This window comes from Amycolatopsis sp. NPDC049688 (assembly GCF_040674975.1).
Taxonomy (GTDB): domain Bacteria; phylum Actinomycetota; class Actinomycetes; order Mycobacteriales; family Pseudonocardiaceae; genus Amycolatopsis.
This window is the reverse complement of record NZ_JBFANY010000002.1, coordinates 996527-1054197: the sequence shown is the minus strand read 5'-3', so window position 1 is coordinate 1054197 and position 57671 is coordinate 996527. Positions and strand designations below refer to the sequence as shown.

At 70.5% G+C, this 57671-nt stretch carries 48 protein-coding genes and 3 tRNA genes (2 of these 51 running past the window's edge); 25 read left to right on the top strand and 26 right to left on the bottom strand.

Annotated elements, in window-relative coordinates; translation table 11 throughout:
• The 4 genes from rpmG to AB0J55_RS11120 all read right to left on the bottom strand — a co-directional run.
• Positions 1-21, bottom strand: partial view of a 50S ribosomal protein L33 gene (rpmG, locus tag AB0J55_RS11135; RefSeq protein ID WP_005152047.1) — the start only. 144 nt of this gene lie to the left of the window's left edge; the window shows 21 of its 165 coding nt (coding positions 1-21); it begins with the start codon at positions 19-21; its stop codon lies off the left edge, out of view.
• A 50-nt stretch (positions 22-71) separates the two neighbouring features.
• A tRNA-Met gene (locus AB0J55_RS11130) sits at positions 72-144 on the bottom strand.
• A gap of 50 nt (positions 145-194) precedes the next feature.
• Positions 195-267 (bottom strand) — tRNA-Thr (locus tag AB0J55_RS11125).
• 80 nt (positions 268-347) lie between these two features.
• Entirely contained in the window at positions 348-2987 is a 2640-nt protein-coding gene (locus AB0J55_RS11120; protein WP_364245892.1) for an EAL domain-containing protein, read from the bottom strand.
• Between the two features lie 295 nt (positions 2988-3282).
• On the opposite strand from AB0J55_RS11120, the gene AB0J55_RS11115 reads away from it, so the two are divergent.
• The 4 genes from AB0J55_RS11115 (at position 3283) to lon (ending at position 8498) form a co-directional block, all read left to right on the top strand.
• Positions 3283-4221 (top strand): GNAT family N-acetyltransferase, encoded by a 939-nt coding sequence (locus tag AB0J55_RS11115; RefSeq protein ID WP_364245889.1) that lies wholly within the window; start codon positions 3283-3285, stop codon positions 4219-4221.
• A 71-nt stretch (positions 4222-4292) separates the two neighbouring features.
• Positions 4293-5147 (top strand): SAM-dependent methyltransferase, encoded by an 855-nt coding sequence (locus AB0J55_RS11110; RefSeq protein WP_364245886.1) that lies wholly within the window; start codon positions 4293-4295, stop codon positions 5145-5147.
• Positions 5144-5995: an SAM-dependent methyltransferase gene (locus AB0J55_RS11105; RefSeq protein ID WP_364245884.1), complete on the top strand. Its 852-nt coding sequence runs from the start codon at positions 5144-5146 to the stop codon at positions 5993-5995. The genes AB0J55_RS11110 and AB0J55_RS11105 overlap by 4 nt, the downstream gene beginning before the upstream one ends.
• Before the next feature lie 100 nt (positions 5996-6095).
• A complete protein-coding gene (gene lon / locus AB0J55_RS11100) occupies positions 6096-8498 on the top strand; it encodes an endopeptidase La (RefSeq protein ID WP_364245881.1) in 2403 nt (800 codons plus the stop codon).
• A 64-nt stretch (positions 8499-8562) separates the two neighbouring features.
• On the opposite strand, the gene AB0J55_RS11095 is transcribed toward lon, so the two are convergent.
• The 3 genes from AB0J55_RS11095 to AB0J55_RS11085 all read right to left on the bottom strand — a co-directional run bounded on the left by AB0J55_RS11095 (position 8563) and on the right by AB0J55_RS11085 (position 12199).
• A complete protein-coding gene (locus AB0J55_RS11095; RefSeq protein ID WP_364245879.1) occupies positions 8563-9393 on the bottom strand; it encodes a class I SAM-dependent methyltransferase in 831 nt (276 codons plus the stop codon).
• A 516-nt stretch (positions 9394-9909) separates the two neighbouring features.
• Positions 9910-11658 (bottom strand): hypothetical protein, encoded by a 1749-nt coding sequence (locus AB0J55_RS11090; RefSeq protein ID WP_364245876.1) that lies wholly within the window; start codon positions 11656-11658, stop codon positions 9910-9912.
• Positions 11659-12117: 459 nt separating this feature from the next.
• Positions 12118-12199, bottom strand: a tRNA-Tyr gene (locus AB0J55_RS11085).
• A gap of 129 nt (positions 12200-12328) precedes the next feature.
• Here AB0J55_RS11085 and AB0J55_RS11080 point away from each other — a divergent pair.
• Positions 12329-12820, top strand: coding sequence for a YajQ family cyclic di-GMP-binding protein (locus AB0J55_RS11080; protein WP_364245873.1), 492 nt, complete (start codon positions 12329-12331; stop codon positions 12818-12820).
• Between the two features lie 313 nt (positions 12821-13133).
• On the opposite strand, the gene AB0J55_RS11075 is transcribed toward AB0J55_RS11080, so the two are convergent.
• The gene (locus AB0J55_RS11075; protein ID WP_364245870.1) at positions 13134-13796 is read right to left on the bottom strand and encodes a hypothetical protein; all 663 of its coding nucleotides are present in this window, start codon (positions 13794-13796) and stop codon (positions 13134-13136) included.
• A gap of 146 nt (positions 13797-13942) precedes the next feature.
• Between AB0J55_RS11075 and AB0J55_RS11070 the strand changes: the two genes are divergently transcribed.
• Both AB0J55_RS11070 and rfbA read left to right on the top strand, forming a co-directional pair.
• The gene (locus tag AB0J55_RS11070) at positions 13943-15067 is read left to right on the top strand and encodes a sialidase family protein (protein ID WP_364245867.1); all 1125 of its coding nucleotides are present in this window, start codon (positions 13943-13945) and stop codon (positions 15065-15067) included.
• Positions 15068-15118: 51 nt separating this feature from the next.
• Complete coding sequence (gene rfbA / locus AB0J55_RS11065; protein ID WP_364245865.1) at positions 15119-16000, top strand: glucose-1-phosphate thymidylyltransferase RfbA; 882 nt, start codon at positions 15119-15121, stop codon at positions 15998-16000.
• Here the strand turns inward: rfbA and htpX are convergent.
• Entirely contained in the window at positions 15997-16848 is an 852-nt protein-coding gene (htpX, locus tag AB0J55_RS11060; protein WP_364245862.1) for a zinc metalloprotease HtpX, read from the bottom strand. The two genes, rfbA and htpX, sit on opposite strands and share 4 nt — an antisense overlap.
• A 133-nt stretch (positions 16849-16981) precedes the next feature.
• On the opposite strand from htpX, the gene AB0J55_RS11055 reads away from it, so the two are divergent.
• Together AB0J55_RS11055 and AB0J55_RS11050 are read left to right on the top strand one after the other, a co-directional pair.
• Positions 16982-17950, top strand: a complete 969-nt coding sequence (locus AB0J55_RS11055) for a hypothetical protein (RefSeq protein WP_364245859.1) — start codon at positions 16982-16984, stop codon at positions 17948-17950.
• Between the two features lie 40 nt (positions 17951-17990).
• Positions 17991-18863, top strand: a complete 873-nt coding sequence (locus tag AB0J55_RS11050) for an LLM class F420-dependent oxidoreductase (RefSeq protein WP_364245857.1) — start codon at positions 17991-17993, stop codon at positions 18861-18863.
• Between the two features lie 36 nt (positions 18864-18899).
• On the opposite strand, the gene AB0J55_RS11045 is transcribed toward AB0J55_RS11050, so the two are convergent.
• A complete protein-coding gene (locus AB0J55_RS11045) occupies positions 18900-19268 on the bottom strand; it encodes a YrdB family protein (RefSeq protein WP_364245854.1) in 369 nt (122 codons plus the stop codon).
• A 198-nt stretch (positions 19269-19466) separates the two neighbouring features.
• Between AB0J55_RS11045 and AB0J55_RS11040 the strand changes: the two genes are divergently transcribed.
• The 11 genes from AB0J55_RS11040 (at position 19467) to AB0J55_RS10990 (ending at position 31350) form a co-directional block, all read left to right on the top strand.
• The gene (locus tag AB0J55_RS11040; protein ID WP_364245851.1) at positions 19467-20699 is read left to right on the top strand and encodes a class I SAM-dependent methyltransferase; all 1233 of its coding nucleotides are present in this window, start codon (positions 19467-19469) and stop codon (positions 20697-20699) included.
• A 1-nt stretch (position 20700) separates the two neighbouring features.
• On the top strand, positions 20701-21492 hold the full coding sequence (locus tag AB0J55_RS11035; protein ID WP_364245848.1) for a glucose-1-phosphate cytidylyltransferase: 792 nt from the start codon (positions 20701-20703) through the stop codon (positions 21490-21492).
• Positions 21489-22136: a PIG-L deacetylase family protein gene (locus tag AB0J55_RS11030; protein ID WP_364245846.1), complete on the top strand. Its 648-nt coding sequence runs from the start codon at positions 21489-21491 to the stop codon at positions 22134-22136. Before AB0J55_RS11035 ends, AB0J55_RS11030 begins: the two co-directional genes overlap by 4 nt.
• A 5-nt stretch (positions 22137-22141) precedes the next feature.
• Positions 22142-23161 (top strand): SDR family oxidoreductase, encoded by a 1020-nt coding sequence (locus tag AB0J55_RS11025; protein WP_364245844.1) that lies wholly within the window; start codon positions 22142-22144, stop codon positions 23159-23161.
• Positions 23161-24441 carry a DUF4910 domain-containing protein gene (locus AB0J55_RS11020; RefSeq protein WP_364245841.1) on the top strand — a complete coding sequence of 427 codons (1281 nt, stop codon included), beginning with the start codon at positions 23161-23163 and terminating at the stop codon, positions 24439-24441. The genes AB0J55_RS11025 and AB0J55_RS11020 overlap by 1 nt, the downstream gene beginning before the upstream one ends.
• A gap of 5 nt (positions 24442-24446) precedes the next feature.
• Positions 24447-25772 (top strand): hypothetical protein, encoded by a 1326-nt coding sequence (locus tag AB0J55_RS11015; RefSeq protein ID WP_364245838.1) that lies wholly within the window; start codon positions 24447-24449, stop codon positions 25770-25772.
• Between the two features lie 7 nt (positions 25773-25779).
• Entirely contained in the window at positions 25780-26724 is a 945-nt protein-coding gene (locus tag AB0J55_RS11010) for a glycosyltransferase family 2 protein (protein ID WP_364245835.1), read from the top strand.
• Positions 26721-27905, top strand: a complete 1185-nt coding sequence (locus AB0J55_RS11005; protein WP_364245832.1) for a polysaccharide pyruvyl transferase family protein — start codon at positions 26721-26723, stop codon at positions 27903-27905. The genes AB0J55_RS11010 and AB0J55_RS11005 overlap by 4 nt, the downstream gene beginning before the upstream one ends.
• Positions 27902-28450, top strand: coding sequence for a dTDP-4-dehydrorhamnose 3,5-epimerase (gene rfbC, locus AB0J55_RS11000; RefSeq protein WP_364245829.1), 549 nt, complete (start codon positions 27902-27904; stop codon positions 28448-28450). Before AB0J55_RS11005 ends, rfbC begins: the two co-directional genes overlap by 4 nt.
• Before the next feature lie 8 nt (positions 28451-28458).
• A complete protein-coding gene (locus tag AB0J55_RS10995) occupies positions 28459-29775 on the top strand; it encodes a glutamate-1-semialdehyde 2,1-aminomutase (protein ID WP_364245827.1) in 1317 nt (438 codons plus the stop codon).
• A gap of 93 nt (positions 29776-29868) precedes the next feature.
• Complete coding sequence (locus tag AB0J55_RS10990; protein ID WP_364245824.1) at positions 29869-31350, top strand: right-handed parallel beta-helix repeat-containing protein; 1482 nt, start codon at positions 29869-29871, stop codon at positions 31348-31350.
• 201 nt (positions 31351-31551) lie between these two features.
• Here the strand turns inward: AB0J55_RS10990 and AB0J55_RS10985 are convergent, their stop codons facing one another.
• From AB0J55_RS10985 to ddaH, 15 genes are all read right to left on the bottom strand, one after another.
• A complete protein-coding gene (locus AB0J55_RS10985; RefSeq protein ID WP_364245821.1) occupies positions 31552-32154 on the bottom strand; it encodes a maleylpyruvate isomerase family mycothiol-dependent enzyme in 603 nt (200 codons plus the stop codon).
• 445 nt (positions 32155-32599) lie between these two features.
• Positions 32600-33247, bottom strand: coding sequence for a phosphatase PAP2 family protein (locus AB0J55_RS10980; RefSeq protein WP_364245818.1), 648 nt, complete (start codon positions 33245-33247; stop codon positions 32600-32602).
• Entirely contained in the window at positions 33244-34413 is a 1170-nt protein-coding gene (locus AB0J55_RS10975) for a glycosyltransferase (RefSeq protein WP_364245815.1), read from the bottom strand. The genes AB0J55_RS10980 and AB0J55_RS10975 overlap by 4 nt, the downstream gene beginning before the upstream one ends.
• Complete coding sequence (locus AB0J55_RS10970) at positions 34410-35582, bottom strand: O-antigen ligase domain-containing protein (protein WP_364246032.1); 1173 nt, start codon at positions 35580-35582, stop codon at positions 34410-34412. The genes AB0J55_RS10975 and AB0J55_RS10970 overlap by 4 nt, the downstream gene beginning before the upstream one ends.
• A gap of 85 nt (positions 35583-35667) precedes the next feature.
• On the bottom strand, positions 35668-37194 hold the full coding sequence (locus tag AB0J55_RS10965; RefSeq protein WP_364245812.1) for a right-handed parallel beta-helix repeat-containing protein: 1527 nt from the start codon (positions 37192-37194) through the stop codon (positions 35668-35670).
• 9 nt (positions 37195-37203) lie between these two features.
• Positions 37204-39291 (bottom strand): alginate lyase family protein, encoded by a 2088-nt coding sequence (locus tag AB0J55_RS10960; RefSeq protein ID WP_364245809.1) that lies wholly within the window; start codon positions 39289-39291, stop codon positions 37204-37206.
• A gap of 100 nt (positions 39292-39391) precedes the next feature.
• Entirely contained in the window at positions 39392-41569 is a 2178-nt protein-coding gene (locus AB0J55_RS10955) for a bi-domain-containing oxidoreductase (protein ID WP_364245807.1), read from the bottom strand.
• The gene (gene asnB, locus AB0J55_RS10950) at positions 41566-43476 is read right to left on the bottom strand and encodes an asparagine synthase (glutamine-hydrolyzing) (protein WP_364245805.1); all 1911 of its coding nucleotides are present in this window, start codon (positions 43474-43476) and stop codon (positions 41566-41568) included. Before asnB ends, AB0J55_RS10955 begins: the two co-directional genes overlap by 4 nt.
• Before the next feature lie 33 nt (positions 43477-43509).
• Entirely contained in the window at positions 43510-45267 is a 1758-nt protein-coding gene (locus AB0J55_RS10945; RefSeq protein ID WP_364245803.1) for a Wzz/FepE/Etk N-terminal domain-containing protein, read from the bottom strand.
• A complete protein-coding gene (locus AB0J55_RS10940; protein ID WP_364245801.1) occupies positions 45264-46622 on the bottom strand; it encodes an exopolysaccharide biosynthesis protein in 1359 nt (452 codons plus the stop codon). The genes AB0J55_RS10945 and AB0J55_RS10940 overlap by 4 nt, the downstream gene beginning before the upstream one ends.
• A gap of 109 nt (positions 46623-46731) precedes the next feature.
• Positions 46732-47913, bottom strand: coding sequence for a glycosyltransferase family 4 protein (locus tag AB0J55_RS10935; protein ID WP_364245799.1), 1182 nt, complete (start codon positions 47911-47913; stop codon positions 46732-46734).
• On the bottom strand, positions 47903-49219 hold the full coding sequence (locus AB0J55_RS10930) for a nucleotide sugar dehydrogenase (RefSeq protein WP_364245796.1): 1317 nt from the start codon (positions 49217-49219) through the stop codon (positions 47903-47905). The genes AB0J55_RS10935 and AB0J55_RS10930 overlap by 11 nt, the downstream gene beginning before the upstream one ends.
• Positions 49220-49412: 193 nt before the next feature.
• Positions 49413-50108, bottom strand: a complete 696-nt coding sequence (locus tag AB0J55_RS10925; protein ID WP_364245793.1) for a glycoside hydrolase family 75 protein — start codon at positions 50106-50108, stop codon at positions 49413-49415.
• Positions 50109-50501: 393 nt separating this feature from the next.
• Positions 50502-51131, bottom strand: coding sequence for a polysaccharide deacetylase family protein (locus AB0J55_RS10920; RefSeq protein WP_364246030.1), 630 nt, complete (start codon positions 51129-51131; stop codon positions 50502-50504).
• Between the two features lie 108 nt (positions 51132-51239).
• Complete coding sequence (ddaH, locus tag AB0J55_RS10915; protein WP_364245790.1) at positions 51240-52076, bottom strand: dimethylargininase; 837 nt, start codon at positions 52074-52076, stop codon at positions 51240-51242.
• Between the two features lie 74 nt (positions 52077-52150).
• Here ddaH and AB0J55_RS10910 point away from each other — a divergent pair, with 74 nt between their 5' ends.
• The 5 genes from AB0J55_RS10910 (at position 52151) to AB0J55_RS10890 (ending at position 57127) form a co-directional block, all read left to right on the top strand.
• Positions 52151-52597: an Lrp/AsnC family transcriptional regulator gene (locus AB0J55_RS10910; RefSeq protein WP_033261465.1), complete on the top strand. Its 447-nt coding sequence runs from the start codon at positions 52151-52153 to the stop codon at positions 52595-52597.
• A gap of 76 nt (positions 52598-52673) precedes the next feature.
• On the top strand, positions 52674-53438 hold the full coding sequence (locus AB0J55_RS10905) for an enoyl-CoA hydratase (protein ID WP_364245787.1): 765 nt from the start codon (positions 52674-52676) through the stop codon (positions 53436-53438).
• A gap of 260 nt (positions 53439-53698) precedes the next feature.
• Positions 53699-55624 (top strand): 2-oxoacid:acceptor oxidoreductase subunit alpha, encoded by a 1926-nt coding sequence (locus AB0J55_RS10900; RefSeq protein WP_364245784.1) that lies wholly within the window; start codon positions 53699-53701, stop codon positions 55622-55624.
• Entirely contained in the window at positions 55621-56685 is a 1065-nt protein-coding gene (locus tag AB0J55_RS10895) for a 2-oxoacid:ferredoxin oxidoreductase subunit beta (RefSeq protein ID WP_364245781.1), read from the top strand. The genes AB0J55_RS10900 and AB0J55_RS10895 overlap by 4 nt, the downstream gene beginning before the upstream one ends.
• Before the next feature lie 97 nt (positions 56686-56782).
• On the top strand, positions 56783-57127 hold the full coding sequence (locus tag AB0J55_RS10890; RefSeq protein ID WP_364245779.1) for a VOC family protein: 345 nt from the start codon (positions 56783-56785) through the stop codon (positions 57125-57127).
• Here AB0J55_RS10890 and AB0J55_RS10885 read toward each other — a convergent pair.
• A protein-coding gene (locus tag AB0J55_RS10885; RefSeq protein WP_364245776.1) for a hypothetical protein crosses the window boundary here: on the bottom strand, positions 57120-57671 show its 3' portion. The gene runs 633 nt beyond the window's last position; the window shows 552 of its 1185 coding nt (coding positions 634-1185); its start codon lies off the right edge, out of view; the stop codon is at positions 57120-57122. The genes AB0J55_RS10890 and AB0J55_RS10885 overlap by 8 nt on opposite strands.

The following is a 57671-nucleotide window of genomic DNA, read 5'->3' as shown; positions in this document are numbered from 1 at the left end:
TCGCACGTCGGTGGCAGCCACAGCGTTTCCTTCTCTCTCAGGTCCCGGGGGCCAGCCCCGTCGTTACCGCGTAGCGGTGGCCGGACTTGAACCGGCGACACAGCGATTATGAGCCGCTTGCTCTGCCAACTGAGCTACACCGCCCTTACATGACCCAAGCCGCGACACGCAGGCGTGACGCGGCTGAGGTCGAGAGCCCCTTTACGGAATCGAACCGTAGACCTTCTCCTTACCATGGAGACGCTCTGCCGACTGAGCTAAAGGGGCCTGGCCTCTCGCGAGGACTTGGAAAGATTAGCAAGGGCCGTCACCCGCCCGTGCAACCGGGGTCCCCAAACCGCAAAACCTCAGGTCAGCAGGGTCAAAACGGTCTCCGAGTGCCGCCCCGGCGAGCGCGCGGTCCGGGCCTGCAGCCACGCCTCCAGCCGGTCCTCGGGCAGCGGCCGCGAGATCAGGTAGCCCTGGGCGACGTCACACCCCATCGCCTCGAGCTGGTCGCGCGCCACGTCCTCCTCGACGCCCTCGGCCACCACCGTCAGCCCGAGCGAGTGCCCGAGCTCGACGATCGAGCGCACGACCGCCAGGTCGCCGAGGTCCGTCCCCATCCCGAGGACGAAGCTCTTGTCGATCTTCACCTGGTCGACCGGCAGCTGCCGCAGGTACGCCAGCGACGAGTACCCGGTCCCGAAGTCGTCCACGGCGAGGGTGATGCCCAGCGAGTGCAGCTCGCGCAGGATCGGCAGCGCCTTCTGCGGGTCGGACATCACCCCGGACTCGGTCAGCTCGAACGTCAGCAGCTCGGGCGGGATGCCGTAGTGCTCCAGCTCGCGAGCCACCTTGTTCGGGAAGTCCTCGTCGGCGAGGTTGCGCACCGACAGGTTGACCGCGACCGAAATCCGCAGGCCCTCGTCGAGCCACTTGCGGCAGCGCTTGAGCGCCTCGCCGAGCACGAACCCGGTCAGGACGCCGATCAGGCCGGCCGCCTCGATGGCCGGGACGAACTCGTCCGGGCCGAGCCTGCCGAACTCCGGGTGCACCCAGCGGACCAGCGCTTCGACCCCCTGCACCTGCCGGTTCGGCAGGGTGATCTTCGGCTGGTAGTGCACGCTGACCTGGCCGTCCTCGAGGGACTGCCGGAACTGCGTGACCATCTGGAAGCGCCGCAGGAAGATCTGGCCCATGCTCGGCACGTAGCCGCGGACCTCTTCGCCGCCCTTCGTCGCGCGCACCGCCACGTCCGCCCGCTGCAGCAGGCCCTCGATGTCGACGACGTCGCCGGGTTCCTCCGCCGACGTCGTCGCGTAGCCGATCATCGCGTTCGCCTCGACCGACAGCCGGTCGACCGGATACGGCGCCGACAGCTCTTCGCGCAGCCGCTCGGCCGCCTGGTGGGCGTCCTCCGGCGGGCAGCCGACGAGCAGCGCCGCGAAGGACGCGCCTTCGAGCCGGGCGAGCGGGACGTCGGGGCCGAGCGCGTCGCGGATGCGGCGGCCCGCGGCGACGACCATCCGGTCGGCCCAGGCGTAGCCGAGCGCGTCGCTGACCGTGGAGAAGACGTCGAGGTCGATTCGCAGCACCACAGCGTTGGCGAAGTCCCGCAGCGGCTCCTTCGCCACCTGCCGGAAGCCCGGCCGGTTGAGGTGCCCGGTGAGCGGGTCGTGGTAGGCGTCGTGGCGCAGCGTCGCCAGCAGCCGCCGGTTGTCCAGCGACGTCGCCAGGTGGCTGGCCATCGTGCCGAGCAGCTGGACGTCGTACTTGCCGAAGCCGCGCCAGCGGGACAGCCGGTCGTGCGCTTCGACGACGCCGAGCAGCCGGTTCGCGCTGCGCAGCGGCACGACGAGCGCCTCCTGCGCACCGCGGTCGAGCAGCGCCGCGCGGACGTCGGGGTTGGCCTCGGTGATCCGGAAGTGCCGGACGTGCGCGCCGGGCAGGCGCAGCAGCGGGTCGTCGGCGGCCGGGTCGGCGGGCGGCAGGTCGTCGCCCGCGACCACGACCCGCATGGTGTCCTTCGGTTCCAGCCGGAGCCGCAGCACCACGCGGCCGGCGGCGAGCTGGTCCTTGATGCGCTCGGCGATCGTCGCCCATTCGCGGACGTCGACGCCGCCGACGAGCTCGTCCGCGCGGCTGGCCGGGCGGGCCGCGGCCTGCTGGCCGGAGCGGGCCACCATCAGGCTGACGTCCGAGAGCGCCTCCATGTCCCGCTGCTCGCGCAGCAGATCCGAGTACGCCCAGTACAGCGCGGTGAGGCCGAGGAAGACGGCGAGCACGAGCGGCCACGCCTTGGGCGTGCTGGAGATGACGAGGTAGCCGGAGAGGCCGACGGACGCGTTGACGAACCCGACGACCAGGATCCGCCCGGTGAGCCGGACCGCGGTGCTGACCCGCATCCGGCGGCGCAGCACACGGACCGCGGCCAGGGCGAGCAGCGTGCTCACCAGCGGCGCGGTCAGGGTGCCTGCCAGTGCCGCGACCCACGGGATCTTGTCGCCGGTCCCGACGGCGTGCTTGACCAGCCCGGCGACCGCGAAGGCGCCGGTGATCTCCAGCAGGAACGCGCCCGCGTTGTAGAGGACGCGGCCGGCGACCTTCCGCGCGAGCAGCGTGCCGATCCCGGCGACCAGGTGCGCGGCCAGCACGACCTCGAACGGGGCGATGAAGAAGCCGATGACGAGCGGGATCTCGGTGAAGGAGATGGTCCAGGAGATGCCGCTGCGGACGTCGACGTTGATGCCGAGCTGTTCGGCGAGCAGGAAGGCGACCGCGAGCACCGGCCCGATCCACAGCAGCCGGTCGTTCCACTCGAACGGCAGCCACGAGCCGACCGCGAACGCGGCGACAATCCCGAGGCTCAGGACGGCGAAGGTGTAGACGCGGAACCGGCGCTCGTCGGTGCGGGCTTCGGCGGAGACGGGCGGTGTCCCGGAAGCGGCTCCCGGCCCGGGCTGCGCCTGTGCGACGGCGTCGCCGTGGGCGTTGGTGTCCGGCATCCGACCTTCCCTCCCGGCTTGTCCACCGGTGCTGATCCGTGACTTCGGGTGTGGACAGGGGCCATACCGTACCCCGTAGGGCGTACCCGTGTCCCTTTCGAGACAGTAGGAGATCACCCCAGGGTTAACAATGCCTCGAACGCGCTGACCTGCGTGGACCAGAGGGTGAAACTGTGACGACCGGGGCTTCGCCCCGGGCCGGGGGCTCCGCCACCCGGAACCCCCGGATGTGGTGGTGTCGTAACTCCGGCGGTTCCCCTGCACACGCTGGGCCGCATAGCGCTTCAATGGCCCCATGCACAGCGACGTGATTGCCACCGAACACGCGGCGCGGCTCGCGGCGGTGGACTCCCTGCTCCCCGGTTCCACTCCCTTCGAGGCGGCGGAAAACGCCGTGGTCCTGGAGGTGGCGACGGGCGACTCCGCCGCGTCCGCCCTCGCCTCGCGCATCCAGGTCGACCAGGACGCGCCCAATGCGCCGTGGCGGGCGCTGACCGAGCACCGCCTGGACCTTCAGCTCGCCGGCCCGCGGCCGGCTGAAGCCCTCGACGCCCTGCTCACCCGATGGGATGAACATCTGCGGGCCGTCGCCGAGCCGGGCGACACGGAGACGGCGGCGATCGTCCCGCGGGCGAGTCGCGACGCCGCCGGCACGCGCGAAATGCTGCACCACGGCTTCGCGCCGCTGCGGGTGATCGCGGTCCGCCCGGCGGAGCGGATGATCCCGGCCGGCCCGCGCGGCACACCCGGCGTCAAGATCCGCCGCGCCGAGCCGGGTGACCTCGAAACCGCCGTCGAGCTGGGCCTGGAGCTGCACACGTTCGACGCGCAGTACGGCACGGTCAACTTCCGCAAGGGCGTCGAGGACATCATGGCCAAGGACCTCGCGGAGCAGCTGAACCGCCCGGAGCCGCCGCTGTGGATCGCCGAGCTGTACGGCCGTCCGCTGGGCATGGTGAACGTCCAGCACCCCGGCGAGACCGGCTGGATCAGCGACCGCGTCGCCGCGGGCCGCGTCGGCTACCTGTCGTCGCTGGCCGTCGCGGAGACCGCGCGGTCGTCCGGCGTCGGCACCGCGCTGGCCGCGCACGCCCACCACGTCCTCGACGAGGAGGGCGCGGACGTCGTCCTGCTGCACCACGCGGCGGCGAACCCCCTGTCGACGCCGTTCTGGTACGCGCAGGGCTACCGGCCGCTGTGGACGTACTGGCAGCGTCGACCGGCTGTTCGGTGAACTACTGGAGGATTACTGCGGTTGCCCTGGGCTTATAGGCTGAACCTCGCCAGCAGCGAGGGGAGCCGGAAGTGACCGACCAGCGGGATTCCGCACCGAGAGCGCCCGAGGGCGTCGACACCGAGAAGCCGTCCGCGGCCCGGATCTACGACTGGTACCTGGGCGGCACGCAGAACTGGGCCGTGGACCGCGAGTTCGGCCGGCGCATGGAACAGCAGTGGCCGCTGGTGCGCCCCGGGTCGAAGCAGAACCGCGAGTTCATGAACCGCGCGGTGCGCGCGGCGCTGCGGGCCGGGATCCGGCAGTTCATCGACCTCGGCTCGGGCGTGCCGACGGCCGGCAACGTGCACGAGGTCGTCGAGGCCGAGCTGCCCGAGGACCACGACGCGAAGGTCGTGTACGTCGACTACGAGCCGGTCGCCGTCGCCCACGCGACGCTCATCCTCGAAGAGGGCATGGCGACCGACTGGGCCGGCATCGTCCAGGCCGACATGCGGGACGCGAAGTCCGTGCTGCGCGCCGAAGAGACGCGGCGGCTGATCGACTTCTCGCAGCCGGTCTGCCTGATCATGGCGGCGGTGCTGCACTTCGTCGGGCCCGACGACGACCCGGAGGGGCTGCTGGCGGCGTACCGGGACGCGCTCGCGCCGGGCAGCTGGCTGGCGATTTCGCAGATGAGCGAGGGCGACGGCAGCGGGCCGCACCTGGAGGGGCTGCGCTGGTTCGTCGAGCAGTACCGCAAGACGAGCAACCCGGTCTGGCTGCGCAACCGCGAAGAAATCGAGCCGCTCTTCGGCGACTGGCGGCTCTTGGAACCGGGCATCGTGCACCTGCCGGACTGGCGGCCGGACCGGAAGATCAACGCCCTGGAGGCGGAAGCCCGCCCGTTCGCTTGGTGTGCCGTCGCGGAGAAGCCTGCAGTATGAGCGGCGAAGCCGCGCCGATCGCTCCGGCGGGGGTGGACATCGAAAAGCCGTCCGCCGCCCGCGTCTACGACTGGTACCTCGGCGGCACGCACCACTGGGCGGTCGACCGCGAGTTCGGCCGCCGCGTGGAGAAGCTGTGGCCGCTGATCCGGCCGATCTCGCGGCAGAACCGGGCGTTCATGAACCGGGTCGTCTCCGCGGCGGTGGACGCGGGCATCCGCCAGTTCGTCGATCTCGGCTCGGGTGTGCCGACGGCCGGGAACGTGCACGAGATCGTGCGCGACCGCCTCCCCGGCGGCGAGCGGGCGTCGGTGGTCTACGTCGACTACGAGCCGGTGGCCGCGGCGCATTCGCGGCTGATCCTCGAACGCGAAGGCGCGTCGGGCTGGGCGGGGCTCGTCGAGCGGGACATCCGCCGCCCGAAGGAGATCTTCGGCGACCCGGTGACGCAGGACCTGATCGACTGGTCGCGGCCGGTGTGCCTGCTGCTGATCACCGTCATGCACTTCATCGGGCCGTCCGACGACCCGGCGGGGCTGGTGGCCACCTACCGGGACGCGCTCGCGCCGGGCAGCTGGCTGGCGCTGTCGCACGCCGCGTGCCGCGACGACGCCCCGCCGGACCGCGCCGCCGAGGTCCGGCGGTTCGTCGACGCCTACCGGGACACGTCGAACCCGGCGTGGCTGCGCTCGGCCGAGGAGCTGCTTCCCTGGTTCGGCGGCTGGCCGCTGCTCCCGCCGGGGCTGACATCGTTGCCGGACTGGCGTCCCGCCACCCCGCCGACCCCGATCGACCTCGAGACGCGGCCCTTCGCCTGGTGCGCCGTCGCGCGTCGGCCCGCTCTCTGACCTGCGCTTTTCCTGATCGCTCTGGGCGAACGCACCATCGGAAACAAACACACCCATCGGAGAGTTGAGCTAGGCAGACTCAACTAACCGAGGAGTGCACATGTCCGACACCCGCCTCCTGCCCGTGCTCCCGCTCGACGACGACGTCGTCCTGCCGGGCATGGTCGTCCCGCTCGACCTGAGCGACACCGAGACGCGGGCCGCGGTGGAGTCCGCCCAGGCCAAGACGCCGAGCCAGGCGTCCTTTCCCGGCATCCGCTCTTCCGCGGCCACCAAGGCCGAGGTCCTGCTCGTCCCGCGCGCCCACGGTGAGTACGCCGGCTTCGGCACCGTCGCCACGGTCGAGCGCATCGGCCGCGTGCCCGGCGGCAAGGCCGCCGTCCTGCTGCGCGGCACCGGCCGCGCGCTCGTCGGCCGGATCGCCGACGGCCCCGGCGCCGCCCGCTGGGTGCACGCCGAGGACGCCCCCGAGACCACCGACGACCGGACCGCGCAGCTCGCGGCCGAGTACAAGGCCGTCGTCATCTCGATCCTCCAGCAGCGCGGCGGCTGGCAGCTGATCGACGCCGTCCAGCAGGTCGAGGACGCTTCCGCGGTCGCCGACCTGTCCGGCAACGCGCCGTACCTGTCCACTGAGCAGAAGCTCGAGCTGCTGACCACGCTCGACGTCAGCGCGCGCCTGGAGAAGGCGCTCGAGTGGAGCAAGGAGCACCTCGCCGAGCTCGAAGTCACCGACACGATCCGCAAGGACGTCGCCGAGGGCATGGAGAAGCAGCAGAAGGAGTTCCTGCTGCGCCGCCAGCTCGAAGCCATCCGCAAGGAGCTCGGCGAGCTCGACGGCACCGCCGACGAGACGGACTACCGCGCCCGCGTCGAGGCCGCCGAACTCCCCGACGCGGTCAAGAAGGCCGCACTGGCCGAAGTGGACAAGCTGGACCGGACGTCCGAGCAGTCCCCCGAGGGCGGCTGGATCCGCACTTGGCTGGACACCGTCCTGGAACTGCCCTGGAACGAGCGGACCGAGGACGTCTACGACATCGCCGCGGCGCGGGCCGTTCTGGACGCCGACCACGCCGGTCTGGACGACGTCAAGGAACGCATCATCGAGTACCTGGCCGTCCGGAAGCGTCGCGCGGAGTCGGGTCTCGGCCCGGTCGGCGGACGTCGTTCCGGTGCCGTGCTCGCCCTCGCGGGCCCTCCCGGGGTCGGCAAGACGTCGCTGGGTGAGTCGGTCGCGAAGGCCATGGGCCGCAAGTTCGTCCGCGTCGCACTGGGCGGCATCCGCGACGAGGCGGAGATCCGCGGCCACCGCCGCACCTACGTCGGCGCGTTGCCCGGCCGGATCGTCCGCGCCATCAAGGAGGCCGGCTCGATGAACCCGGTCGTGCTGCTCGACGAGATCGACAAGGTCGGCGCCGACTACCGCGGCGACCCGACCGCGGCGCTGCTCGAAGTGCTGGACCCGGAGCAGAACCACACGTTCCGCGACCACTACCTCGAGGTCGAGCTGGACCTGTCCGACGTCGTGTTCCTGGCCACCGCCAACGCGCTGGAGACCATCCCCGGCCCGCTGCTGGACCGCATGGAGCTCGTCACGCTGGACGGCTACACCGAGCACGAGAAGGTCACCATCGCCCGCGACCACCTGCTCCCCCGCGAGCTGGAGCGCGCCGGGCTGGGCACGTCGGACGTCGTGGTGACGGACGCGGCGTTCAGCCGGATCGCCGCCGAGTACACCCGCGAGGCGGGCGTGCGCGACGCGAACCGGACCATCGCCAAGGTGCTGCGGAAGGTCGCGACCAAGGTGGCGCTGGACGAGGTCTCGCTGCCGCTGACGATCGATGCGCCCGACCTCCCGGACTACCTGGGCCGCCCGCGGCACATCCCGGAGTCGTCGCTGCCGGCGTCGACGCAGCGCACGGCGACCCCGGGCGTGGCGACCGGCCTGGCGGTGACCGGCGCCGGCGGTGACGTCCTCTACATCGAGGCGTCGCTGGCCGACGAGGAGTCCGGCGCGTCCGGCCTGCAGCTGACCGGCCAGCTCGGCGACGTGATGAAGGAGTCGGTGCAGATCGCGCTGTCCTACCTGCGTTCGCACGGCGCGGAGCTGGAGCTGCCGGTGGGCGACCTGCGCAAGCGCGGCATCCACGTGCACGTCCCGGCGGGCGCGGTCCCGAAGGACGGGCCGTCGGCGGGCGTCACGATGACGACGGCGCTGGCGTCGCTGCTCTCGGGCCGGGTGGTTCGCGCGGACGTCGCGATGACCGGCGAGGTGTCGCTGACCGGGCGCGTCCTGCCGATCGGCGGCGTGAAGCAGAAGCTGCTGGCGGCGCACCGGGCGGGGATGAAGACGGTGATCATCCCGCAGCGCAACGAGCCGGACCTGGACGACGTCCCGGCCGAGGTGCTGGCCGAGCTGGACGTGCACGCGGTGGCCAACGTCCGCGAGGTCCTCGACCTCGCCCTGACCCCGGCTTCGACGCCGGTTTCCCAGGCGGCGTAACCCCGAGCGCCGCCGCCAGGACGGCCGGTTTCCCTCTCCCGCGAGGGAAACCGGCCGTTCCCCCTTATCCGCGAAGCTTCCGGGCGGCGACCAGGTAGCCAGTGCCGAGCCAGCGCTTGGCGCCGCGCGCGATCGTCTTCTCGGGGTGCGCCCGCCACGAGCGGTCGCGGCGGCGGACCAGCCGGTCGAACGGCGGCACCGTCGCGGTGACGTCGTAGGCGATGACCTCCTCCGGTTGCAGACCGGCGCGCCACAGGAGTTCCCGCAGGCGCCGCGGCGTCAGCGCGACGATCCCGGTGCGCCGAGCTCCGTGCCGTCTCGAGGGCGGGACGCCGACGAGCCGTTCGAGCGCGCCGAGGGTGCGGCGGGCGGGCCAGAAGACGCCCCATTCGAAGAGCCGGTACGGGCTCCGCGGGTTGAGCATGGTCGCCACGACGAGCCCACCGGGCCGCGTGACCCGCGCGACCTCGTGCAGCGCCAGCACGGCGTCGGTGTATTCGAGGACGCCCATCGCGAGGACGACGTCGAACTGCCGGTCGCCGAAGGGCATTTCCTGGATGTCGCCCACAGAAAGTTTCACGTTCTCCCCGGCCCGCGCCGCGACGGCCTCGATCATGGCCGGCGATTGGTCGCACGCGGTGATGCGGAAGTCCCCGGGCCGCGTGTCGAGCAGGTGGCGCACCATCATCCCGGGCCCGCACCCGACGTCGAGCAGCTCCCCGCCGGGGCAGCCGGCCAGCACCTGGTCGATGGCGTAGCGCCGCGAATGGTGGTAGCGCGCGGTGGGTCCCCATCCGGCGTGGTCGTTCGCGTAGCCGGCGACGAGCTCGGGTTCGGCGTACTGCACCCGCACCAGCTCCTCGCGGGCCGGTCGCAACGTCACGGGAATGGACATGTGCTCCTCCAACGGCTCAGCGGAATTCCCCGGAAGCCTGTGCCCCCGACTGGGGTCGAGTCGCTCAAGAAATGCGTTACTGTTTTCGTGAAATCAAGGCGAAAGGCGGAGTGAATCTTCCCCCGAATCGACGATCCGAGTAACCCGAGCCGCCGCGTTACCGGACAGCGCACCGATCACCGGTCGATATCCCTCAAATAACGCATAGCCGACGAACAGGCTCGATGCCGTGGTCGAGCTGTCGAAAATGGACAGTAGTCACGGCGTGAAACCAATTCCGGAATTGACCGCACCAGAACGGGTAATACGACTGGTCCGTTCGGACGGCCCGGCAGCGCCGGACGCACACACAAAAGAAGCCCCGCACTACGGCTTGCGTCCGTGGTGCGGGGCTCTTCCAGTGGGTGGCGGGTAACCGGCTCTGAGCTCGACCCTGCGATCAGGAGGCGGCGACGTGGTTTGCGTCGTCCAAGGACAGGTTTCAGGGACCGGGGCCCCACCGTTGCAACACAGGGGTCAGGTGGGTTTGCGGACGAGGCCGGTGTAGGCGGCGATGGCCAGGGTGGCCAGGCCCCAAAGGAGGGCTTGGAGCACCCAGAGGATGACGGTGAAGGTTTGGCCCCAGCCGGTGGTGGTGTCGAGGTCGCAGTGGGCGCGGATGCCGGTGGTGCCAAGGGGGAGGCCACGGTCGATGCCGAGGCCGACGAGTTCGACGGGCGAACAGGGTGCGCCGGGGGCGTCGGGTCTTGCGGCGGCGGGTGGGACGCGTTCGGCGGCGTGGTGGCCGGGGTGAGTGGTGACGTGCCCGGCGAGCACGCTGAGGGCGGCGGCGAGGGTGAGGACGACAGCGAGGGCGGTGACGAGACGGTGGGCGCGGTAGCCGTAGCGGCCGAGCCAGCCCCACAGCGCATGTCGCGCGCGGGCGAGTCGGTTGCCCAGTGCCTCAGGGGCGCGGCGACGGAGTTCGTGTTGCTGGGTGATCAGGACTTCGCGGGCGTTGTTGTCGTGGCCGGCGGCGCGTTCGGTCGCGGCGAGTTGTTGGAAGGGCTGGGGCCAGTAGGTCTCCGTGTGGTCGACCAGTAGGTGCAGCCACTGACGCCACGAAAGCCCCCGCAGGCTGGGGTAGGTCAATCCGTGGGCTGTGATGGTGCGGGCGCTGTCAGGGCAACCGTGGCGGCTGGCCCCCTGAATGCCGGCCGGGCACACCACTGTTGGCGGGAACAAGGCCCCGGTGATCTGCGCCTCAGACAGTACGAGGAGCGGACCTAGGCTGTTGTCCAGCCTGGACACCCCAAGGGCAGCTTGGCCGTTGATGCGGGCAGAGTGCAGCCGGATCGCACCACTTTCTCCGGTGCCGGTGACGGTGGCATCCGTCATGAACAGGCCGCTATCGACGCGGAGGCTGTCGGCGGCCAGTGCGGGGCCGGTGGTGTTGGTGATGGTGGCGTGGTCCATGCCGAGTTGGCCGGCGATGTGGGCCCGGAGCAGCCGGATCGCACCACTTTCTCCGGTGCCGGTGAGGGTGGCATCCCGCATGAACAGGCCGTCGTCGACGCGGAGGCCGTCGCCGGTCAGTGCGGGGCCGGTGGTGTTGGTGATGGTGACGTGGCCCATGCCGAGTTGGCCGGCGATGTGGGCGCCGAGCAGCCGGATCGCACCGCTTTGCCCAGTGCCGGTGACGGTGGCATCCGTCATGAACAGGCCGTCGTCGACGCGGAGGCTGTCGGCCGTCAGTGCGGGGCCGGTGGTGTTGGTGATAGCGACTCGGCTAAGGCTGAGTTCGCCGGCGATGTGGGCGCCGAGCAGCCGGATCGCACCTTTTTCTCCGGTACCGGTGACGGTGGCGTCCCGCATGAACAAGTTGCTGTCGGTTCGGAGGCCATCGGCGTCCAGGTATGTAAGCAGGCTGTCGTTCAGGTACAGGTAGCGAAGCTGCGCGTGTCGGCAAGCGATGCCGTCCGGGAGCGCACAACGGAACAAGTCCAGGCCGGTGGTGGCGGCGACGTGATCGAGGTCAAGCTTTCCGACGACACGCACACCGCCTACCTGGATTCCGCGGGGGTCGAGATCCCCACGCAGGCCACGGAGCAATTCACGAAGAAGTTCGGCTCGTACCTGCAGTTCGGGGTTGTCAGTGACCGCCAGCTTCTCCACCATCATAGCGATGGCAGGTCTGGCGACTTCCCCACGGCGGGCGGCGTCGACCACCTGTTGCTCAAGCTCTGTTAGGTCGGTCAGCATGGGTGACGGCTGCATCTCGTCCACATCACCATAGTCGACGTCATGCTACGGAATGTGACATCTGACGGCTCACCCCAACTCAGTGGATACACCCGCCACAGATGTGGCTCCCTCCACGACGGTCCGAATTAGGGAGATGCCGCCCAATGGACCAGCATTCAAGACGTTAAGGAGCTTGAATCATGCTGGAATGCGCAATCTCGCGGCGCATGGCCAGTTCGAAGCACTCAGCGCCGAGCGTGCTGGGCTCATGGAGCAACAGACCAACCTGCTGTTGCGACGGCTGGCGGAGATCCAAGCCGGCCCGCCCCTTGGCCAACTATGGGTGCTTGCAGCGCGAGCGATCAGTCTGACGAGGCAGCTCGATCGTCGATCCCGGCGCCGTGTACAGCCCACGGATAGCCGCACACCGGCGCATCTGGCTGTACACACGAAAGAGCTCCGTGCCCGACAAACGTCATGGTCACGGAGCGCTTTGCTGGGTGGCGGGTGAGGGATTCGAACCCCCGTAGGCAATGCCAACTGGTTTACAGCCAGTCCCCTTTGGCCACTCGGGTAACCCGCCCAGGCCGGTCTCACCGGCCGGGGAGAAGCTTACCCAACGGAGTAGCGAGGGGGTCAACCGGGTTACCCGTCGGGGGGCAGGGGCTAGGCTGGGTGGCCTCTGACGAGCGAGTACGAGGTGTGAGGACACGTGGCGGATCCCTCTTTCGATGTCGTGAGCAAGGTCGACCGCCAGGAGGTGGACAACGCGCTCAACCAGGCGAGCAAGGAGCTGGGCACCCGGTTCGACTTCCGCGGCACCGGCACGACCATCAGCTGGGCCGGGGAGGAGGCACTCACGATCGAGTCCGAGACCGAAGAGCGCGCCCTGGCCGCGGTCGAGGTGTTCAAGGAGAAGCTGATCAAGCGGAACATCTCCCTGAAGGCCTTCGAGGCGGGCGAGCCGGCGCTGTCGGGCAAGATCTACAAGATCGGCGGGAAGATCCTGCAGGGGATCGCGTCGGACAAGGCGAAGCAGATCGCCAAGTTCATCCGGGACGAGGGGCCGAAGGGGGTCCAGGCCCAGATCCAGGGGGATCAGCTGCGGGTTTCCGGGAAGAAGAAGGACCAGCTGCAGGATGTCATCGCGCTGCTGAAGGGCAAGGACTTCGAGATCGCCCTTCAGTTCACGAACTACCGGTGATCGCGGGCGCGGGCACCCGGGTCGGGTGCCCGCGCGATTCAGCGGACGGCCTCGGCTTGCGCAAGTGGGGAAAAGATGTCCTCGCCGGACGGGCAGGTCTCCGAGATGGCCGGGGACGCTCTCGCCTCCCGTCCGTGGTGGGCTGCGCGGCATCTCGTCGACCTCCACGAGGGCTATCACGCCGCGTCAAGGGGGCCGTTCTCGTGCACCGTTGCCTTTGCGCTGTCTGGGCCCCCTTGACCCGGCGTGATCGGGCTGCGCCAGGTCGACGAGATGCCGCGGGCCCACCACTCTGCTTTTCTCGGGTGGGTGGTCAGGCGGGCGTCAATGTCCAGCTTGCTTCGTAGCCCTCCACCATCACGTACGCCGGGCCCTTCACGTCGCGCTCCACCTGGACGTCCCCGATCTGGTTGAGGATCAGGTCCCGGTCGTCCTCCGACATCCACCAGATGGCGATGTTGCCTCGCGTCTTGGCCGTGAACTGGATGCGCGTCACCCCCGCCGGGAGCTTCAGGACCGCGTCGCCCTTGCCCGAGGCCGGTTTGCCGCTCTCCGCCGTTGCGATGCTTCGGTAGTCCGCGATGGTTGCCGTCCAGGCCGCGTCCGCGTGGACCGTCACCCTCTTCGTCGGGCGGTCCGGCTCCGTGTTCATCCACGTCGTGCCCTTGTACGCGCCGATGGCGTTGACCAGGCCGTGCTCGCCGCCGTCCGTGTCGATGATCACGTTGTCGCGGCACTTCGGGCAGTCGAACGTGAAGAAACCCAGCTGGTCCGGGGGCCAGCTCGTCTGGAACTCGCCGCTGCCCTTGCCCGTGTGGGTCTCCGTCGGGACGTCCCGCGGGGCCGGAGGTGCCGTTGTCGTGGGTGTCGGCAGCGCGTGCGTCGTCGGGTCCGCGACGATCGTTCCGTAGCCCGTCGACGGTGCGCACGCCGATGTCAACGCCACGAGCAGCAGGCAGCCCAGCCGGAATTTCATCGTTCCCCCTCGTGGGCCACCGCGGCCCCCGGTGATCTTTTCGGCCGCCGTCGGCCCTGCGTTACGTCACCCGGACGCGCCTGGGCGGGGCGCCACCCGTCCGGTGGGTGCGTGTTGTAATCGCGCAGTCACCGAGGAGGGTCGAGATGCGTCGCTGGCTCGCTGTCGTGCTGTCGCTCACGGCCGTGGCCTCCCTGCTCACGCCCGCCGGCGCGGCCGAACGGCAGCAGCTCGTCCCCGGCTACGGTGCCTACCCGCGGCTGATCCGGCTCGAGCGCTCCGGCCGCATCATCGCCACGCTGACCAGCGAAGACGCCGGAGGCAAGTTCGCTCCCGTGCTCGAGAGCACCGACGAAGGCGAGTCGTTTCACCGGATCGGGGAGATCCGGGACCCCGAGGGGCGGTCCGGAATGTGCTGCGGGACCGTCTACGAGCTGCCCGAACGCGTCGGCAAGCTGCGCGCCGGGACGCTGCTGTGGGCCGCGTCCTACCGGCAGGATGCCGGTTCCCAGCGCCGCATCGGGATCCGGGTCTGGGCCAGCAAGGACGGCGGGCGCTCGTGGACCTTCCTGTCCGAAGCCGCCCGCTCGCACAACATCGACGGCCTCTGGGAACCCGAGTTCACCGTCGACGCCGGGGGCACCCTCTGGCTCCACTTCGCCGACGAGACGCAGGCGCCGAAGTACGCGCAGGTCCTCAACCGGGTCGCCTCCACCGACGGGGTGACCTGGGGCACCAAGCAGCTCACCGTGGCCATCCCGCCGGACCGGGTGCGGCCCGGCATGCCGGTCATCCGGCGGCTCCCCGACGGCCGGTACTACCTCGCCTACGAAATCTGCAACTTCCGCGACCGCTACTGCGACCCGTACTTCCGGATCTCCGCCGACGGCGCCAACTGGGGCGATCCCGCCGACCCCGGCACCCGCGTCGGCACCGCGTCCGGCAACTACTTCCAGCATGCGCAAACCATCGCCCTCTTCCCGGGCGGCCCGAACGGCGTGCGGATCGTCATGGTCGGGCAGATCTACACCGACGCGCAGGGCCGTCCGCAGCCGCAGAACGGGCAGGTCCTGCTCGCGAACGACGATTTCGGCAGCGGCGACTGGTACGAGCTGCCCGCTCCCGTGCCCATCACCGGCATCTTCAACAACTTCTGCCCCAACTACTCCTCCACGCTGCTGCCGGTCGACGACGGCCGGAACGTGCTCGAGATCGCCACCGAGGACAACTCGGGGTGCAAGGCCTACTTCGGTAAGGGATCCGTCTTCTAGCGGCGGCACGTAGGGTGAGGCCCGAGTTCGCCGACGAGAGGGAGGCCGTCCATGAAGGGCATCGTGCTGGCCGGAGGCAGCGGGACACGCCTGCACCCGATCACCCAGGCGGTGTCGAAGCAGCTGCTCCCCGTCTACGACAAGCCGATGGTCTACTACCCGGTGTCGGTGCTGATGCTGGCCGGGATCCGCGAGATCCTCGTCATCTCCACCCCCACCGACCTGCCGATGTTCCGCCGGCTGCTGGGCAACGGCAGCCAGTTCGGCGTCTCGTTCTCCTACGCCGAGCAGCCCAGCCCGAACGGCCTGGCCGAGGCGTTCGTGATCGGGGCGGACTTCATCGGCGACGACGACGTGGCCCTCGTCCTCGGCGACAACATCTTCTACGGCCAGGGCTTCTCCGGCCGCCTGCAGCAGGCCGTGCGCGAGCTCGACGGCTGCGTCCTGTTCGGCTACCCGGTGAAGGACCCCGAGCGCTACGGCGTCGGCGAGGTCGACGAGTCGGGCAAGCTGGTCACCATCGAGGAGAAGCCCGCGAAACCGCGCTCCAACAAGGCGATCACCGGGCTGTACTTCTACGACAACGAGGTCGTCAGCATCTCCCGCGCCCTGAAGCCGTCGGCGCGCGGCGAGCTCGAGATCACCGACGTCAACCTCACCTACCTGCGTCAGGACCGCGCGACGCTGGTGGAGCTCAGCCGCGGGTTCGCCTGGCTCGACACCGGCACGCACGACTCGCTGCTCGAAGCCGGCCAGTTCGTCCAGGTCCTGGAGCACCGCACCGGCGTGCGCATCGCGTGCCTCGAGGAAATCGCGCTGCGCATGGGCTTCATCAGCGCCGACGAGTGCTACGCGCTGGGCGAGAAGCTGGCGAAGTCCGGCTACGGCGACTACGTCAAGGCCGTCGCCATCGCGGCCGGAGCCGCCGCCTAGAACTGCCGGCGCGCCATCTCTTCGAGCCGGGCGATGCGGTCGGCGATCGGCGGGTGGGTCGAGAACAACTTGCTGACGCCCTCGCCCGGGCGGAACGGGTTCGCGATCATCAGGTGCGACTGCGACACCAGCTGCGGCTCGGCGACCAGCGGCCGCGCCCGCGTGCCGGCCTCCAGCTTCCGCAACGCCGACGCCAGGCCCAGCGGGTCGCCGGTCAGCTCGGCGCCGGACGCGTCGGCCTGGTACTCCCGAGACCGGCTCACCCCCATCCGGATGACGGCCGCCGCGATCGGGCCGACGAAGATCAGCAGCAGGCTCAGCAGCGGGTTGCCGTCGCGGTTGTTGCCGCCGAAGAACAGGCCGATGTTCGCCAGGACGCTGATCACGCTGGCCAGCGCACCCGCGACGCACGAGATCAGGATGTCGCGGTTGTAGACGTGGGACAGCTCGTGACCGAGGACGGCCCGCAGCTCCCGCTCGTCCAGCAGGTCGAGGATGCCGGTGGTGCAGCACACGGCGGCGTGGCGCGGGCTGCGGCCGGTGGCGAAGGCGTTGGGCGCGACCGTCGGGCTGATGTAGAGCTGCGGCATCGGCTGGCGGGCGACCTGCGCGAGCTCGCGCACGATCCGGTACATCGCGGGCTGCTCGACCTCGGACACCGGCCGCGCCCGCATCGCGCGCAGCGCCAGCTTGTCCGAATTGAAGTACGCGAACGCGTTCATCCCGAGCGCGATGACCAGGCCGATGACCAGGGCACCGCGGCCGAAGAGCCCGCTGATCGCGATGATGATCGCCGACAGCAGGCCGAGCAGCATCGCCGTCTTGAGTCCGTTCTGGTGTCCGTGCACGTCCGCTCGCCTCCGTCCGCCTCGCCGTGGTTACCCAGTGGAAACAACGCGATCAGGGGACGCGAAGTTCCTTCACGTGGGGAGGGCGGGGGTTACCCTCGGAAGGTGAGTTGATCAGGAGCGGAGGGCGCCGATGCCAGGCCGCCGGCTACCCCGGAGGACGCTGTTCGCGCTGGTCACGGCGGCTGCCGGGGCCTTCGTGCGGCCCGGAACCGCCCACGCCTCGGCCGTCCGCTCGATCGACGTCGGCGGGGCGCCGGCCGCGGTGGCGGTGAACCCGGTCACCGGGCTCGGGTACGTCACCGATCCCCAGGCCGGGACGCTGACCGTGCTCGATCCGCGCAGCGCGTCGGTCGTCGACGTGGTCCACCTCGGCGGCGAGCCGGGTGATGTCGCGGTGGATGCGACCGCGGGCCGGATCTACGTCGCGAACCCGCCGGGCGGCACCGTGGTGGTGCTGGACGGCCGGACCCGCGACCTGGTGAGCGTGGTCGGCGCGGGCGCCGGCGCGTCGGCGCTGGCGGTCGACGAGGAGGCCGGCCGCGTCTACGCCGTCAGCGGCGGCACCGGCACGCTCGCCGAGCTCGACGGCGTCAGCAGCACGCTGACCGCGCTCGTGCCGGGCCCGCGGCCGAGCCTCACCGCCATCGGCGTCGACCCCGGCCGCAAGCTGGCCTACTGCGCGAGCACCACCACCGACTCCGTCGAGGTGTTCTCGATCGACGCCGGCAAGTTCGTGGCGTCGGTCAAGGTGGGGCGCAACCCGACCGCCGTCGCGGTGCACCACGCGAGCGGTACGGTCTACGTCGCGAACTCCGGCATCCACCACATGTCCATTGTGGACGCCGTCACGCACGCCGAGCGCAAGACCGTGTTGCTGCGCAGCGAATCCTCCGCCCTCGCCGTGCACCAGGGCACGAACACGGTCTACACCAACGGCGGCCAGAACGGGCTCACCCGCGTCGACGGCAGCGCGGGCGCGCTGAGCGGCGAGCTGTCGCTGGGCGTCAACCCCGGCGGTGTCGCCGTCGACCAGCACACCCGCGCGGTGTGGGTCACCGATCCGCTGCACGGGCGGGTCTTCGTGGTCCGCGACTTCTGACCGGGCGGCTGGGGCAACTCCAGGTATACGGTCGGAAAGCATGAAACTCGGACTGCAGATCCCCGACTTCACCTGGCCGAACGGGGCGTCCGCACTGGGCGCCGACCTGGCCGCCGTCGTCCGCGCCGCCGACCGGGCCGGCTTCGACTCCATCGCGGTGATGGACCACTTCTTCCAGATCGGCGGCGTCGGCCCGACCGAGAACGACATGCTCGAGGCGTACACCACCCTCGGCTTCATCGCGGCGCACACCGAGCGCGCCCGGCTGCTCACCGTCGTCACCGGTGTCCTCTACCGGCACCCCGCCCTGCTGGCCAAGGCGATCACGACGCTCGACGTGCTCTCCGGCGGCCGCGCCATCCTCGGCATCGGCGCGGGCTGGAACGAGGAGGAGTCCCGCGGGCTCGGCTTCCCGTTCCCGCCGGTGGCCGAGCGGTTCGAGCTGTTGGAGGAGAACCTCCAGTACGTGCTGCAGATGTGGGCCGACGGCGACGCACCGTTCAAGAGCAAGCACTTCGACGCCGGGCGGCTGCTGAACGTGCCGCAGGTCCTGTCGAAGCCCCGGCCGCCGATCATGATCGGGGGCGGCGGCGAGAAGAAGACGCTGCGGCTGGTCGCCAAGTACGCCGACCAGTGCAACCTGTTCAACAGCCCGGAGCTGGAGCGCAAGCTGGACGTGCTGCGGCAGCACTGCGAAAACGAGGGCCGCGACTACGACTCGATCACCAAGACCGTCTACCACATCCTCGACATCGGCGAGCACGGCGAAAAGGCGGGCGAGCTCGTGGCCGAGCTGGAGCGGCTGCACGGCCTGGGCATCGACGTGGCCCTGGGCATGGTGCCGCACGTCCACGACCCGGCGATCCTGGAGAAGTTCGCCACCGACGTGATCCCCGCGGCCGAGAAGATCTGACCGCCCGCCCTCCCCGCCGCGTGCGGGGAGGGCGCTTCAGCCGTCTTTCGCCACCAACCGGGTCAGCGCCGCTACGCCGATTCCCACGACGGCCACCGCGATGCCCGCAACCAGCCAGCCCACCAGCGCGAGCGCCACGCCGGTCACCGCGAAGAGCGCGAACTCCAGCAGGAAGCGAGCCGGTTCGGGGAGCCGGCGGCGGGCCCGCGGCGCGATGAACAGGCTCCAGAGCGCGGCGGCCGCGACCGGCAGCAGGACGGCGTCGACGATCGCCAGCGCCACGCCGCTGCCGAGCTGGGTGCCCGCGAGAGCCAGACCGCCCAGGAGCGCCAGCTCGGTCAGGAAGCGGACCGTCAGCACCACGCCCGCGACCCCGCTCAGGCGGGGAGTCGGCTCCGAAGTCATCCCGCCAGCCTAGGACCGCGTCCACTGTGGACGTTACGGGTACGACCGGGCACAGATGGTGATCCTGGCCACACTTGGGCCATTCAGGTTGCGGTTCCGAATCGGTCCACCAGCGCCTCCCGCGTCGCTGTAACGACCTTCCGGCGCCGGTCGACGTGTCAGGTGCATATCGCGACCGCGAGCCAAGGAGCCTGGTAGATGACCACATGTCGACTCTGCGGTTCGACAAACACGGCCGGCGTCGTCGACCTCGGCGCGACTCCCCCATGTGAGCGATTTCTGACGGCCGAGCAGCTCGACGAGCCGGAAGCCACCTTCCCGCTCCACCTGAAGGTCTGCACCGACTGCTGGCTGGCCCAGATCCCGCCGCTGATCGACCCCGACGACACCTTCACCGAGTACGCGTACTTCTCGTCCTTCTCGACGTCGTGGGTCGAGCACGCGAAGCGGTTCGTCGACGGCGCGGTCGAGCGGCTCGGCCTCGGCGAGAAGTCGTTCGTCGTCGAGGTGGCCAGCAACGACGGCTACCTGCTCAAGCACGTCGTCGGGCACGGCATCCGGTGTCTGGGCGTGGAACCTTCGGTGAACGTCGGGCAGGCGGCGCGCGACGCCGGCGTGCCCACCCTGACGGCTTTCCTCTCCGAGGAAACCGGCCTGCAGGTGCGCGAGGAGCACGGCCCGGCCGATCTCGTCGCCGCGAACAACGTCTACGCACACATCCCCGACGTCCTCGGCTTCACCAAGGGCCTGCGGGCCCTGGTCGCGGACGACGGCTGGGTCTCCATCGAGGTCCAGCACCTGCTCACGCTGATCGAAAAGAACCAGTACGACACGATCTACCACGAGCACTTCCAGTACTACACGGTCGAATCCGCGCGCCGGGCGCTGGCGACCGGCGGCCTGACCGTCGTCGACGTCGAACTGCTGCCGACGCACGGCGGGTCGATCCGGCTGTGGGCGCGTCCCGACGCCGTCGCGGGCGAGCCGAGCGAGCGGATGACCGACGTCCTGGAGCGCGAAAAGTCCGCCGGGCTGCACGAGCTGTCCGGGTACACCGAGTTCGCCGAGCGCGTCACGCGTGTGCGGCTGGACCTGCTGAAGTTCCTCATCGAGGCGCGCAACGACGGGAAGACCGTCGTCGGCTACGGCGCCCCGGGCAAGGGCAACACCCTGCTGAACCACTGCGGCATCCGGACGGACCTGCTGCAGTACACGGTCGACCGCAATCCGTACAAGCACGGCCGGTTCACCCCGGGCACGCGCATCCCGGTGCTGCCCCCGGAACGGATCGAAGCGGACCGGCCCGACTACGTGCTCGTCCTCCCGTGGAACCTCCGGGAGGAACTGACCGGACAGCTCTCCTACATCGGGTCCTGGGGCGGCAAGCTCGTGTTCCCGATCCCCCACCTGGAAATCGTCGAGGTGCAGTGAAGTGAAGGTCGTTCTCTTCTGCGGTGGCTACGGGATGCGGATGCGCAACGGCGCGGCCGACGACGTCCCGAAGCCGATGGCGATGGTCGGTCCGAGACCGCTCATCTGGCACGTGATGCGCTACTACGCGCATTTCGGCCACACCGAATTCATCCTGTGCCTCGGCTACGGCGCGGCGCACATCAAGAACTTCTTCCTGAACTACCAGGAAACCATTTCCAACGACTTCGTCCTCCGCAACGGCCAGGCGGAGCTGCTCTCCACCGACATCGCGGACTGGACGATCACCTTCGTGCAGACCGGCATCGAGTCGCCGATCGGTGAGCGGCTGCGCCGGGTGCGCCCGTACCTCGACGGCGACGAAATGTTCCTCGCGAACTACGCCGACGTCCTTTCCGACGTCCCGCTGCCCGACATGATCGAGCGGTTCTCGAACTCCGACTCGGGCGCGTCGATGATGGTCGTGCCGCCGCAGTCGTCGTTCCACTGCGTGGAAATGGACGAGGGCGGCAAGGTCGGCTCGATCACCGCGGTGAGCGAAATGCCGCTGTGGGAGAACGGCGGCTACTTCGTGCTGCGGCAGGAAGTGTTCGACCACATCCCGGAAAACGGCGACCTCGTCGCCGACGGCTGTGGCGAGCTCGCCAAGCGCGGCCGGCTGCTGGCCTACCCGTACCGCGGGTTCTGGAAGCCGACCGACACGGTCAAGGAGCGGGCGGCGCTGGACTACGCCTACAGCCACGGTGACCGGCCCTGGGCGCTGTGGGAGCGCGCGGCCGCGAGCATCGCGTGATCGGGCTGCGGCCGGGACGGCTCGGCGGCGTCGTCGCCCTCGGCGCCCACTGCGACGACATCGCGATCGGCGCCGGCGGCACCCTGCTGACCCTCTGTTCCGGACGCCCCGGCCTGCGGGTCGACGCCCTGATCCTCTCCGGCGGCGGCACACCCCGCGAGGACGAGGAGCGGGCGGCGCTGGCGGCGTTCTGCCCGGGCGCGCAGCTCGACGTCACGGTGCTGAAGCTGCCGGACGGGCGCTTCCCGGCGCACTGGGAAGAGGCCAAGAACGCCCTCGAAGAGCTGCGGCGGCGGACCGACCCCGACGTCATCCTGGCGCCCCGGACCGACGACGCCCACCAGGACCACCGCGGCCTGGCGAAGCTGGTGCCGACGGCGTTCCGCGACCACCTCGCGCTCGGCTACGAGATCGTCAAGTGGGACGGCGACCTCGGCAGCCCGTCGGTGTACCAGCCCCTCGGCGACGACGTCGCGGAGGAGAAGGTCCGGCTGCTGCAGGAGCACTACGCGTCGCAGCGGCACCGGCCCTGGTACGACCGCGAGGCGTTCCTCGGGCTGGCCCGCATCCGCGGGATCGAAGCCGCCGCGAAGTACGCCGAAGCGTTTTTCGTCAAGAAACTCACTCTCGATCTGAAGGGCTGAATCCGATGCGGGTGTTGCTGACGGGGCACAAGGGCTACCTGGGGACGGTGATGGCCCCGGTGCTCGCCGCCGCCGGCCACGAAGTCGTCGGCCTTGACTCCGGGCTGTTCGAGGACTGCCTGCTCGGGCCGGCTCCCACCGACCCGGCCGGGCACGTCGTCGACCTGCGGGACGTCACGCTTTCGCACGTCGAGGGCTTCGACGCGGTGATCCACCTGGCCGCGCTGTCGAACGACCCGCTGGGCTCGCTCGCGCCGGAGCTGACCTATGACATCAACCACCACGCGTCGGTGAAACTCGCGAAGCTGGCGAAGGAGGCCGGCGTCCAGCGGTACATCTACGCGTCGACCTGCTCGGTGTACGGCGCGGGCGGCGACAACCTGGTCGACGAGGACGCGCCGCTGCGGCCGGTGACGCCGTACGCCGAGTCGAAGGTGCGCGTCGAAGCCGACGTCCACGAGCTGGCCGACGACGACTTCACGCCGGTGTACATGCGCAACGCGACGGCGTTCGGCTACTCGCCGCGGCTTCGCGGCGACATCGTGCTGAACAACCTGACCGCGCACGCCCACCTCTCCGGCGAGGTGCTGGTGCTGTCGGACGGCACACCGTGGCGGCCGCTGGTGCACGCCCAGGACATCGCGCGCGCGTTCACGGCGGCCCTGACGGCGCCGAAGGAAGCCGTGCACAACAAGGCGTTCAACATCGGCACCGAGGACAACAACGTCACCGTCGCCGAGATCGCCCAGGAGGTCGTCGAGGCGGTGCCGGGCTCGACATTGAACATCACCGGCGAGGCGGGCGCCGACCCGCGGTCGTACCGGGTCGACTTCTCGCGGTTCCGCGAGGCCATCCCGGGCTTCGCCTGCGAGTGGTCGGTCAAGGACGGCGCCGTCGAGCTCATCGAGGCGTACCGCAAGTTCGGGCTCACCCGCGAGTCGTTCCAGCAGTTGTTCACCCGGCTCGCCTGGCTGAAGAGCGAGGGCGAAGCCGGCCGCGTCGACGCCACCATGCGGCGGAAGTAGTGGCGGCCCCGCAGCTGCGGACCGGGGCGGAACTGCACGCCCTGGTCGAGCGGCTGTACCCGATCTGCCGCAGCATCACCGGCGACGGCGTGCGGCAGACCCTGGACATCATCGGCGAGCACATCGCCCTCGAGCGGCACGAGGTCCCGACCGGCACCGCGGTGCTGGACTGGACGATCCCGCAGGAGTGGAACATCCGGGACGCGTACGTCGCTTCGCCGTCCGGTGAGCGCGTGATCGACTTCCAGGAGCTGAACCTGCACGTCGTCGGGTACAGCGTCCCGGTGCGGCAGCGGATGCCCCTGAGCGAGCTGCGGGAGCACCTGCACACGCTGCCGGACCAGCCGTCGTGGGTGCCCTACCGGACCAGCTACTACGCCCCGGCCTGGGGATTCTGCCTCGCGCAGGAGAAGCTCGACGCGCTCCCGGACGGCGAGTACGACGTCGTCATCGACTCGACGCTGGCCGACGGTTCGCTGACCTACGCCGAGCACGTCGTGCCCGGCCGGGTCACCGACGAGGTCATCGTGTCGTGCCACGTGTGCCACCCGTCGCTGGCGAACGACAACCTCGCCGGCATCGCGGTGGCCATCTCGCTGGCGCAGCAGCTGGCTCTCTCCCAGCCCCACTACACCTACCGGTTCCTGTTCATGCCGGGCACGATCGGCTCGATCACCTGGCTGGCCCGCAACGCCTCCCGGATCGAGAAGGTGCGGCACGGGCTGGTGCTGGCGTGCGCGGGCGACCCGGGTTCGCTGACCTACAAGAAGTCCCGCCGCGACGACGCCGAGATCGACCGCGTCATGCAGCACGTGCTGAAGTCGCGCGAACACCGCGTCGTCGACTTCTCGCCGTACGGCTACGACGAGCGCCAGTTCTGCTCGCCGGGCTTCAACCTGGGCGTCGGCTCGCTGACGCGCACGCCGTACGCGGGCTACCCCGAGTACCACACCTCGGCCGACAACCCGGGTTTCGTCTCGCCCGCGGCCATGGAGGACACACTCGGTGTCTTGAAGGACGCCTTCGGCGTCCTGGACCGCAACCGCCGCTACGTCAACCTCAGCCCGTACGGCGAGCCGCAGCTCGGCAAGCGCGGGCTGTACGACTCCCTCGGCGGCCGCAGCGACGCCAAGCAGGCCCAGATGGCGATGCTGTGGGTGCTCAACCTCTCCGACGGTGCACACAGCCTGCTCGACATCGCCGAGCGCGCCGGCCTGCCCTTCGACATCGTCGACGTCGCAGCCCGGGCCCTCCACGACGCGGGCCTGGTCAAGGAGTGAACGACGTGGCCAACCATCGCCGTGCACCGCGCTCGATCCTCCGATCGGGCGCGGTCCGCGCGATGGCCGGACGGTTGAGCTGGGGCCTCGGCGACCAGGCGGTGTCCAGCCTGACCAACTTCGCCGTCGGCCTGTACGTGGCCCGCTCGCTCGGCACGTTCGCCTTCGGCATCTTCAGCCTCGCCTGGGTCACCTACGGCGTGGTGCTCAACGTCTCCCGCGGCCTCGCCACCGACCCGCTGATGGTGCGGTTCAGCGCCGTCCCGGAGGACCGGTGGCGCTCGGGCGTGGCGAGCGCGTCGGGCACCGCGATCGGCGTCGGCTTCGCGACCGGGCTGGTCAGCCTGGTCGGCGGACTGGCCACGGGCGGTCCCCTCGGCAGCGCGTTCGTCGCGCTCGCCGTCGTGCTGCCGGGCCTGCTGCTCCAGGACGCCTGGCGGTTCGCGTTCTTCGCCCGCGGCCAGGGCAAGAGGGCATTCATCAACGACTGCGTCTGGGGTGTCGCGCTGCTCCCGGCGCTCTACATCGCCGCGCAGATCCACACCGTGGTCGCCTTCGTGCTGGCCTGGGGTCTCTCCGGCGCGGTCGCGGCCCTCTACGGCGGCTTCCAGACCGGGATCCTCCCGCACCCGCGGGAGATGCCCGGCTGGCTCCGCACCCAGCGCGACCTGAGCGTCCGCTACCTCGTCGAGAACGTCAGCAACAGCGGCGCGTCCCAGCTGCGCGCGTACGGCCTCGGCGCCATCGCCGGCATCACGGCCGTCGGCGCGGTCCGCGGCGCCGAACAGCTCCTCGGCCCGTTCCTGGCCCTGCTCATGGGCCTGTCCCTGGTCACCGTCGCCGAGGGCGCGCGGGTGCTCCAGCGGGCGCCGCACCGGCTGAAGCACTTCTGCATGATCCTCGGCGGCGGCCAAGCGGGCGCCGCCCTGTGCTGGGGCCTCGGCCTGCTGCTCCTCGTGCCCGACCGCGCCGGCCGCTGGGTGATGGGCTCGGTGTGGGACTCGTCGTCCCCGCTGATCCTCCCGGTCACCCTCGCCGTGGTCGGCGCGAGCTTCGCCACCGGCGCGGCCGCGGGCCTGCGCGCGCTCGGCGCGGCCAAGCGGAGCCTGCGCTCCCAGCTGGTCGCCTCCCTGTTCTACGTCACGTTCGGCATCGCCGGCGCGTTCGCCGGCGGCGCGGCCGGGTCCGCGTGGGGCGTCGCGACGGCGACCCTCGGCGGCTCCGTCGTCTGGTGGCTCCAGCTGAGGCTCGGGCTGCGCGACTACGTGCCGCCGGGGGCCGACGAGCCCACCGTCGTGTTCGAGCCGATCAAAGAGCCGATCAAGGAATGAGGACTCCATGACCACCGTCCCGCGGCTGAGCCTCGGCCTCCCGGTGTACAACGGCGAGGAGTACCTCGCCGAGTCGCTGGACGCCCTGCTCGGCCAGACCTTCGAGGACTTCGAGCTGATCATCTCGGACAACGCCTCCACGGACGGCACCGACGAGATCTGCCGCCGCTACGCCGACAAGGACTCGCGGATCCGCTACGTCCGCCAGCCGAAGAACATCGGCGCGACGCCGAACCACAACTTCGTGTTCGACGTCTCCCGCACCGAGCTCTTCAAGTGGGTGTCCCACGACGACCTCTACGCCCGCGACCTGCTCAAGCGGTGCGTCGAGGCCCTCGACGAGCGCCCCGACGTCATCCTGGCCCACTGCGACCAGGCGATCATCGACGGCGACGGCCGCATCGTCCAGCCGCTCCAGTACACACTGGACACCGCGTCCCGGCACGCGCCGGACCGCTTCCGCAGCATCCTGTTCGAGCCCGGCGGCGACGACTTCTACGGCGTCATCCGCGCCGACGTCCTCCGCCGCGTCAAGCCGCTCGACAGCTACCACCACGCCGACCGCACGTACTCGGCGGAGATGGCCCTGCACGGCCCGTTCCACCAGGTGCCCGAGCTGCTCTACTTCCGCCGCGACCACCCCGGCCGCGCGGAACGGGCCAACCCGACCATCCGGAGCCGGTGCGCGAATCTGGACCCGCGGCGCGCGAACCGGCTCCGGAATCCCACCGTCCGCCTGCTCGGCGAGTACGTCTACGGGTTCGCGGACCTGATCCGGCGCGCCCCGATCTCGGCCGCCGACAAGCGCGAGTGCTTCGGTCACCTGGGCGCCTGGCTGACGAACCGGGCCCGCTCCGGCCACGGCGAGCGCGTCGAGGACCGCGCGCCGACCGCCTCCGACGTCGCCACGGTCAACGAGATCGTGGCCGGCCGGGAAGGCAGGCTCGCGTGAAGCGTGCGCCACGCGTCGGCGTGTTCGGGCTGCTCGGCTCGGGGAACCTCGGCAACGACGGTTCCCTCGAAGCCGTGCTCGGCTACCTGCGCGCCGAGTACCCGGACGCGGTACTGGGCGCCCTGGTCGGCGGCCCGGAGCTCGTCCGCGAGCGGTACGGCCTCGACACGACGCCGCTGCACTGGAACCAGTCCGAGTACGAGACGGCGTCCGGCCTGCGCTCGATCGTCCTCAAGGGCTTCGGCAAGCTGGTCGACATCGCGCGCACCGCGACCTGGGTCCGCCAGCAGGACGTCGTCATCGTGCCCGGCATGGGCGTGCTCGAAGCGACGCTTCCGTTGCGTCCCTGGGGTTTCCCGTATTCGCTCTTCCTCCTCTCCGCGACTGGGCGCCTCTTCGGCACCAAGGTGGCGCTCGTCTGCGTCGGCGCGAACCACATCAGCGCCCGGGCCACGCGGACCCTGGTCCGCTGGTCCGGCCGGCTCGCCGCCTACCGCTCCTACCGCGACGACATTTCCCGCGACGCCATGCGCGCCATGGGCGTCGACGTCCGCGCCGACCAGGTCTACCCCGACCTCGCGTTCTCCCTTCCCACGCCGGACGCCGTCCCGAAGCCGGGCACCGTCGGCGTCGGCGTGATGGCCTACTACGGCGGCAACGACGACCGGGCCGAGGCCGACCGCATCTACCGCCACTACGTGGACACGATGAACCGTTTCGTCGCCTGGCTCGTTGACCAGGGCAGACCCGTCCGGCTGTTCATCGGTGACCGGATCGACCGGCAGGTCGTCGACGAGATCATCGAGAACACCGATTCCCCGCTGGTGACGGCGGCTTCGGCGGAGACCCTGGACGAGCTGATGCACGAGATGTCCGCGGTGGACAGCGTGGTGGCCACGCGCTACCACAACGTGCTCTGCGCCCTGAAGGTCGCGAAACCGACCGTGGCGATCGGCTACGCACCGAAGAACGACGTCCTCATGGCGGAGATGGGCCTCGACGGCTTCACCCAGCGGGCGAAGACGGTCGCCTTCGACCGGCTCGTCGAACAGTTCACCGAACTCGAGAACCGTTCGGCAGAACTTCGCCAAACGCTCCTGGAACGGAATGAGATGAACGCACAGCGGCTCAAGGACCAGTTCGCCGCCCTTTCGGCGGCCCTCTTCGGGGGTGCGCGATGAAGGCGATTCCGGTGCCCGAGATCGACGGTGCGTATCTGTTCGAACCCACCCCGCACGCGGACCAGCGCGGCTTCTTCAGCCGGACGTTCGACCGCGACGTCGTCGCGTCGGTGGGCATCGACCCGGACGGCTTCGTCCAGGACAGCCTTTCCCGGTCCCGCAAGGGGGTCGTCCGCGGCATGCACCTGCGCGGCGGGGCCGGCGAAGCGAAGCTGGTGCGGTGTTCGCACGGCGCGATCTTCGACGTCGTGGTGGATCTCCGACCGGGTTCGCCGACATTCCGGAACATCAAAACGTTCGAACTTTCCGGGGACACCCAGGTGTCCGTGTACATCCCGGCGGGGTGTGCCCACGGATTCCAGTCACTCACGGATCCCTCGGACGTTTCGTACCGTATCGATCGGGCGCACGATCCTGAAGAAGACATTACGATTTCGTACAAAGACCCTGAATTGGACATTTCTTGGCCACTGTCGGTCACAATGGTCAGTGATCGGGACGAACGGGCGCCCTCTCTGGAAGAGGCGTTGAAACCAACGAGGTGAGCCACGACATGGGAACGAACCTGCCCCGCTCCACGGAGGCGAACGAGCGGCTGCACCGGGTCATCCCCGGCGGTGCGCACACCTACGCCAAGGGCTCGGACCAGTATCCCGAAGGGATGGCCCCGGTCATCGCGCGCGGCCGCGGCGGCCACGTCTGGGACGTCGACGGCAACGAGTACGTGGAGTACGGCGCGGGCCTGAGAGCCGTGAGCCTCGGGCACGCGCACCCGCGGGTTGTCGAAGCGGTGCGCAACGAGCTGGAGAACGGCAGCAACTTCATCCGCCCGTCGATCATCGAGGCCGAGGCCGCTGAGCGGTTCCTCGAAAACGTGCCGACGGCCGACATGGTCAAGTTCACCAAGAACGGCTCCGACGCCACGACCGCCGCGGTCCGGCTGGCCCGCGCCGCCACCGGCCGCAAGCTCGTCGCCAAGTGCGCCGACCACGCGTTCTTCTCGACCGACGACTGGTTCATCGGCACCACGCCGATGAACGCGGGCATCCCGGACGAGACGACGGAAGCGGTGGTGTCCTTCCCGTACGGCGACCTGCAGGCCGCGGAGGAGCTGCTGCAGCGCCACGACGGCGAGGTGGCGTGCATGATCCTGGAGGCGGCCGCGGCGGTGGAACCGCCGCCGGGGTACCTGCAGGGCCTGCGCGAGCTCACCACCCGGTACGGCGTGGTCCTGATCTTCGACGAGATGATCACCGGCTTCCGCTGGTCCGCCCACGGCGCGCAGGGCCTCTACGGCGTCACGCCCGACCTCTCGACGTTCGGCAAGGCGCTCGGCAACGGCTTCGCCGTTTCCGCGCTGGCCGGCAAGCGGGACCTGATGGAGCTCGGCGGCCTGCGCACCGACCGCGAGCGGGTGTTCCTGCTGTCGACCACGCACGGCGCGGAAACCCACTCCCTGGCCGCCGCGATGGCGGTCATGGACGTGTACCGCGACGAGGACGTCATCGGCCGCCTGCACGCCCTCGGCGACCGGCTCGCCGCCGGCGTCCGCGAGGTGGCGGCCGGGATCGGCGTCGAGGACCACGTGGTCGTCCGCGGCCGGGCCAGCAACCTCGTCTTCGGCACGCTCGACGAGCAGGGCAAGCCGTCGCAGCCGTACCGGACGCTGTTCCTGCGCGAGCTCATCAGCGGCGGCGTCCTCGGACCGTCCTTCGTGGTCAGTGCCGCGCTCACCGAGGCGGACATCGACAAGACCATCGACGTCGTCGCGCAGGCCTGCACGGTCTACCGCAAGGCACTGGACGCCAACGACCCGGCGCCGTGGATGGGCGGGCGCCCGGTGCAGCCCGTGTTCCGCAAACACGCCTGATCGCCGCACGGACGGGCCGGATTCACCCGTTGGGTCCGACGAGGACACTTGAGGGTGACTGTTTTCCGGCCCGTTCGTGCGTAACTTCCTGCCATGGGCAGATCTCGTGTGGTAATGGTCGCTGCTTGCTCGCTCCTGATCGTCGTCGTGAGCCCCGGGCTCGCGCGCGGCGCGGACGGGCCAGGACCGGTGTGCGGCCACCAGCCCACCGAGTACGAGGCACCTCCGCCCGGAGCCGTCGTCGTCGATCCCGGTGTCGACGGCGACCTCTCGGCCAAGACCGCGGCGAACCCGGCCGGCACGACGTTCTGGCTCAAGCCCGGCACCCACACGCTCGGAAACGACGAGTACGGCCAGGTCGCCCCGAAGGACGGCGACGTCTACCTCGGCGCACCGGGGGCGGTCGTCGACGGCCGCGGCATCAACCACGCGGCCTTCACCCAGCAGGCGAGCAAGGTCGAGATCCGCGGCCTCACCATCCGCGGGTTCGCCGCGCTGCAGGACCAGGGCGTGGTCAACCACGACTCCGGCAACGGCTGGCTCATCGAGAACACCACGATCGAGGACAACGCCGGAGCGGGCCTGATGGCCGGGGCCGGCCAGATCGTGCGGCACAGCTGCCTGCGCGACAACGGCCAGTACGGGCTCAACGCGTACCAGGCGGGCGACGGCATCACCGGGCTCGTGCTCGAGGACAACGAGATCACCGGCAACAACACGGGCGACTGGGAGACCAAGGTGCCGGGCTGCGGGTGCAGCGGCGGCGCCAAGTTCTGGGCCGTGAACGGCGCCGACATCCGCGGCAACTGGGTCCACGGCAACCACGGCGCCGGCCTGTGGGCGGACACGAACAACAACGACTTCCTGGTCGAGGACAACCTGTTCGAGAGCAACGACGCCGAGGCCCTGTTCTACGAGATCAGCTACAACCTGGTGCTGCGCGGCAACACGTTCCGCGGCAACACCCTGGTCCAGGGCCGCGCGTTCGCGGCGCGCGGCGACGACTTCCCGGTGGCGACGGTGTACCTGTCGGAATCGGGCGGCGAGCCGCGCGTGCCGGCCCGGACGTCGGCCGTCGACATCACCGGGAACACCTTCGAGGACAACTGGGCCGGGATCACGTTGTGGGAGAACGCCGACCGCTTCTGCAACAGCCCGGCGAACACCTCTTCGGGCTACTGCACCAAGACGGCGCCGAAGTCTTCGTGCGCCGCGGGCCGGATCGAGAAGCGCCCGGTGTACGACGACTGCCGCTGGAAGACGCAGCGGGTGGAGATCCACGGCAACACCTTCCGCTTCGACGCGGGCCGGCTCGGCTGCACGAGCCTGTGCGGCCGGATGGCGCTGCTGTCCAACTTCGGGACGTTCCCGGACTGGTCGCCCTACAAGGGAACCGTGGTCGAAGAGGCCATCACCTTCCACCAGGACAACCGCTGGCACGACAACTCGTACGCGGGGCCGTGGGCGTTCGTCGTGCATGACACCTCCAAGACGGTCGACGCTGCGGGCTGGCAGGCAAAGCCCTACTCGCAGGACGAGTGCTCTTCGTTCACCGGCGGGACTGCCGGCTGCTGATTCGAGCTTGCCGGACGGGTCCGACAGTTTTCGTCGCCGCGGTTCCACGCCGAGCCGATTCCTGTTGGTGTCAAAGGGAAAAGTCGCGAACGGAGAATTTCGGACAGCGCCCGGTTCACCCTTTCCAGCGATGGCGTTCGCACGGGTGTTCGGTACCGTCGAAGACATGACAGCTCCGAATCCCGTGCGCCACCGGCCCCTTCAGGCCACGGTGAAGCGCGCACTCGCCTCACCTCGAAGACGCCCGGCGGGCAACCGCCGGTTCGAAAGCACGAGCAGAAGATCCTGGGCCGCCCCGATCAGCGGCGTGCCCTCGCCAGATGACCAGTCGAGATCGTCGGCCCGCAGGGCAATCCCGGCGAGGTCGGCGCCGAAGTACTTGAGCTGCTTCGGTTTCATCGCGGCGAAGATGAGTTCAAGGCGCTCCAGCGGAACCCGCCGATCCAGCCGCAGGGCGGTCGTGATGTCCAGGCCGTGGATCACGTCGTGGCTCAGCGCCCCCACGGCCCCGCCACCCGGCGGCCGCCACGGGTGGTCGGCGTTGTCCCGCAAAGAGGAGACGAGCGCATCGCGGGAGAGTCCGGCGGCCTCACGCCGCGCCACGCGGTCGGCCATGACGTTGAAGCGGCCACCGGACTTGAGCAGTTCCCGCAGGAACCGCCCGGTGGAGAACCGGAAGGGCATGGTCATGTGGGCGACGACCTCGGCCACCCGCCACCCGGCGCAGAGAGTGGGCGAGTCCCAACCGGACGGAGGCAAGGAGTCGAGAAGAGCGGCCAGCTCCCGCCGCTCGGCGGCGATCATGTCCTGGATCACGAGGGGCTCCTTCAGAGGTAGGTCGCCCCACCGACGAACGACCCACGCGAAGACCGACACCGGCCAGGAGTCGATCACCCGGCCACAGCGGTCCCATGAACGAGGCAGCTCAGCCGCCAAGACAACCCGGACCTGCCACGCGCCAATCGCTCGGTCGCAGCGGCCCAAAGAACGAGGCAGCTCAGCCGCCAACACAGCCCGCACCTGCCACGCGCCGATCGCCCGGCCGGAGCGGTCCCAAGAACGAGCCACTTCAGCAGCCCGACCAGCCGACCGGCACCACGAACCGCTCCCCCGGCTGCCGCGGCTGCACGTGTTGACCGCCCCGGAGAACAGCCGACGCAACGCCAGCCCGGCCAGCTGGCCGACCACCCCCGCGCGGCCCCATGGCCCCGCCGGGCCGGCCGGCCCTGCAGATCCCGGCCACCCCTCGTCAAAGGCGGTCGGCGACCCGATCCAGCACCCAAGCCGTCCCCGGCACCGCCGCCAAAGCTGCGCAGAACCCCCCGAGCGCATCCGTCGGGTAGTGCGCACCCAACGCGACCTCAGCCCACCCCATCGCCACCCCAACGACCACCGCCAACCCCAGGGCGAGCACCACCGCAGCTCCGCGCCCGAGCCCCAGCCGGTCGGTCAGCAGCAGCGCGACGACCAGCGCGAGCGCCGTGGCCAGGGCCGTGTGCCCGCTCGGGTACGACAGGAACTCGCCGTGGATCGTGCGGCCGACGATCGGCTTCAACACCGTGGTCACCGCCACCGTGACCACCACGCCGAGCACCGTCAGCACCGCTGTCCGGAGCCGGTTGAGCAGGAAACACACCCCCGCGAGGAGCGCCACCAGGATCACCGACCCCACCGGCTCGCCGCCGAAGTCGAAGACCAAGGCGACATAGCGCCACGGCGGCCGGACGCCGTCGATCGACGGCAGGATCGCCGCGTCGAGCCCGGTCAGGCCCGAGTCGTGGAAGTGGAGGATGCCGAGGGCCACGACCACCGCCGTGGCCAGGGCCGCCGACATCGCCAGCGGGGTGCGCAGCACCGGCGGCAGGGCCGCGGGTGCCGCCCGGACCAGCTGCCTCACCCGGCGATCGCCGCCTCGTACCCGGCGATCAGCCGGTCCAGCCCCACCGCCGGCGTGAAGTCCTTCTCGTACCGGACGCGGGCCGCGTCGCCCATCTCGCGGTTGCGGTCGCCGACGACCGCACGCAGGCGTTCCGCCAGCGAAGCCGGGTCGTTCGGTGCGTGCAGGAGGCCGGTGACACCGTCGTCGACGAGCTCGGGGAACGCGCCGTGCGCCGCCGCCACCGTCGGTACTCCGGCGGCCATCGCCTCGACCACCACCAGGCCGAACGCCTCCAGCCACGTCGACGGCGCGACCACCGCGACCGCGTCGGCCGTCAGGGCCCGGCACTCCGCCTTGTTCTGCAGGCCGACGTACGACACATCCGGACGCCCGGCCGCCCAGGCCGCGACCTCGTCCTGCATCGGGCCGGTGCCGGCGATGACCAGCGGCACGCCGAGAGCGCCGCCGAGGCGGTCCCAAGCCTGCATCAGCAGCCCGACCCCCTTCTCCTCAGTGACGCGGCCGAGGAACAGCACGTGCTTGCCGTCGCCGGTGCGGCGGACGCCGGGGTCGGTGACGAAGTTGTGCTTCACCGCCATCCGCTCGCCGGGCATCCCGGCCGACACCAGGAGGTCGCGTTGGGCCGCCGAAATGCAGAAGAACCGGGACACGCCCGTCCACCACCGGCGCCGGTTCGCGACCATGCTCGCCGCCATCGGGACCGTGGCCGCGGCCGAACCGCGGTAGCAGCCGTGCTTCACCGCCGGCAGCGGTGAGCCGCCGACGCACTCGGTGCAGATGCGGCCGTCGCGGTGGAGCGTGCCGGGTGGGCAGACCATCGTGTAGTTGTGCAGCGTCGCGACCGCGGGCACCCCCGCGTCAGCGCACGCGGCGACGACCGACGGCGACAGCAGCGGGAACGTGTTGTGGATGTGCACGACGTCCGGGCGCGACGCCCGCAGCCGGGCGGCGAGCTCCTTCCGCACCGCCGGGTTCCACGGCACCATCAGCGGCACCGCCGCCTTGCGGGGCAGCGGCATCGCCGCGATGTCGTCGCTGCGGCGTTCGAACAACGACACCTGGTGACCGCCCTCGGCGAGCAGCGTCACCTCGGCGTCGACGACGTTGTTCTCCCCGCTGGGCTGCTCGGACCGGTACCGGTTGTGCACCACGAGCACCTTCACGTGCCTGACCCCTTCGCCGGGATGAATGCCTGTTCGTCGGACTGCGGCACCCCGCGGACCAGCAGCGACGCGGCGACCGCCAGGTGCAGCAGGTACGGCGACGCGTCGCCGAGACCCGCTTCGGTGTAGGAGGCCGAAATGCAGTAGGTGATCAAGAAGATCGCGCACGCACGAGCCAGCGACGGCGGCCGCAGCACGGCCACCACGACCAGCGTGAGGAGGAACCCCGCGACCAGCGCGATGCCGACGAAGCCCTGCTCGTGGTAGATCGCGAGCCAGCTGTTGTCGATCGGGAGGCCGTCGTAGGACTTGTCCGTGAGGCCGACGCCGAAGATGTACTCCAGCGGCGTCCGCGGTGCGTCCAGCAGCGCGTCCCACACCTTCGCGCGGCCGGTGAGGCTGGAGAAGTTGTCGGCGCTCTGCCCGCGGAGGAACCACGTCTGCAGCGCGCCCGCGAGCACGACGCCGGCGACCCCGCCGACGCCGACCGTCCACGCGAACACCTTCCGCGCGCGGGCGCTGGTCAGCACCATCGACAGGAAGGCGACCACGAGGCCGGCGATCAGGCCGAGCGTCGCCGTGCGGGTGTGCGTGAGCATCAGCAGGCCCACCACCGGCACCACGATGGCCAGCGCGCTGCGCCAGGTCGTGCGGCGCCCGAACCAGAGGAGGAGCGTGAGCCCGGAAATGACCGCCGCGTACTGGCCGATCTGCGGCGGCGTGAGCGGCCAGATCGCGCCCGACAGCCGGCCACCGTAGATGTCCGGCATGGCGTTGCCCGGGGAGATCACCAGGCCGATCGCCACTGACGTGAGCACGATCGCGTAGGTGCGGATGTGGTAGCGGACGAAGCTGAAACCGCCGTCCCACCAGCGGGTCAGCAACCAGAGCGTCGAGACGAACACCGTCAGCCGGAAGCACCGGAACAACGCTCCGGCGCCCTCCTGCAGGTCGGCGCTGGAGAGGATGCTCGACACGAGCAGCGCCGTCAGCAGCAGCAGGTACGCGCTCGGCCGGATCCGCAGGTGCTTGTTCAGCACCAGCGCGATCACGAACGCCGTCATCAGCGAACCCATGGTGACCAGCTGGCTGACCGACCGCGGCAGCGGGATGACCGTCTTGGCGCCGGTCGACCCGAGCGTGTTGAGGATCAGCAGCGCCCACGCCAGGCCCGCCCACTTCGGCGTCGAAGACGCGGGTTCGGGCGTCGCCTCGCCGCCGCGGATGCCGGCCGTTCCGGTGTGCGCCGCCATGTCAGCCCCCGGCCTGCGCGGTGTAGGTGCTGCCGGTGTCCTGGGAGTACGGCGCGCCTTCCCATTCGCCGAGCTCGAGGACGCGGTCGGCGGAGTGGGCGATGAACGTCCACGGGCCGGCGTAGCTGTTGTCGTGCCAGTGGTTGTCCTGCTTGAACGTGATCGCTTCCTGAACGAGGTCGCCCCGGTACGGCGACCACTCCGGGTAGGTGCCGAAGTTCGACAGCAGGCCCATCCGGCCGCAGGACGCCTGGCAGCCCACGACGGCCTGGTCGAGGACGAACTTGTTGTCGTGGATGTCGACGTGCTGGGTCTTCCAGCGGCAGTCGGCGAGGAGCGCGCCGCTGGTGATCGCCGGGGCCGCGCACTGCTTGACCGACGGCACCAGCCGGGTGCAGTCCCCCGAGGAGGTGTTGGCCGGGCTGTTGCAGAACCGGTCGGCGTTCTCCCACAGGGTGATCCCGGACCAGTTGTTCTCCAGGTAGTTGCGGGAGATCTCGATCTTCGCCGTGCGGGCCTTGATCCGCGGCTCGCCGCCGGACTCGGAGATGTAGATCGCCGGCGTGGGGAAGTTGTCGCCCTTGTCGGCGTACCGGCGGCCGTCGACCCAGTTGTTCTTGCGGATCGTGTTGTCGCGGATGATCGCGTTGTAGCTGATTTCGTAGATGAGCGCGGCGCTGTCGTTGCTCTCGATGAGGTTGCCCTCGATGAGGAAGTCGTTGTTGTTCGTGTCGGCCCACAGCCCGGTGCCGTGGTTGTCGTGCACCCAGTTGCCGCGGATGTCGGCGCCGTTCACCGCCCAGAACTTGACTCCGCCGCTGCAGCCGCAGCCGTCGACCTTGGCTTCCCAGTCGCCGGTGTTGTTGCCGGCGATCTCGTTGCCCTCGACGACCAGGGCGGTGATCGGTGTGCCGCCGGAGTAGGCGTTCATCCCGTACTGGCCGTTGCGGCGCAGGCAGTTCCCGCGCACCTGCTGGCGCGCGCCGGCCATCAGCCCGGCGCCGTCGTTGTCCTGGATGGTCGAGTGCTCGATCACCCAGCCGTCGCCGGAGTCGTGGTTGACGACCCCTTCGTCGCGCGGGGCGGCGAAACCCTGCACGGTCACGTAGCTGATCTTGACGTTGACCGCGTGGCCGGTGAAGGCGTACTGGTTGATCTTCCGGCCGTCGACGACCGCGCCGGGTGCGCCGAGGTAGACGTCGCCGTCCTTCGGGGATACCTGGTCGTACCGGTCGTCGCCGAGGATGTGCTTGCCCGGTTTGAGCCAGAAGGTCGTGCCGGGCCCGGCCGAACGCGTCTTCGCCGCCAGCTCGCCGGGCACGGCCGGATCGATGACCACTGCACCCGCCGGCGCGGCGGCAGGCCCGGCCGGCTCCTTGTCGCACACTGCGGCCACCGACCCGCTGGGCGCGGCCGTCGCCTGGGCGGGGCCGGCCCCGGAGTCCGGCCCGCTCGAGCACGCCGCAGCCGTGAGCAGGACGCCGAGCAGCGGAACTGCGCGGCGGAGTCGGAAGCGGCGGGCTGTCACGGGCGGGTCCTAACTGAAGCGGAGCAGGGTGGTGAAGGGTCCGGGAGCCCCGGAGCCGACAAGCGTGGTCGACGGTTCCTTGCGGCCGAAGCCCGCGGAGTACCAGCCGAGCGGCGGCTCGGTGTCGCCGCGGTGCACAGTCCACGAAAGTCCGGCCGGCAACTCCATGACGGCGGTGCGCACGGCGGTCCCGCCGAGCGACCCGGAAACCCGTCCGACCAGCGGATCGTCCGTGCCGGCAGCGGGGCGGCCACGGCCGACGACCTCGAGCGCGCGCTGGGCACCCGCGACCGGGGCACCGGGCCGGCCCTCGCCGGGGGTGGCGCCGACGGCGGGATCGGGTTCGGCAACCCAGCGGAGCCGGGCCGTGGTGCCGTCGAGCATCACCGTCACCGCCGGGCCGAAGTGGAACGCCAGCCGCGCGCCACCCGGGTTGCCCTGGCCCAGGACCTCGTCCACGATCCTCAGCACGTCACCGTCGAGCTCGACCGTGCGGCGGTGGAGGGCCGGGGCGTACCCGTCGTGGGCCGCCGACCAGCGGGACGGTCCCGCGTCCGGCGTGTGCACGTCGAGGACCCTCGTCACCGCGTGGCGGGTCCACAGGAACGGGCCGCCCGAGACCGACTGGTCGCGGCCGCCCAGCTCCAGCGTGTTGTGGCCCAGCGTCGACCGGAAGTACGAACGCCACTGCGGCTCGCCGTGGTAGCAGAAGGTGCCCGGGTCGGCCAGGATGTCGACCCCGTCGTGGCGGACCTCCAGCGACAGCGCGTCGGCGTGGGCGTGGGCCGCGATCGAGAGGAAGCCGTGGGGGCCTCCGTCGCAGCGGACCCACAGGGGGCCCGAGCGCAGGATCGTCATCCCCGCGTCCCGCAGGTGCGCCGGGCGGCGGCCGGGGCGCGTTCCCGAGACCCGCGGGGTTCGCGAAGCCAGGGACGCCAGCAGCGCCGTGCGGACGTCGTCGCCCGGCACCGGCGGCCACCAGTCCAACCGTCCGAAGAGGACTTCGCCCGACGCCAGCAACGACGCCCAGCGGTCGGTCGCGGTGCCGTCGACGATCAGGCCGAAGCCGTCGTCCGCGTCGCCTTGGCGGGGCGGCCGCAGCCGATTGTCCACAATGGACGCGAGGGCGTCGGTCATCCGGAGCAGGACGTCCCACGTCGACTCCGGCACCGGCGTGCCCGCCGCGTCGGCCTCCACCGCTGCCGCCAGGCCGAGTTCCAGGACCAGGCCGTGGTACTCGGACGCCAGTTCGGCGTTGAGACCCGACGCGAACGTGTTGCGCGCCAGCTGGACGTCCAGCGAGTGCATCGCCGCGGAGCGCCAGCCCGCCGACTCCGGGAACCAGCCGAACGCGCACGCCGCCGCGAGCAGCCCGGCGTCCTCCGCGATCACGTGGTTGTTCGCCGACGATCCGTGGCTGCGCAGCGTCGCCAGCCAGTTCTGGTGGTGCCACAGCTGGAGCTGGAAGTCCGGGTTCTCCTCGAACAGCTCCGCGACGCCCGGCCAGCCGTCGAGCAGCCGGCGCGTCCAGACCCAGGACAGCAGCCGGATGCCCAGCTCGATGCCGCTCACCCAGTGCGGGCCCTGCAACGGCGGGTTCGCCGCCCACCACGACCGCAGGTGCTCGGCGACGCGCGTGGCGTACGCGGGCGTTCCGGTCAGCGCGTAGGCCGCGGCCAGCACGGTGAGGTGCTGGTGGCGCGACGGCTCCCAGATCTGCTTGATGTCGCCGACCGTGTCCTCCGACCGGTAGGGCACGTCGAACGCGTAGACGGCCGAAGGCGCGCGGCGGCCGGTCTTCGGGTCGAGGAACCAGTCCGGCGCCTCGAAGTCGGAACGGACGACGCCGAAGTACTCGGCGCGGCCGGCCATCAGCTCGTCGGCCGTGGCGAGAAGCCGCGAACCGGCCTCGCCGGACACCTTGCCCAGCACGCCGGCGGGCAGGGTCGCGGTGAAGCGCGGGTGCGAAGGCCAGTCCGGCGGCGTCGGCAGCGAGGACCGCCACTGCCGCTGGACAACGGCATGCCGCGCCCGCCCGACGACCTCCGCCGGCCCCATCCGGGACAGCCGCCGCAGGTACCAGCCGGGCCCCATCATGCCGCGCCTCCCAGCGCCACCCGCGGCGCGCGGGCGCCGGCCATCCGCAACACCGCCGCCGGCCGGGCACCCACCTCCCGCGACACCGCGACCCCGCTCGTCATGCCGGGGCGCCCGTCTTCCGCGGCAGCTCGATCCGCACCGGTGCCGCGTTCGCGACGCTCGTCTGCGCCGCCAGCGTCGCCAGGGTCGTCGCCGCCAGCGACGCCACCGGGATCGGCATCGGCGAACCCGTCCGGACCGCCTCCAGGAACGCGTTGACCTCCGCCGCCTGGCCCTTGTCGCGGCCCTTCGGGAGGCGCGAACTCGCCCACTTCTTGCGCGAGTACACCGATGCGCGGACGAAGTCGTCGAACTTCAGGACCTTGCCGTCCGCCGTGAGGTCCAGGGTCTCCTTCGGGAAGCCCGACGAACCCGTCTCGGCGTACGTGATCACCGCGGTGGACCCGTCCGGGTAGGTCAGGGTCACCTGGACGTCCCCCGTCGCGTACACCGAGACCGGGTCGGCGTCGAGGAGCCAGCTCACCGTGTCGATGAAGTGCCCGCCCTCGCCCGCGAAGCGCGAACCCTCCGTGTCGGTCTGGTTGTACCAGCTGCCGTGGTCGAGGCGGCCCGCGTTGACCAGGTAGCGCACCGTCGCCGGGCCGACGCGCGGGCCGAACTGCTCGCGGGCTTCGTGCAGCAGCGGCGCGAAGCGGCGGTTGAAGCCGACCTGCAGGCGGTCGTTGCCCGACTCCTCGATCGCGTCCAGAACCTTCTGCAACTCCGAAGGTGACAGCGCCAGCGGCTTCTCGACGAACACCGCCTTGCCCGCGAGCAGCGCCTGCCGGGTCAGCTCGGCGTGGGAACTGTGCCGCGTCACGACGAACACCGCGTCGATCGACGAGTCACCGAGGACGTCGTCGATGTCCGTCGACGCCGCCGCGAAGCCGAACTTGCGCCGCGCGTTGGCGCCGGACAGTGCCGACGTCGTCGCGACGTGCTTGAGCTCGACGTCCGCGCGTTCCACCAGGTGCGGCAGCAGCATCGACGACGCGTAGTTGCCCGCCCCGATGAAGCCCAGGCGCACCGGCTGCCCGGGTGCCAAAGCGCCGGCCGGGGACGACGCCACGCCGACCCGCGCCGAGGTGATCACGGGCTCCGTCCGGGCCACCGCGTCCGGGTAGCGGAACAGCACCGCCACGGCCTTCAGCGCACCCTCGTTCAGGGACTTGTACGTGTCGACCGCGGAAGAGAAGTCCGAAACGTGCGTGATCAGCGGCTCGACGTCCAGCCGGTCGCGCGCGATCAGGTCCAGCACGCACTCGAGGTTGCGGCGCTCGGTCCAGCGGACCTGGCCGATCGGGTAGTCACGGCCTTCGAGCTCGTACGACGGGTCGTAGCGGCCGGGGCCGTACGACCGCGAGAACCGGACGTCCAGTTCCTTCTCGTAGTAGGCGTTCCACGGCAGGTCGAGCTTGCACTTGCCGATGTCGATCACCCGGCCGCGGTCACGGGACAGCTTCGCGGCCAGCTCCACCGGGTCGTTCGTGTTGCCACCCGCGGCCAGGTACGTCTGGTCGACGCCCGCGCCGTGGGTCAGCTCGTCCACCGCCGTGTCGACGATGCCGGACGCCGGGTGCGCGCACGTCAGGGCGCCGAGGCTCTCGGCCAGCTTGCAGCGCTCCGGGTCCGGGTCGACGCCGACCACGCGCACACCGGACGCCACCAGCAGCTGCACGACCAGCTGGCCGATCAGGCCGAGCCCGATGACCAGGGCGACGTCGCCGATCTGCGGCTCGCCGCGGCGGACGCCCTGCATCGCGATCGACCCGACCGTGCCGAACGCCGCGTGCCGCGGGTCGACGCCGGCCGGCACCCGCGAGTAGAGGTTCTTGGGCACCCAGTTGAGCTCCGAGTGCAGGGCGTGCTCGTTGCCCGCGCAGGCCACCAGGTCGCCCACCGCGACGTCGGTGATGCCGTCGCCGACCTGCTCCACGATGCCGCACAGGGAGTAGCCGAGCGGGGTGTAGGAGTCCAGTTTGGACGTCACCTTGCGGTAGGTCGCCGACAGCCCGTTCGTGGCGACGCTCTGCATCACCTTCGCCACCTGGTCGGGCCGGGCCTTCGCCTTGCCCACCAGGGACATGCTGGCCTCGGACACCTTCATCATCTCGGTGCCGGTCGAGATCAGCGAGTACACCGTCCGCACCAGCACGCCACCCGGCTTGCAGGCCGGCTCGGGCACGTCGAGGAGCGCCAGTTCCCCGCTCTTGTAGTTCTGGACTACCTGCTTCACTTCGCTCCCGCTCCAGACATCGCGTTCCGGTACCAGTATTCGAGGGTCAAGACGTGCCAGAGGTGCTTGCCGCGGTCTTCCTGGCCGGCGGCGTCCTCGGCGACCATCCGCTGCAGTGCCTCGCGCTGCAGGAAGCCGGACGAAACGAGCACCCCTTCGTTGACGACTTCACGCACCAGCGGCGCCAGGTCACGGCTCATCCAGGCCCGCAGCGGCGCGCTGAACAGGCCCTTCGGCCGGTGCACGATCTCGCTGGGCAGGATGTTCTCAGCGGCCTTCTTCAGCGCCATCTTCCCGGCGCGGCCGACGATCTTCTTGTTCCCGGGGATCTTGAACGCCGCCCGCACGACCTCGACGTCGACGAACGGCGTCCGGACCTCGGTGGACGCCGCCATCGTCGAGCGGTCGGTGTAGGTCAGGTTCAGCCCGGGCAGGAACATCCGCGAGTCGGCCAGGCACATCCGGTTGACGAAGTCGTCCAGGGCCTGGTCGTTGTAGGTGTCCGCGTGCTCGGTCAGCACGTCGTCGACGGAAGCCGCCAGGTCCGGGTTCACCAAACCCAGCAGCTCCGCGCGGTCGTACATCGTGTAGCTGCGCCGGAACGCCGTCTCCTCGGGCAGCCCCGCGAAGGAAAGGAACCGCTTGGCGAACCGCACCGACCGGTAGCCGCGCTTGGCCGACGCCACCGGCAGCCGGTCCACAATGGACTCGACCGGCCGCCGGACCGCGCCCGGCACCTTGTGGTAGCGCAGCGCGATCAGGTTCGCGAGGTGCTTGCGGTACCCGGCGAACAGCTCGTCGGCGCCCATCCCGGACAGCATCACCTTGACGCCGGCCTCGCGCGCGGCCGTGCAGATCAGGAACGAGTTGATCGCCGCCGGGTCCCCGATCGGCTCGTCGAGGTGGTAGGTCATCTTCGGCAGCAGGTCGAGCACCTGCGGCGCGATCTCGATCTCGTGCAGGTCGACGCCGAACTGCTGCGCCACGATCCGGGCGTACTTGAGGTCGTCCGGCATCGCCTCGAACTTCGCGTCCTCGGCCCGGAAACCGATGGTGTAAGCGGAAATCCCCGGCTGCGACCGCGCGGCCAGCGCCGTCAGGTAGCTGGAGTCCAGCCCACCCGAAAGGAACGTCGCCACCGGGACGTCCGAGAGCAGGTGCTTGGCCGTCGATTCCGCGATGACGGAATGCAGGTCGACCTCGCCCTCGAACGCCGCCCCCTCTTCGGCGACCTCCCGCAGCGACCAGAACCGGCCGCGGTCGACCTGCCCGTCCGGGCGGCACCGCAGCCACGTCCCCGGCGGCAGCTTCTCCGCACCCTGATAGGCGCACCGGCTGTCCGGCACCCAGTAGTAGAGCAGCGACGCGATCAGGGCCGCGTCGTCGACCTGCAGGGATCCGCCGAGCTCACCGGCGATCGCCTTCAGCTCGGAGGCGAACACGACGCCGCCGCCCCGCTGCACGAAGAACAGCGGCTTGATGCCCAGCTGGTCGCGGACCAGGAACAGCTCGCCGGTGCCCTCCTCGAACAGCGCGAAGGCGAACATGCCGCGCAGCTTCGGCAGGCAGTCGGTGCCCCAGCGCCGCCACGCCTGCAGCAGCACCTCGGTGTCCGACGTGCCGCGGAAGCGGACGCCGGCCGCCGAGAGCTCGGCCCGCAGCTCGGGCGCGTTGTACAGCTCGCCGTTGTAGCTCAGCGCGAGGCCGTCGAGGACCATCGGCTGGGCGCCGGTCTCGGACAGGTCGATGATCGAGAGCCGCCGGTGGCCCAAGTGGACCTCCCCGGAGCCCGCGCGGTGCTCGTAGCGGCCGGAGCCGTCCGGGCCGCGGTGGGCCAGCGTCTTGGTCAGCCGGTCGGTGAGCGGCCCGCCGTCCGGCCAGAGGTAGGTGCCTGCGATGCCGCACATCTCGGGTGCGTTCCCCTTCGGTCGCGGCGGGGGTCAGGAGACCTCCGCGCTCTTCTCTGGCTCGAGTCCGGCGTTGAGTTCGCCCTTGTGGCTCGGTTCCGCGTGGTCGCGTTTGAACGGCGTCGGCCGCTTCGGTGGCTTGACCGGGGCGAACTTCTTCGTCGGCGCGTTCAGGTGGTCCGGGACGCCGACGGTGCCGGGGGCCGGCAGCGGGGACGCCGGCGGCTTCGGATGGGTGACGACCGGCGGGATCACCGGCCGGATCGGGGCGAACCGGCGGGTCGGCTGTTCCGTCTTCGCAACGCGCTCGGCGACGCGGGCGACCAGCTCGTCCAGGCGGTCTTCCCGCTCGGCCGGAGCCGGGGCGGGGGTCTGGCCACCGCGGCCGCGCAGGGCGGTGTGGAGGCCGTCCCACAGCGTGCCGTCGGACTTGTCGCGCGGATCCGGATCGACCAGCACCACGCCGATGACCGGGATCCCCTGGTCGGCAAGCTGGCGGGCGACCGTGTGCAGCCACAGCGTGTTCGCGTGCCCGGCCTTGACGACCAGCACGGTCTCCTTGCCGAGGTGCTCCAGGTCGGTCCACGCCGTGCCCGGTGCCACGGTGCCGACGCCGATCCGCAGCTCGCCGGCCGCGTCCCCGGCGCCCACCACGGAGACGTCGCTCTTGGTCTCCTGCGCCAGCTTGCGGACGTCTTCGCCCGGCAGGTCGTCGACGACGCTCACCGTGCCGTCGTCCGCCAGTTCGCCCGCCATGTCGAGGGCGAGTTCGGCGGCGACCTTCGGGGCGCCGAGTTCCAGCAGCGACACCGGGCGCGGGTCCTTCTTCACCAGGCGGACCAGCGTCGTGGCGACGCGCTTGCGTTCGGACACCGCGCGCGAGCGCCGCCACAGCCGGGCCGGGCCGCGCAGCTTCGACGGCAGCTGTGCGATCACGGACGCGCCGAGGTGGGTCGAGATTTCGCGGCGCAGCACCGGCCGGTCGCGCGACACCGCGCTGACGGCGACGAGCGCGAGCCCGAGGAACAGGCCGAGCGCGAAGCCGACACCGGCGTCGGTCGCGGTGGTCTTGAGGACCGCCTTGGGCAGCGCGCGGGGCGCGTCGACGATCTGGGTGCCCGCGGCGACCTGCGGGCTGCCGATGCCGGCCTGCTGGGCGCGCGAGGTGAAGTCCGAGATCTGCGCGGTGAGCGCGGCGCGGCGGCTGTAGAGGCTCTCGAGGGTGGGCTGGCTGGCCTGGCGGCCCTTGCCCTCCTCCTCGACGATCTGCTGCTCGACCTTGCCCAGCTCGTCCTGGGCGTTCTTGCGCTGGTCGAGGATGGCCTGCGACTGGGCGGCCGCGGCCGCTTGGCTGCGCTTGACGTGGTCGGCGATGAACGTCTCGGCCAGCGCCTGCGCCTGCGCCACGGCCTCTTCGTTGCTCTTCGCCTTGACGGTGATCTGCAGGACGTTGTTCGTCACGCCGAGTCCCGCGTAGTTCTTCATGAAGTTTTCGGGCGTCTCGGTGCTGCCCAGCTTCTTCAGCGCACCTTCGGCGATCTGGGTCGTCTGCAGCACGGCGACGTCGGTGCGCATCAGCGTGCCGCTGTCGGTGGGCGAGTCGTCCTGGTGGACCACGATGACCTTCGCCACCGCGGTCGGCGGTGCGGGGAGCACGAACGCGACCGCCGCGCCGGCGATCAGCCCGAGCAGGGCGGTGGCGAGCCAGACGCGCTTGCGGCGGCGGATGGCGATGAAGAGCCGCGAAAGGTCGAACAGCGGCGCCACGGGGGTTTCGGAGGGAGTCGTCACGCCGAACCTGCCAGGGCTTTCTCGGGGGCTTCCGCCGCGGGTTCGGGTTTCTCGGGCTCCGCCGGCCGGACGGCGTGGGTGAGGACCGCGCCGACGATCTCCTGGCCGCCGTCGGTGCAGGCTTCGGCGAGCCGGACGAGCTGCCACGCCGTGCGCGTCCCGGACGCGAGCACGACCAGGACCCCGGAGTCGGCGGTCGCGTCCGGCACCGTCGGCCGCTCGGCCGAGTACTCGAAGACCCGCAGCGGCACGGACAGCCGGTCGGCCAGCTCGGCGAGCTGCGCCGCGGCCAGGCGGCCGGTCTCGTCGTCGTCGGCCACCAGCAGCAGGACGTCGGCGGGGCCGGTGGCCAGCCGGGCCAGCACCCGGCGGTAGCGGATGTCGCGGTTGACCTCGTCGGCCGAGGTCGCGACGGGCGGCAGCACCCACGGCCGGTCGCCGCCGAGCAGCCGCCGGACCTTGCCGAACAGGCCCTTCGCGGGGAGGCGGTCGCCCTGCGGGGTCGCGACGTCGACGCCGGCGAGGATCGGCGCGCCGAGCGCCGACGCGATTTCCGGCTCGCCCCGCAGGCGCCGGTCGGCGCGGGCGGTGAACAGGTGGCCGAAGACCCCCACGAGGAAGAACAGCACCGCGCCCCCGGCGACGAACTGCGTCATCGTCGGGGCCGCCGGCGACGTCGGGCGCTGGGACGGCCCCAGCACCACGGTGTTGCCGATGCCGGTGGCCAGGTCGGCCTGGTTGAGGTCGTTGATCGCCTGCTCCAGCGACGTCTTCAGGCCCTCGAGCTGGGTGCGGACCTGGACGCTCTCCACGGTCAGGTTGCCGCCGACGTTCTTGGCCAGGTCGCTGATCTTCTCGGTGGTCAGCTTGACCTGCTGGCGCAGCGACTCCCGCTGTTCCTGGGCCAGCTGCACCGAGGCGTCGGCCGAGTTGGTCGCCAGCTGCGTGGAGTACTTGACGTACTGCTGAGCGACCTGGTCGGCGAGCTGCTGGGCGTGCTCGGCCGTGTCGGCCGAGACGGTGATCGTCACGACGTTGCTCTGCGCCACCGACGCGCTGACCTGCTTCTTCAGGTCGGCACCGCTGGGGTGCCACGGCAGCACGGCGGCGGCGCGGTCGAGGACGACCGAGGCGGTCGCGATCTCGGCCTGGGTCAGCAGCTCGTCGGCCTGGCGCGGGCCCTGCAGCAGCACACCCGAGGTGGTCTTGTAGCCGGGCGAGAACAGGATCGACGCTCCGGCGCCGACCAGCGCGCCCAGGACGGCGAGGGCGGCCAGCAGCCGCCATCGTCGTCGCAGGACCTGCCCGACCAGGGCCAGGCGCACCGTGTCGTCAGTCAACGGCGGGCTCTCCATTCCTGAGACGGGTACGCCGAACGGGTTCAGTTGATCGGCCGGTTACCCGAACCGTCGTAAGACCGAGAGCATTGGTTACACGTTCGGTGGGTTCTTGACCGAACGGCGATCAAGACTTCACAGCGTGCTCATACGCGGCCAGCAGGGCCTTCGCGGAGTTCTCCCAGGAGAGCGGACCCGCCACCCTGGCCTGGCCGAGCTTACCCATCCGCGCTCGCTCCTCGGGGTCGTCGAGCAGCTGGGCGACCAGCTTCGCGAACGCCGACTCGTCGTTCGCCGGGGCGTACACAGCCGCCTCACCTGCGGAAACCCGGGCCTCCCGCAGCTCGAACGAGACGATCGGCTTGCTCATCGCCATGTACTCCATGATCTTGTTCATCGTGGAGACGTCGTTGAGCGGGTTCAGCGGGTCCGGCGACAGGCAGACGTCGGCGGTGGACAGGTAGCGGACCAGGTCCTCGTCGGAGATCCGGCCGGTGAACTCGACCTGGTTGGCCAGCCCGAGCTTCGCCGAAAGCGCCACCATGTCGTCGAACGCGTCGCCGGAGCCGACGAACACCGCGTGCCAGTCGGTGCGGCCGACCTCGTCACGCAGCTTCGCGAGCGCGCGCAGGGCGTAGTCGACGCCGTCCTGCGGGCCCATCACGCCGAGGTAGGCGAGCATGAAGGGCTTGCCCTTCTTCAGCTCGGGCTCGGCGGGCACCTCGTGGAACCGCTCGACGACCGGCGCGCTGCGCACCACGAAGACGTCCTCGGGCTTCTTGCCGCCGCGGATCCGCGCGACTTCCTTGTAGCTCTCGTTCGTCGAGATGACGACGTCGGCGGCGCGGTAGGTGGCGCGCTCGAGCGCGCACACCCCGCGGTAGAGCAGGTCCTGCCCGCGGTCGAACCGCGAGAGGTACAGCTCCGGGCACAGGTCGTGCTGGTCGAAGATGAACTTCGCGCCGTGGCGCTTCAGGTACTTCGCGACCAGGTACAGCAGGTCCGGCGGGTTGCAGGCGTGGACGACGTCGACCGGCCCGACCTTGCGGGCCAGCCGCAGCGTGTGCCACAGCGCGCTGCCGTACTCCTGCAGGTAGCCGGCGGGGCCGCCGGTCGCCGCCTTGAGCGGGTAGCGGTGGATGTGGACGCCGTCGACGACGGCTTCGGCCTCGGTGTCGCGTTTCGTGCCCTGCGGGCAGATCACGTGGACTTCCCACCCGGCGTCGCGCAGGGTCGTGGACTCCTGCCACACCCGCCGGTCGAAGGGGACGGAAAGGTTTTCGACGAGGATGAGCGCTTTACCAGGCAAGGCCGGCGTATCCCTCTTCAAGGCGACGCTCCGCGGCGTCGGGCAGGCGGACGAGGTCGATGAGCGCCCGGTCGCCACCGTGCGGCAGCGCCGCCAGCACGTCCGGGTCCTTGGTGCCGACGAGCAGGACTTCGGCGTGGTCCACGACTTCGCCGACCGACCCGGCCAGCAGCTGGCCGAGGTGCGGGAGCCTGCTCTCGATGTACTCGCGGTTGGCGCCCATCAGCCGGGAGAGGCTGACGTTGGCGTCGTAGATTTTCAGGTCGAACCCCTTGCCGAGCAGCTTCTCGGCCAGCTCGACCAGCGGCGACTCGCGCAGGTCGTCGGTGCCCGGCTTGAACGACAGCCCGAACAGCCCGACCCTGCGCTTGCCGGTGCGCGCGACCAGGTCGAACGCCCGCTGCAGGTGTTCGTCGTTCGACGCCAGCACGTGCGACAGGATCGGCACGCTGACGTCGGCGCGGTGCGCGGCGTAGACGAGCCCGCGCAGGTCCTTCGGCAGGCACGAGCCGCCGAAGGCGAAGCCGGGCCGCAGGTAGGCGGGGCTGATGTTGAGCTTGGTGTCGGCGAGGAAGACGTCGATCACCTGGTGTGAGTCGAGGCCCAGCGCCCGGCAGACGGCGCCGAGCTCGTTCGCGAAGCCGATCTTCAGGCCGTGGAAGGAGTTGTCGGCGTACTTCGTCATTTCCGCCACCGGGATCGGCACGCGGAAAACCGGGCCGGGCAGCCCCTCGTACAGCCCGGCGACGGCGTCCCCGCTGGCTTCGTCGATCTCGCCGATCACCGTCTTCGGCGGGTCGAAGAAGTCGCGGACGCTGGTGCCCTCGCGCAGGAACTCGGGGTTCACCGCGACGCCGAAATCGACGCCCGCCGTGCGGCCCGAGGCCTTTTCCAGGATCGGGACCAGCAGGTCCAGGCAGGTGCCGGGCAGCATGGTGCTGCGGAAGACGACGGTGTGCCGCTCGCTCTTCTTCGCGAGCGCCTCGCCGATTTCCTCGGCGACCCGCTCGAGGTAGACGGTGGACAGGCTGCCGTTCGGCGCCGACGGCGTCCCGACGCAGACCAGGGAGATCTCGCTGTCGGCGACCGCTTCCGCGACGTCGGTCGTGGCTCTCAGCGCGCCGCTCGCGACGACCTCGGCGGTGAGCTCGCCGATCCGCTCCTCGACCACCGGGGCGTTGCCCTGGGTGATGAGGTCGATCTTCACCGGGTTGACGTCCACGCCGACCACCCGGTGCCCCTGCCCCGCCAGGCACGCGGCGGAGACACAACCGACGTAACCGAGCCCGAAGACACTGATCTTCACGCCAAACCTCCGCTATTCCGCGCGACCCTCAAGTTGGTCGGCAGGCACCCCTGGATCGTTACCGCGGGCGTGGCGAACGGGGGACGGCGTGAAACGGCCGTGAGACGCAAGGGATTCAGGTGAAATTACCGTCTCGATCCGGCGCCGGACCGTGGACGGGAACCACGATCCGGCACCGGGCCGTGAATAGGTGTCAGTTGTTGTTCACGAAGGTGGTGGCGAGGCTCTGCCCCTTGCTCACCGCGTTGGAGTGGTTCTCGATGGGCGAAACGGTCGAGTTCTTGAAGCAGATGTAGGTGACGCCCGAGTCGGTGCCGCCGTTGGACGGGTCGGGGTTGATGCCGAGGTCCTTCGCGGTGGCGTAGGAGGCTTCGCCGATGATCTGCGTCGGGCCGGTGTCCCCGATGACGGCGTACTCGACCTTGCCGTTGTAGATCACCGCGCAGGAGCCACCGCCCTTGAGGCCGGAGGAGGAGTACTTCCAGATGCTGCTGGAGCTCGGCACGACGATGTAGGGCAGCTTCGCGGCGTTGAGCGGCTTGCCGTCGGACTGGTGGAAGGCGGTGTCGTCCTGGTAGCAGCAGTCGGTGTTTTCGTTGCACTGCGAGGTCCGCTGGCCGTCGCAGTCGATGTCCATGTCGGCCTTCCAGAAGACCGCACCGTTGGCGTCGCAGATGGCGACCGTCTTGCTCGAGACGTCCTCGTCGGTCTTGTACTTGCCGTTCGAGATCTGCTTGCAGCTGGAGGTCTTGGCGAGCAGCTGGGCCGCGGTGGGGGCGGCTTCCACGGTGGCCGGCGCAGCGGCCGGGGCCGGCGACGCCGAAGCGAGAGCCGACGGCATCACGGCCGCGGCCAGCGCCAGAGTCGCGAGCAGGATCAGTTTCCGCATTCCTGGTGCTCCCTTTAGTTAGGAAACTTTCCTTACGGCGGCGGGGCACCAGGATGCACCCCGGCGGAGGCGCGTTCAAGCCCTGCGGGTGCGGGAATTTCCCATCAGGTGGCCGAAGTTGACGAAAACGCTGCTCATGGGGGCGAGGTGGCGGAGGCGGGTTGTGAAGGTGTCCCGTTCGCCGGGACGCGGGGGTCGGGGCGGATCCGGCGAACGGCATTCAACGGGCGTGCGAAGGGAAGGGGCCGATCCGGTGCGCGGTCGCGGGACGCGAAGGGCAGCCTCGCCGCGGCCGGTGGCCCGCATGCGTGCGAGTTCGGCCGCCCAGCCCGCGCCGCGAGCCCTCCGCACCCGCGCCAGGCCTACCAACCCGCTGCGGACCGAAGACGACCCCTACCGAGCCGCCCGCCGCAGCAGCCGGTTCACCCAGTGCCCCCGCCGGGCCCCGGCCGCAAGCACTCCATCCAGCTGCTCGCCGTCGAGGTCGTGCCGGAGCTCCGTTCTGGCCTGCAGCCAGCCGTCGCGGCGGGCCGTGCCGCCGTCGCTCGTGTACACCCGCGTTGCGCCGGCCTGCCGCAGCCGGGCCAGCACCCTCCGGTCGTACGCGCCGAACGGCAGCGAGTACCGCCGGACCGGGCGGCCGCACAGGTCGCCGAGCAGCTTCGGCGCTTCGGTCAGCTCGCGGCGGGCGTGGCGGTCGTCGAGCCGGCGCCAGTCGCGGGGCTCCCAGCCGTGCGAGCCGATCTCCATTCCGGCGCGCGCCAGCTCCCGCAGCCCGTCGCGGTCGAGGTACCCGCGCTGCCCGAGCCGGCCCGCCAGGGGGAAGAACTCGGCCGTCAGCCCGCGCTCGACCAGCCGCGGCAGCACGACCTCGACGTCGGAGTCGTTGCCGTCGTCGAACGTGAGGTGGACGTCTTCGCGGCCCGCCGCGCGGTCGAGCACCTCCTCGAGCTGGTCGACCGTCAGCCAGTGCTCGTCCTCGCCCGGGTCGAGCTGGCGCGCCGGCCGTCCCGCCCCGTGCATGGCGAAGATCACTGTCACCACTCCCACCGCCTGCCACCGCGAGTAGTCGTTTTGTTACTTCGATTAATCGCACTGGCAAACGGGTGAGTTACAGGTTTTTGCCGTTATTTAGCCTTTGCGGATTTCCAGGGTGCAGCACTTGGGGCCGCCGCCGGCTTTCCGCAGCTCAGAGATGTCGACGTAAACGGGCTCGTAACCGCGGGCGGCGACAAGTTCACCCAGTCGGGTGGCCTCGACGGGCAGCACGACGTTGCGGCCGTCGGATACGCCGTTGAGGCCGAAGCACTCGGCGTCTTCCCGGGTGGCGAGCACGGCGTCCGGGAACAGCCGCTCCAGCACGCGGCGCGAGCCCGCGGAGAACGCGTCCGGGTAGTAGACGATCTGCGCGCGCGTGGTGTCCGTCGCCTCGGCGAGCACGAACAGCGCCGTGTCGAGGTGGTAGTAACGCGGGTCGACCAACTGCAGCGAGACCACCGGGACGCCGAGGACCTCCTGCGCCTCGGCGTGCGCGGCCGGGTCGGTGCGGAAGCCGGTGCCGGCGAGCAGCAGCGTGCCGGTCCAGGCGAAGTCGCCTTCGGCTTCGTTGATCTTCTCCGGCATGGTGATGTCGCGGTAGCCGTGCTCGACGAACCAGCGGCGGAAGTGCTCGGCTTCGGCCGCGCGCTGCGGGGCGCGGAACCGGGAGCCGAGCACGCGCCCGTCGACGACGGTGCCGGAGTTGGCGGCGAAGACCATGTCGGGCAGGCCGGGCTGGGGCTCGATCTCCTCGACGGTGTGGCCGAGGCGGCGGTAGGTGTCGCGCAGCTCGGTCCACTGCGCGACGGCGACGTCGGCGCTGACCGGCTGGGTCGGGTCCATCCAGGGGTTGATCACGTAGTCCACCGCGAAGTGGCGCGGGGAGCACATGAGGTATCGACGGGTGGTCGGTACGCGCATCGCCTGCATGACTGCAGGGTAAGGGGCGCCTAATATCGCAATCAATCGCTGTTCGCTGCGCGTATCTGTGCTAAATGTTGCGTGTGAACACCATCGACCAGCGAATCGTTTCGTGTCTCGTGGCGAACGCGCGCTCCAGTTACGCGGAGATCGGCAAGGTGGTCGGCCTGTCGGCGCCGGCGGTGAAGAGGCGGGTCGACCGGCTCCTGGAGACCGGCATCCTGCGGGGCTTCACGGCGGTGGTCGACCCGGAGGCCCTCGGCTGGGGAACGGAGGCGTTCGTCGAGGTCACGTGCCAGGGCAACATCACCCCGGCCCGCATCCGCGCCCGCCTGGAGCCGCTCCCGGAGGTGGTGGCGGCGTACACGGTGTCCGGCGCGGCGGACGCGATCGTCCACCTGCGTGCGGCGGACATCCACCACCTGGAGACGGCGCTGGAGCGCCTGCGCGGCCTGGAGATCGTGGACCGGACGGTGTCGACGGTGGTGCTCTCGCGGCTCCTGGAGCGGCCGCCGACGCCCGAGCAGTGAGGCCCTGGACGCAGCCGCCCGTCGCGCGGCGTTCCCCCATGCGCCCGGTCATCCCGGACCTGCCACGCTGGGCCGCATGACCGACAGCATCGTCAGCGAGCACGCCGGCGGCGTCGCCCTCCTCACCGTCGACGCTCCCGGCAGCCGCAACGCGCTGACCCTCGACCTGTCCGCGCAGCTCGCCGAAGCCGTCGAGGCCGCGGAGCGGGACGAGTCCGTGCACGCCGTCGTCGTCACCGGCACTCCGCCCGCCTTCTGCGCCGGCGCCGATCTCGATGCTCTCGCCAACGCCGACGAAGCCGGCCTGCGCGCCATTTACGAGGGCTTCCTCGCTGTCGCCCGATGCGAGCTGCCGACCATCGCCGCCGTCGGGGGTGCCGCCGTCGGGGCCGGGCTCAACCTCGCGCTCGCCGCCGATGTGCGGCTGGCCGGGCCGCGGGCGAAGTTCGTCGCCCGGTTCCTCGAGCTCGGGCTGCACCCCGGCGGCGGGATGACCTGGATGACGCAGCGGCTGGCCGGTCCGCAGCAGGCCGCCGCCATGACGTTGTTCGGGCAACCACTCGACGCCGAGGCGGCGGTGCGGGCGGGGCTGGCGCTGCGAGTCGTCGACGGCGGACATGACGAACTGCTGACCGCCGCGCGTGACCTCGCGCACAGTGCCGTCGCCGCGCCGCGCGAAACCTTGATCGCCACCAAGCGCAGCCTGCGCGCCACCGCGGGCCTGGCGGCGCACGCCGACGCCGTCGACGCCGAGATCCGGCCGCAGCTGGCGTCGCTCGCCTCGCCGGAGTTCGCCGAACGGCTTTCCCTGATGCGGGCCCGGATCCGTTCTCGGTCGTGATTCGAGCCGGGGGTCCTATCGTCCTCGGGAGACACGCATCACAACGCACCAAGACGGCTACCCGTTACCATCGGTTACAGGTATCTGGCGGACCAGCGAAGAGACATGAGAGAGCACCGATGAGGTCGCCCAACAGCCGGGACACTACCAACATCGGTGTTGGGGGCGAGCTAACCTCGGGAGTAGACCTGGTGAGCGCAGCCGCGGCACCGGCAGGCGAACGGAAGCCGTACCGTCGGGAGAGAGGGAATCCCTGACCCATGAGCACGAGTGCGAACGGCAACGGCGCTGGTCACGGCTCGCTCGCCGCAACCAGGCCGACCGAGGTCAGCAAGCTGGACCGGGTGGTCATCCGGTTCGCGGGCGACTCCGGTGACGGCATGCAGCTGACCGGCGACCGGTTCACGTCCGAGGCCGCCGCGTTCGGCAACGACCTGTCGACGATGCCGAACTTCCCCGCCGAGATCCGCGCCCCGCAGGGCACCATCCCCGGCGTCTCGAGCTTCCAGGTGCACTTCGCCGACTACGACATCCTCACCCCCGGCGACCGGCCGGACGTGCTGGTGGCGATGAACCCGGCCGCGCTCAAGGCGAACCTCGGCGACGTCCCGCACGGCGGCACGATCATCCTGAACACCGACGAGTTCATCAAGCGGAACCTGACCAAGGTCGGCTACGCGACGGACCCGCTGGACGACGACACGCTCGCGCCCTACCAGGTGCACCGGGTCGCCATGTCGACGCTGACCCAGGGCGCGCTCGCGGACACCGGTCTCGGCAAGAAGGACGCCGAGCGCTGCAAGAACATGTTCGCGCTCGGCCTGCTGTCCTGGATGTACCACCGGCCGACCGAGGGCACCGAGCGGTTCCTGCGCGAGAAGTTCGCGAAGAAGCCGGACATCGCCGAGGCGAACATCCTGGCCTTCCGCGCGGGCTGGAACTACGGCGAGACGACCGAGTCGTTCGCGACGACGTTCCAGGTCGCGCCGGCGAAGCTGACCCAGGGCACCTACCGGCAGATCACCGGCAACACCGCCCTGGCGTACGGGATCGTGGCTGCCGGGCAGCGCTCCGGCCTGCAGATCCTGCTCGGCACGTACCCGATCACGCCGGCGTCGGACATCCTCCACGAGCTGTCCAAGCACAAGAACTTCGGCATCATCACGTTCCAGGCCGAGGACGAGATCGCCGGCATCGGCGCCGCGCTCGGGGCGTCCTACGGCGGCGCGCTCGGCGTCACCTCGACGTCCGGGCCCGGTGTCGCGCTGAAGTCCGAAGCCGTCGGCCTCGGCGTGATGGTGGAGCTGCCGCTGGTCGTCATCGACGTCCAGCGCGGTGGCCCGTCCACCGGCCTGCCGACCAAGACCGAGCAGGCCGACCTGCTGCAGGCGATGTTCGGCCGCAACGGCGAGTCGCCGGTCCCGATCGTCGCGCCGCTGTCGCCCGCGGACTGCTTCGACGCGGCCGTCGAGGCGACCCGGATCGCGCTGAAGTACCGCACGCCGGTGCTGCTGCTCTCGGACGGCGCCATCGCGAACGGCTCCGAGCCGTGGCTGATCCCGGACGTCGAAACGCTGCCCGACCTCCGGGTCGAGTTCGCGACCGAGCCCAACGCGGACAACGATTCCGGCGAGTTCTGGCCGTACGTCCGCGATCCCGAGACGCTCGCCCGCGCGTGGGCCATCCCGGGCACCCCGGGGCTGCAGCACCGCATCGGCGGCCTGGAGAAGGCCGACAAGACCGGCCACATCTCCTACGACCCGGCCAACCACGACAAGATGGTCCGGCTGCGGCAGGCGAAGATCGACGGCATCGACGTCCCCGACCTCGTCGTCGACGACCCGAGCGGCGGCAAGGCCCGCGTGCTCGCGCTCGGCTGGGGCAGCTCGTTCGGCCCGATCGGCGCGGCCTGCCGGCGCGTGCGCAAGCTCGGCCTGCCGATCGCGCAGGCGCACCTGCGCCACCTCAACCCGCTGCCGGCCAACCTCGGCGACATCCTGCGCAGCTACGACAAGGTCGTGGTGCCGGAGATGAACCTGGGCCAGCTCGCGCTGCTGCTGCGCGCGAAGTACCTGGTGGACGTCCACAGCCACACCAAGGTCGCCGGGATGGCGTTCATGGCCGAAGAACTGCAGAACGTCTTCTCGGAGATCATCACCGGCGTTACTACGGAGGCGGCACGATGACCGCGATCGATCTGGGGATCCCCAACCTCGGTGGCCTGGACCTTGTGCCCACCACCGACGAGCCGCAGAAGGCCAAGGACTACAAGTCCGACCAGGAAGTCCGCTGGTGCCCCGGCTGCGGCGACTACGTCGTCCTGAACGCGGTCCAGTCCTTCCTCCCGACCCTGGGCCTCAAGCGCGAGAACATCGTGTTCATCTCGGGCATCGGCTGCTCGTCGCGGTTCCCGTACTACCTGAACACCTACGGCATGCACTCGATCCACGGCCGCGCGCCGTCGATCGCGACCGGCCTGGCCACCACGCGCCCGGACCTGTCGGTGTGGGTCGTCACCGGTGACGGCGACGCGCTGTCCATCGGCGGCAACCACCTGATCCACGCGCTGCGCCGCAACGTGAACATCAAGATCCTGCTGTTCAACAACCGGATCTACGGCCTGACCAAGGGCCAGTACTCGCCGACGTCCGGGCAGGGCATGGTCACCAAGTCGACGCCGATGGGTTCGGTGGACACACCGTTCAACCCGCTCTCGCTGGCGATCGGCGCCGAGGCGTCGTTCGTGGGCCGCGCGCTGGACTCCGACCGCAAGGGCCTGACCGAGGTCCTGCAGGCGGCGGCGCAGCACCGCGGCTCGGCGCTGGTCGAGATCTACCAGAACTGCCCGATCTTCAACGACGGCGCGTTCGATGTCCTCAAGGACGCAGATGAAGCTGCCACCCGGCTGATCCCGCTGCGCGCGGGCGAGCCGATCCGCTTCGGCCCGAACCAGGAGTTCGGCGTCAAGCGCGGCGACTGGGGCGGCCTGGACGTCGCCAAGGTCGCGGACATCGGCGAGGACAACATCGTGGTGCACGACCCGTCGATCACGGACACGTCGTACGCGTTCGCGCTGTCGCGCCTGGGCGACCAGAACCTCAACCACGTCCCGACGGGCATCCTCCGCCAGGTGGAGCGCCCGACGTACGACGACGGCGCCCGCGCCCAGGTCGAGGAGGCCCGCGCGGCCCGCAAGCCGGACCTGCAGGCGCTCCTGCGCGGCAAGGACACCTGGACGGTCGCGTAGTTCCACGATTTCCCGAAGGCCGCCACGCCCGGTGCGTGGCGGCCTTCGGCGTTTCCGGGGTTGCCTTGATTGGGACACGTGTCCTAAGTTCTAGGCCATGCGACCTGACTCACCTTTCGTGTTCTTCGACGTCCGTACGGCCGACGCGGCGGGCAGCAGGCGGTTCTTCACCGAGCTGCTGGGCTGGGAGGCGGACGACAAGCTGCTGACGACCGGCGGCACGCCGTGGGGCGGCCTCACCGAACTGGCCCCTGGCGACGACCGGGCACCCCAGTGGCTGCCCTACGCACCGGTGTCCGATGTGGACGCCGCGGCGGCGAAAGCCGTGCAGCTGGGCGGAACCCTGGTGCGCGAGCGCACCGACCTGCCGTTCGGCTCCCTGGTGGTGGTCACCGATCCCGGCGGCGCCGCCCTGGTCCTGTTCCAGGCGAAGCTCAGCTGAGCGGGCGGAACCCGACGCGTTCGGCGTCCTCGGCGGTCCGGAACCACACTTCGGCGACCATCTTCGGGAACTGCGTCGAATCCTCGGTGCAGTAGCGCAACGCCGTGACGCTCGCCTTCACGGCGAAGCTGTCGCTGGGCGCCCCGCCGCCCGGGCGCGGCATCGCCGAGCCGGGGCCGAACGGGCCGGGCGGAACCGAGTCGCCCGCCGCCTGCCGCGCGGGGGGCGGCTCGGGCGCGGCGATCGCGGCCGCCGCCTGGTTCGGCTGTACCGAAGGCTCGAACAGCGAGCCGCTGTGCGCGCCGGACAGGTCGGGCTCGCGCCGCTCGACCGTGCGCATCGACGGCTGGATCGGCTGCGGCGCGTCGAAGCCGCCGCGCACCGCCTCCCGGGGCTGCCGCTTCGGCAGCACCTGCGTGGCCTCGGCCGGGGTCTCCGCCGGCACGTCGAGCTCGCCGTCGGCGACGTCGCCGCCGAACGCGTACTGCGGTGCCTCGGCCTCTTCTTCCGGCTCGTCCTTGCCCACCGAGCCGAGGTACCGCGT

What these genes read in the sequence shown, in the direction of transcription:
- AB0J55_RS11075 (WP_364245870.1), bottom strand. Translation starts at nt 13,796, where the DNA reads ATGAAATTCCGGCTGGGCTGCCTGCTGCTCGTGGCGTTGACATCGGCG.
- AB0J55_RS11055 (WP_364245859.1), top strand. Translation starts at nt 16,982, where the DNA reads ATGCCAGGCCGCCGGCTACCCCGGAGGACGCTGTTCGCGCTGGTCACG.
- AB0J55_RS10925 (WP_364245793.1), bottom strand. Translation starts at nt 50,108, where the DNA reads ATGCGGAAACTGATCCTGCTCGCGACTCTGGCGCTGGCCGCGGCCGTG.
- AB0J55_RS10995 (WP_364245827.1), top strand. Translation starts at nt 28,459, where the DNA reads ATGGGAACGAACCTGCCCCGCTCCACGGAGGCGAACGAGCGGCTGCAC.
- AB0J55_RS11040 (WP_364245851.1), top strand. Translation starts at nt 19,467, where the DNA reads ATGACCACATGTCGACTCTGCGGTTCGACAAACACGGCCGGCGTCGTC.
- AB0J55_RS11105 (WP_364245884.1), top strand. Translation starts at nt 5,144, where the DNA reads ATGAGCGGCGAAGCCGCGCCGATCGCTCCGGCGGGGGTGGACATCGAA.
- AB0J55_RS10900 (WP_364245784.1), top strand. Translation starts at nt 53,699, where the DNA reads ATGAGCACGAGTGCGAACGGCAACGGCGCTGGTCACGGCTCGCTCGCC.
- AB0J55_RS11010 (WP_364245835.1), top strand. Translation starts at nt 25,780, where the DNA reads ATGACCACCGTCCCGCGGCTGAGCCTCGGCCTCCCGGTGTACAACGGC.
- AB0J55_RS10905 (WP_364245787.1), top strand. Translation starts at nt 52,674, where the DNA reads ATGACCGACAGCATCGTCAGCGAGCACGCCGGCGGCGTCGCCCTCCTC.
- lon (WP_364245881.1), top strand. Translation starts at nt 6,096, where the DNA reads ATGTCCGACACCCGCCTCCTGCCCGTGCTCCCGCTCGACGACGACGTC.
- AB0J55_RS10990 (WP_364245824.1), top strand. Translation starts at nt 29,869, where the DNA reads ATGGGCAGATCTCGTGTGGTAATGGTCGCTGCTTGCTCGCTCCTGATC.
- AB0J55_RS10985 (WP_364245821.1), bottom strand. Translation starts at nt 32,154, where the DNA reads ATGATCGCCGCCGAGCGGCGGGAGCTGGCCGCTCTTCTCGACTCCTTG.
- rfbC (WP_364245829.1), top strand. Translation starts at nt 27,902, where the DNA reads ATGAAGGCGATTCCGGTGCCCGAGATCGACGGTGCGTATCTGTTCGAA.
- AB0J55_RS11045 (WP_364245854.1), bottom strand. Translation starts at nt 19,268, where the DNA reads ATGACTTCGGAGCCGACTCCCCGCCTGAGCGGGGTCGCGGGCGTGGTG.
- AB0J55_RS10890 (WP_364245779.1), top strand. Translation starts at nt 56,783, where the DNA reads ATGCGACCTGACTCACCTTTCGTGTTCTTCGACGTCCGTACGGCCGAC.
- AB0J55_RS11115 (WP_364245889.1), top strand. Translation starts at nt 3,283, where the DNA reads ATGCACAGCGACGTGATTGCCACCGAACACGCGGCGCGGCTCGCGGCG.
- rfbA (WP_364245865.1), top strand. Translation starts at nt 15,119, where the DNA reads ATGAAGGGCATCGTGCTGGCCGGAGGCAGCGGGACACGCCTGCACCCG.
- ddaH (WP_364245790.1), bottom strand. Translation starts at nt 52,076, where the DNA reads ATGCAGGCGATGCGCGTACCGACCACCCGTCGATACCTCATGTGCTCC.
- AB0J55_RS11095 (WP_364245879.1), bottom strand. Translation starts at nt 9,393, where the DNA reads ATGTCCATTCCCGTGACGTTGCGACCGGCCCGCGAGGAGCTGGTGCGG.
- asnB (WP_364245805.1), bottom strand. Translation starts at nt 43,476, where the DNA reads ATGTGCGGCATCGCAGGCACCTACCTCTGGCCGGACGGCGGGCCGCTC.
- AB0J55_RS10940 (WP_364245801.1), bottom strand. Translation starts at nt 46,622, where the DNA reads ATGGAGAGCCCGCCGTTGACTGACGACACGGTGCGCCTGGCCCTGGTC.
- AB0J55_RS11120 (WP_364245892.1), bottom strand. Translation starts at nt 2,987, where the DNA reads ATGCCGGACACCAACGCCCACGGCGACGCCGTCGCACAGGCGCAGCCC.
- AB0J55_RS10895 (WP_364245781.1), top strand. Translation starts at nt 55,621, where the DNA reads ATGACCGCGATCGATCTGGGGATCCCCAACCTCGGTGGCCTGGACCTT.
- AB0J55_RS11070 (WP_364245867.1), top strand. Translation starts at nt 13,943, where the DNA reads ATGCGTCGCTGGCTCGCTGTCGTGCTGTCGCTCACGGCCGTGGCCTCC.
- AB0J55_RS11050 (WP_364245857.1), top strand. Translation starts at nt 17,991, where the DNA reads ATGAAACTCGGACTGCAGATCCCCGACTTCACCTGGCCGAACGGGGCG.
- AB0J55_RS10920 (WP_364246030.1), bottom strand. Translation starts at nt 51,131, where the DNA reads ATGCACGGGGCGGGACGGCCGGCGCGCCAGCTCGACCCGGGCGAGGAC.
- AB0J55_RS11025 (WP_364245844.1), top strand. Translation starts at nt 22,142, where the DNA reads ATGCGGGTGTTGCTGACGGGGCACAAGGGCTACCTGGGGACGGTGATG.
- AB0J55_RS10960 (WP_364245809.1), bottom strand. Translation starts at nt 39,291, where the DNA reads ATGATGGGGCCCGGCTGGTACCTGCGGCGGCTGTCCCGGATGGGGCCG.